This is a genomic window from Pseudomonas sp. NY11955 (assembly GCF_048068035.1).
In the GTDB taxonomy this organism is placed as follows: domain Bacteria; phylum Pseudomonadota; class Gammaproteobacteria; order Pseudomonadales; family Pseudomonadaceae; genus Aquipseudomonas.
This window is the reverse complement of the sequence record NZ_JBLUPS010000002.1, coordinates 170785-226577: the sequence shown is the minus strand read 5'-3', so window position 1 is coordinate 226577 and position 55793 is coordinate 170785. Positions and strand designations below refer to the sequence as shown.

Here is a 55793-nt window from a genome sequence, read left to right as displayed (position 1 = left end):
TCGGGCGGGAACCGCAGAAAACATACTCCGGCAAACTCAGCCTGCGCCTTGAGCCCACGCTTCACGCCAGCGTGGCGGCCAAGGCGGAACTGGCAGAGAAGAGCATCAACCAATGGGTGAGCGATATTCTCAGCAAGGCTGCCTACAACTGATTGGAGCGACCATTACGGCCGCTCCTACAACCACCGCGCAAAGGCTTGGGTCAATCGCGCAGATCCGACTCGTGAATCGGGTTGGCTCGGCTGGTCGCCCGCTGGTACTGCGCCGGCCAGGTGGCCTTGTTGCCGCCCAGGTCGTCGTCGGCATGCAGCGGCCAGTACGGGTCGCGCAGCAGTTCGCGGGCGAGGAAGATGATGTCGGCCTGGCCAGTGCGCAAAATATGCTCGGCCTGGGCAGGTTCAGTGATCATGCCCACGGTGCCGGTGGCGATTTCCGATTCCTTGCGCACGCGCTCGGCGAAGCGGGTCTGATAGCCCGGACCGGTGGGGATTTCGGCGTTGACCGAGGTACCGCCGGAGGACACGTCGATCAGGTCTACACCCAACCCCCGCAGACGGCGGGCCAGTTCGACGGTTTCATCCGGGTTCCAGCCGTCCTCGACCCAATCGGTTGCCGATACCCGCACGAACAATGGCAACTCGGCCGGCCAGGCTTTGCGCACGGCCTCCACCACTTGCAAGGTCAGGCGAATGCGGTTTTCGAAGCAGCTGCCGTACTCGTCACGGCGTTGGTTACTCAGCGGCGAGAGGAACTGGTGCAACAGGTAGCCATGGGCAGCATGGACTTCCACCACCTTGAAACCGGCCTTCAAGGCGCGCTCGGTCGAGGCGACGAAGGCGGCGATCACACCCTGGATTTCGTCCTCGGTCAGCTCGCGTGGCGCTGTGTGCTGCGGGTCGAAGGCGATCTTCGAAGGGCCCACCGGCTGCCAACCGCCGTCTTCGAGCTTCACACTACCCTGCTTGCCCAGCCATGGGCGATAGGTGCTGGCCTTGCGCCCGGCGTGTGCCAGCTGGATACCGGGCACGGCGCCTTGGGCAGTGATGAAGCGCGTGATGCGTTGCAACGGGGCGATCTGCGCGTCATCCCACAAGCCAAGGTCTTCGGCAGTGATGCGGCCATCGGCGGTGACCGCCACGGCTTCAGTGATCACCAGGCCCGCACCCCCGACGGCGCGGCTGCCTAAATGAACAAGGTGCCAATCGTTGGCCAGGCCATCGATAGCGGAATACTGGCACATCGGCGAGACGGCGATGCGGTTGGGCAGGGTCAGCTGACGCAGGGTGTAAGGCTCGAGCAGCAGGCTCATGAGGGCACCTCCCAAGGACTCCAATGGTGATCCGGCCCGGGCACTCAATTGCACGTCCCTGGCCCAGGTCCGGCCATAACTTCAGACTAGACCAGAATGAGTGGTGGGGGCTCGCAGGATTTTGGGGGTATGGGGTGCATGCCTTGAGAGTGATGTCGCCTTTGAGATCGAGCGCCGCCCGCGCGGCGCATCGCGAGCAAGCTCGCTCCTACGTTTGTTTCGGGCCAATTCTGCCTCGGGGATTTGCGCGCGAACGCCTTGGCGCTTGGCTCGACATCGCGTCGTACCAACAAGGCGGTCGCGCGCGCCTGCCACAGGATTGACTGGCCCGAAACAAACGTAGGAGCGAGCTTGCTCGCGATGCGCCGCGCGGGCGGCGCTCGATCTCCGCCACACTGCAAAAATCAAGGCAAGCCCAGCGAACGCCTCAGCGAACGCCTCAGCGCGGCTCCATGTGGGCAATCATCAACTGCACGCTTTCATTGCCACGAAACTCGTTCACGTCCAGCTTGTAGGCCAGCTCGACCCAGCGCACCGTCGGGTTCGGCCACACCTCGCGGTCGATACCAAAGGCAATGCCGTCCAGCCGCACCGAACCGCATTCGCTCTTGAGCACCACCTTCAGGTGCCGTTCGCCCACCACGCGCTGCTCTACCAGCTGGAACACGCCATGGAACAGCGGCTCGGGGAAGTGCTGGCCCCACGGCCCGGCGTGGCGCAAGGCCTTGGCCAGGTCGAGGTGGAACTCCTCCACAGCCAGGCTGCCATCGGACAGCAGCCGGCCAGTCAGGTCTTCTTCACGTAGCTGGCGCCGTACTTCTTCATCGAACGCCTCGGCAAACGCCGGGAAATTGCCTTCAGGCAACGACAACCCCGCCGCCATGGCGTGGCCGCCGAATTTGCTGATCAGTTGCGGATGACGAGCCGCCACGGCATCCAGCGCATCGCGGATATGGAAGCCCGGTACCGAGCGCGCCGAGCCTTTCAGCATACCTTCGCCGGCATCGGCAAAGGCAATGGTGGGACGGTGATAACGCTCTTTCAGGCGCGAAGCCAGAATACCGATGACACCTTGGTGCCAGTCGGCATCGAACAGGCAAAGGCCATAGGGCATCGATTCGACCGGCAGGTCCTTGAGCTGCGCCAAAGCCTCGCGCTGCATGCCCTGCTCGATGGACTTGCGGTCCTGGTTCAGATCGTCCAGCTGCTGGGCCATGTCCTGGGCCAAGGCCGCGTCTTCGCACAGCAGGCATTCGATGCCCAGGCTCATGTCGTCCAGGCGCCCGGCGGCGTTCAACCGAGGGCCAAGAATGAAACCGAGGTCGGTCGAGGTAATACGCCGGTGATCGCGGCGGGCCACTTCGAGAATTGCCTTCAGCCCCGGACGGGCGCGGCCGGCACGGATGCGTTCGAGGCCCTGGTGCACCAGGATGCGGTTGTTGGCATCCAGCGGCACCACATCGGCGACGCTGCCCAGCGCCACCAGATCGAGCAGCTCACCAATGTTCGGCTGTGGTTGTGTCTCGTAGCGCCCAAGGCTGCGCAGGCGCGCACGCAAGGCCATCAGCACATAGAAGATCACCCCTACCCCGGCCAGCGATTTGCTCGGGAAGCCGCAACCTGGCTGATTGGGGTTGATGATGGCATCGGCGTCGGGCAACTGTTCACCCGGCAGGTGGTGGTCGGTGACCAGCACCTTGAGCCCGGCAGCCTTGGCTGCCGCCACCCCTTCGACGCTGGAAATGCCGTTGTCCACGGTAATCAGCAACTGCGGCTGGCGTTGCAGCGCCACCTCGACGATTTCCGGGGTCAGGCCGTAGCCATACTCGAAGCGGTTGGGCACCAGATAGTCGACATGGGCAGCGCCCAGCAGGCGCAGGCCCAGCACCCCGACGGTGCTGGCGGTGGCACCGTCGGCATCGAAGTCGCCGACGATGAGGATGCGCTGGCGCTGGTCAAGGGCTTCGACCAGCAGGTCCACGCCGGCCTCGATGCCCTTGAGCTGCTGGTAGGGCAGCAGGCGCGCCAGGCTTTTGTCCAGCTCGGCCTCGCTCTGCACGCCGCGCGCAGCGTATAGGCGGGTCAGCAAGGGTGGCAGGTTACCCAGAAATGGCAGGGTCGGCGGCAGAGGGCGAGGTTCGATACGCATGGGTTGTTTCAGCCACGCTCACCCAGCAGCCACTGCAGCTGTACTTCATGCTGGCCACGGTCGTCAGTCACGAACACCGTACCTTCACTGATCATCACGTCCCACTTGATGCTGCGCGGCATGTCGGTCGCCAAGGTTTCCAGCACCTCTTGCGGCACAGCGGCAATGCTCAGGTTCTTCAGGTTCTTGACCGCACTCACCACTTTACCTTCCCACACCCGCAGGCTGCCGTAGGCCAGCAGGCTGGTGCGCTCGGTACGCCGCGAGCACCAGGTCAGGCGGTCGGCATCGGGCTGACCGACTTCGATCCAGTGCAGCACGCGATCGTCCAGGCTCTTTTCCCACAGCGCCGGCTCATCGACATCCGACAGGCCGCGGCCAAACGACAAGTTCTCGTTGTACCAGAGCGCGTACGCCAACAGACGAACGGCCATGCGTTCTTCGGTTTCCGAAGGGTGGCGGGCGATGGTCTGCTTGACGCTTTCGTAGACGTTGCGATCAAGGTCGGTGAGGTTCAATTCGAACTTGTAGGTGGTGGACGGCTGGGCCATGGTCGACGGGCTTCGTGCAAAAGAAAAGTGGCACAGTCTAACCCATCCGCACCTTCCATGCGCCGCAGCAGTACCCGGCGAAACCGACGTGTGATAAAACCACGGCACTGCCCAACTGCCACGGATGCCCCATGTCGACGCCCAGCAAACCCCTCGCCGGCCTTAAAGTTGTCGAACTCGGCACCCTGATCGCCGGGCCGTTCGCCTCGCGCATCTGTGCCGAATTCGGCGCCGAGGTGGTCAAGGTCGAATCACCCGATGGCGGCGACCCTTTGCGCAAGTGGCGCAAGCTGTACGAGGGCACGTCACTGTGGTGGTTCGTGCAGGCCCGCAACAAACAGTCGCTCACCCTCAACCTCAAGCACCCCGAGGGCCGCGAGATCCTCAAGCGCCTGCTGGCCGAGGCCGACATCCTGATCGAGAACTTTCGCCCGGGTGTGCTGGAAAAACTTGGCCTGGGCTGGGATGTACTGCATGCGCTGAACCCGCGCCTGGTGATGGTGCGCCTGTCGGGCTTTGGCCAGACCGGGCCGATGAAGGACCAGCCGGGCTTCGGCGCGGTGGGCGAGTCGATGGGCGGGCTGCGCTACATCACCGGTTTTGACGACCGCCCACCGGTGCGCACGGGCATTTCCATCGGGGACTCGATTGCCGCCCTGTGGGGAGTGATCGGCGCACTCATGGCGTTGCGCCACCGAGAAGTCAATGGCGGCCAGGGCCAGGTGGTGGACGTGGCACTGTACGAGGCGATCTTTGCCATGATGGAAAGCATGGTCCCGGAGTTCGATGTGTTCGGTTTTATCCGCGAACGCACCGGCAACATCATGCCTGGCATTACGCCCTCCTCCATCCACACCAGCGCCGACGGCAAGCATGTGCAGATCGGCGCCAACGGCGATGCAATTTTCAAGCGCTTCATGCAGGCAATCGGCCGTGACGACCTGGCCGACGACCCAACCCTGGCCAGCAACGACGGCCGCGACCTGCGCCGTGACGAGCTGTACGGGGTGATCGACCGCTGGGCCAACAGCCTGCCGCTGGAGCAGCTGATGCAGGTGCTGACTACCGCCGAAGTGCCGGCCAGCCGTATCTATTCTGCCGAAGACATGTTCAACGACCCGCAGTACCTGGCGCGCGAAATGTTCTTGCAAGCCAAGCTGCCGGATGGCAAGCCATTTCGCATGCCCGGCATCGTGCCCAAGCTGTCGGACACCCCCGGTTCCAGCGAATGGGTCGGCCCGGCCCTTGGCGAGCACACCGAGGCACTGCTCGCCCGCCTGGGCTACGACGCGGCGGCCATTGCCAGCCTGCGCGCAGCAGGCACGGTCTGACCCTGGCGCGGCCCGGTTTCATGCGCGCGGCCCGCTGCCTACGCCACCTGATCCTGCTGTGTGGGCTGTTGCCCGCACTGCTGCTGCAGCCAGCCAGCGCCAAGGAGCGCATCCTCTGGCTGGTGCGTGACCTGCCGCCGTTCACCATTTTCGAAGGCACGGAAAAAGGCCAAGGGGTGATCGACCAGTTGCTGCCGCTGCTGATCAGGCAGATGCCCGAGTACGACCACAGCATCGTGCGGGTCAACCGCGCCCGCGGCCTGCAGATGCTGCAAGACCGCAACAGTTTTACCTGCGATCCGACCCTGCTATGGACCCCGGAACGGGCCGAATATGTGCGTTTTTCCATGCCATCGCTGGGCGTGGTCAGCGGCGGCCTGGTACTGCGCAAGGAAAACCAGGCGCTGCTGGCGCCCTACCTCGACGGCCAGCAGGTGGACCTGCATGGTTTGTTGAGCAACAACGCGCTGAAGCTGGGGATTGTCGCCGAACGCAGCTACGGCACGCAGATCGACGCCATTCTGCGCCAGCTCCCCGACACCGCGCTCAGTCGCCATTATGGCAACGACGCCACTGCCAACCTGCTGCAGATGCAACAACTGGGGCGCCTGCGCCTGGTGCTCGGCTACTGGCCGGAGGTGCGCTACCTGATCCAGCAGCAAGGCGGTTCACTGGCTGATTACCAGTTTCACCCTGTACAGGGGGTGGAGCGCTACCAGTTTCTGCATGTGGGGTGCTCGGACAACCCGCTAGGCCGCGAAGCGATTGCGCACATCGATCAGCTGTTGCCTGCGCTGCGCCGGGATGTGTTGCCAGCGCTGTATGCGCGCTGGCTGGACCCGGCGTTGCAGGAAGACTATCTGCAGGAAAGCCGCCACTTCTTCGAAAACAGATGAATCCAGCTGGCATGCGCAGTCGCTGTGTAGGAGCAGCCTTGTGCTGCGAAAGGGCCCGCATTGCACACGAAATTCTTAAGCTGCATTGGCCCTTTCGCAGCACAAGGCTGCTCCTACCGGGGGTATGTGTGGACCGATAAAAAAGAAACCCCGGACGCTGGGGAGAACGCCCGGGGCCAAGCGAAAGCCCTTGGGGACTTCCCGTGACAGCCTTGCCAGCGCCGGAGCAAAGCACTGGCTGACTGCCTCTACTGTGTCTGATAGGCCACTCAGGCAAAGGTTCCATGGGGTTGCTGACGCTGCTGCAATGCCGCGATCACACAAGGCTGCAAACGCCCCTCTGCTATCTGCAGATCACGGTGCAGGCCATCCACCAGATCGATCAACAGGCGTTGCTCCTGCAATTGGCGCTCGCTGACCGTACGCCGCAAGGTAATACCGGCGAGGCGGTCATGAACGGTCAATTGGCGATTACCGCTGGCATCGGCGATGCCGAGGTGGGCCTGATAGGGGGCTAGGGCGTCGTTGAGCAGGCTGCAGATTCTTTCCATCCGGATCACTCGCTGCGTGGTGGGATCTAAAGGAACTGACCAACAGGCGCAGCGCAAAGTTCGTTGCACCGCGGCTGTTTCAGTGAGCATGCGGGGCCGACGTGACAGTTTGAATACGCCGCCTCGGGCGCACCTGCAGTGCTTGCAGGGCATGCTGCAGACGTGGCATCGACAGTGGCCAGGGCAGCTCGGCGAGCACCCACATACCGCGATCTCTGGCCTCCTGGGCAAGATCGTGATGATTGAGCGTGGGCTGGCCGACGAACAGCAATGCACGCGCCGGGTGTTGCTGGCCGAGCAAGGCAAGGCCGGCCCGGGTTGGCATGGCGTGATCGAGGATCAGCAAGTCGGGACGCCGTTCAGCGCCGAGGCAGGCATCAAGGTCACCGGTGTTTTCGCTGATGCGCACATCGAAGACACCATGTGCGTTGAGTGCCTGGTGCAGGAGGATCTGGTGGGATGGGCGAGCCTGATGAATCAACACGTAGGTCTTATGCATGAGCCGCTCCTGGTGGGAGGACCGACTAATTTAGGCGTTGCACCGAGCAGCCTGAATAGGACATTTCAGAGGTAATCGTGGGAAAGCTCCGAAAACCTGGGGCCGCGGTGCGGCCCCAGGCTACGGCAATGCTTAGAGAGGCTTGCCGCGGTTGCCATGCTGGCTGACAAAGCCCTGTACAGCCTTCAGGTCATTGGCCAGTACCGTGCAACGCTCCTCACGGCTGAACAGGTCGCTGAGGTGCGCAGGCAGTTCCAGCGCCTTGCCCACACCGGCCTTCTCCACCGCTTCCGGGAACTTGACCGGGTGTGCGGTGCCCAGCACCACCATCGGCGTGTCCAGGCTGCGGCGGCACTCGCGGGCAGCCTTGACGCCGATGGCGGTATGCGGGTCAAGCACTTCACCGGTGGCGGCGAACACGTCGGCGATGGTCTCGCAGGTTTGCTCGTCGGTCACCGCCAGCGAGTCGAACAGCTTGCGCGCTTCGGTCCAGCGGTCTTGCTCGACGCTGAAGCCACCACCTTGCTTGAAGTTGGCCATCAGCTCGGCAATCGCCCCACCGTTGCGACCGTGCAGGTCGAACAGCAGGCGCTCGAAGTTGGACGAGACCATGATGTCCATCGACGGCGACAGGGTCGCGTGCAGGGTTTCCTTGACATACTGGTTGCCGCTCATGAAGCGGTGCAGGATGTCGTTGCGGTTGGTGGCGACGATCAGTTGGCTGATCGGCAGGCCCATGTTGCGCGCCAGGTAGCCGGCGAAGATGTCGCCGAAGTTGCCGGTCGGTACCGAGAACGCCATCGAGCGCGCTGGGCCGCCCAACTGCAGCGCCGCGTGGAAGTAGTAGACGATCTGGGCCATGATCCGCGCCCAGTTGATCGAGTTGACGGCCACCAGGCGGGTGCCCTTGAGGAACGACTGGTCGGCGAAACTGGCCTTGACCATTTCCTGGCAGTCGTCGAAGTTGCCTTCGATGGCGATGTTGTGGATGTTCTCACCGAAAATGGTGGTCATCTGCCGACGCTGCACTTCCGACACACGCTGGTGTGGGTGCAGGATGAAGATGTCGACGTTGTCGCAACGGCGGCAGCCTTCGATGGCCGCGGAACCGGTGTCACCGCTGGTGGCGCCGATGATCACCACACGCTCGTTGCGCTTGGCCAGCACGTGGTCGAGCAGGCGGCCGAGCAGTTGCAGGGCAAAGTCCTTGAACGCCAGGGTCGGGCCGTGGAACAGCTCCAGTACCCATTCGTTGCTGTTCAGCTGGCGCAGCGGGGCGACCGCCGCGTGGGCGAACTCACCGTAGGTTTCTTCGAGGATTTTCTTGAAGTCGGCATCGGCGATGCTGCCTTCGACGAACGGGCGCATCACCCGGAAGGCCAGTTCGTGGTACGGCAGGCCGGCCCACGAGGCGATTTCTTCCTGGGTGAAGCGTGGCAGGTTTTCCGGCACGTACAGGCCGCCGTCGCTGGCCAGACCGGCCAGCAGCACGTCTTCGAAATTCAGGGCCGGTGCCTGGCCGCGAGTACTGATATAGCGCATGGGTGCAAACCTTCGATGCTGGGGCCGGGGCCGCGCTGGCGGCCCAACGGCAATAATGTTCTTAGTTGAGCTGCTCGACGCGGATGCGCACGACCTTGCCGACTACATCCTGCAGGGCTTCCAAGGCGACGATGGCATCGTTGATGCGCTGCTCGACCACACCATGGGTTAGCAGGATCATCGGCACCAGGCCGTCCTGTTCCTCGGCTTCTTTCTGCATGATCGACTCGATGTTGATACCACGCTCCGAGAGGATGCTGGCCACCTGGGCCAGTACGCCCGGGTGATCCTTGGCCTGGATGCGCAGGTAGTAGGCGCTTTCACAGGCTTCGATCGGCAGGATCGGGTGAGCCGACAGCGAATCTGGCTGGAAGGCCAGGTGCGGTACGCGGTTTTCCGGGTCGGAAGTCATGGCGCGAACCACGTCGACCAGGTCACCGACCACCGACGAAGCGGTAGGCTCCATACCAGCGCCCGCGCCGTAGTACAGGGTGGAACCGGCAGCGTCACCGTTGACCATGACGGCGTTCATCACGCCGTTGACGTTGGCGATCAGGCGGTCGGCCGGGATCAGCGTCGGGTGCACGCGCAGCTCGATACCTTCGGCGGTGCGACGGGCCACACCCAGGTGCTTGATGCGGTAGCCCAGCGCCTCGGCATAGTTCACATCTGCCGTGGTCAGCTGGGTGATGCCTTCGGTGTAGGCCTTGTCGAACTGCAGCGGGATACCGAACGCGATGGACGCCAGGATGGTCAGCTTGTGCGCGGCATCGATGCCTTCGACGTCGAAAGTCGGGTCGGCTTCGGCATAGCCCAGCGCCTGTGCCTCGGCCAGCACGTCCGGGAAGGCACGGCCCTTCTCACGCATTTCGGTGAGGATGAAGTTGCCGGTGCCGTTGATGATGCCGGCCAGCCAGTTGATGCGGTTGGCCGACAACCCTTCGCGGATGGCCTTGATCACCGGGATGCCACCGGCCACGGCCGCTTCGAAGGCAACGATGACGCCCTTCTCGCGGGCTTTGGCGAAAATTTCGTTACCGTGCACGGCGATCAGCGCCTTGTTGGCGGTGACCACGTGCTTGCCGTTTTCGATGGCCTTGAGCACCAGGTCGCGGGCCACGGTGTAGCCACCGATCAGCTCGATGACAATGTCGATCTCCGGGTTGCTCGCAACTTCGAACACATCAGCGGTAATGGGGGTACCGGTAATCTGGCAGTTCGGGTTCTGCGAGCGCATGGCGATCTGTGCCACTTCAATACCGCGCCCGGCACGGCGGGCAATCTCCTCGGCGTTGCGCTGAAGTACATTGAAGGTTCCGCCACCGACGGTCCCCAACCCACAGATGCCTACTTTGACCGGTTTCACTGTGAACTCCCCATTGAACGGCCGACACGTTTGCCGACCGTGAAACATGCCGTCACCCCATGACGACGGCGTACTGAATTGGATTACTTGGCCAGTGCCAGCTTGGCAACTTGCGGTGCCGGCTGATAGCCCGGAATGACCTGGCCGCTTTCAAGGACAATGGCCGGCGTGCCGTTGACGCCGATCGACTGGCCCAGCTGGAACTGCTTGCTGACCGGGTTGGCGCACTTGGCGGCCTTGATCTCTTCACCTTCGACCATCTTGTCCATCGCCCCACGGCGGTCGCTGGAGCACCAGACTGCCTGCAACTGCTGGTCACCCGGCGAGCCGAGGCCCTGGCGCGGGAAGGCGACATAGCGCACCTCGATACCGCGACGGTTCAACTCGGGCACTTCGGCGTGCAGCTTGTGGCAGTACGGGCAGGTGGTGTCGGTAAACACGGTGATGTGCGACTTGGTCTCGCCCTTGGCAGGATAAACCACCATTTCGGCGGCTGGAATGCCGTTGATGAGCTTGGCGATGCCTTGCCGTTCGGTTTTTTCGGTGAGGTTGACCGGCTTGCCGTCCTGGATCTGGAACAGGTAGCCCTGCATCACGAACTGGCCGTCGGCGCTGGCATACAGCACGCGGCCGCCTTGCAGCTTGACCTCGTACAGGCCATTGAGCGGGCTGCTGGCCACGCTTTCCACCGGTACTTCCAGCTCAAGGTTCTGCAACGATTTACGGATGGCCTGCTCGGCACCGGCATTGCTGTCGGTTGCCGCGGCAACGGCAAAGGTACTGGCCAGCGCCAACGCGGCGGCGGCGAAAAACTGGGTCACGCGCATGGGAACTCCTGAAGGCGGACAGGGGCCGGAGGGCGCCACCTGCGGAAAATACGCGGTGACCGTGCGGCCCTTGGTGCAAACCGCTCAAGCCTACCACATCACGCTGCCGGTGAAGGGGCTTGCAAGGACCGGTCGGCGGAACATGAAAAACATTCATCCACGTGGGTGATGCTGCGCGTGCAACTGCTGCAGGCGGGCCTTGGCGACATGGGTATAGATCTGCGTGGTCGACAGGTCACTGTGGCCCAGCAGCATCTGCACCACACGCAAGTCAGCGCCGTGGTTGAGCAGGTGCGTGGCGAAGGCATGGCGCAAGGTGTGCGGCGACAACGGCTTGTCGATGCCGGCGACCCGGGCATGATGCTTGATACGGTGCCAGAAGGTCTGGCGGGTCATCTGCTCGCCGCGCTGGCTGGGAAACAGCACGTCGCTGGGGCGGCCGTTGAGCAGTTCGGCGCGGCCATCGCGCTGGTAGCGCTCCAGCCACACCACCGCCTCTTCGCCCATGGGCACCAGGCGCTCCTTGCTGCCCTTGCCCATCACCCGCAGCACACCCTGACGCAGGTTGACCTGGTCGAGGGTCAGGCTGACCAGTTCGGTGACACGCAAGCCGCAGGCATACAGCACTTCGAGCATGGCACGGTCGCGCTGGCCGATCGCTTCGCCCAGGTCCGGCGCCTGCAGCAAGGCTTCGACGTCAGCTTCGGAGAGCGACTTGGGCAGTGGCTTGCCCAGTTGCGGCATGTCGACCTGCAGGGTCGGGTCGATGGCCACCAGCCTTTCCCGCAGCAGGTAGCGGAAAAAACCGCGCAGGCCAGATAGGAAGCGCGCCGTGGAGCGCGGCTTGTAGCCTTGATCGAGGCGCCAGGCCAGGTGATCGAGAATCAGCTCACGGCCGGCATCTGGCAGCGATACAGCCTGCTCCTGCAGCCAGCCATTGAACAGGGCCAGGTCGCTGCGATAGGACACGCGGGTATTGTCGGAGAGGCCTTTTTCAAGCCACAGGGCATCGAGGAACTGGTCGATCAGGGGGTGGTCGAGAGCGGGCATGAAAACTCGGTGGCAAACGGCGAATTGACGCTTAGTCTTTCATAACACTGCAGGCATAGGGAGCCCATATGAGCGAACAGCAGATACTTCTCAGCGTCGGCGGTATCGGCGCCGCCGCGCTTGCCTGCCAATGGCTGGCCTGGCGCCTGAAGCTACCGGCGATCCTGTTTCTGCTGCTGGCCGGGATCATCGCCGGCCCGGCGCTGGGCTGGCTGGACCCCGAGGCGCTGTTCGGCCCGCTGCTGATGCCGCTGGTGTCGCTGGCGGTGGCGCTGATCCTGTTCGAAGGCAGCCTGACCCTGCACCTGTCGCAGTGGCGCGAGATCGGCAGCGTGGTGCATCGCCTGGTCACCGTGGGCGCCTTGGTCACCTGGCTGATCATCGCCCTGGCGACTCACTGGCTGTTGGGGTTCGACTGGCCGCTGGCAATTTTGTTCGGCACCCTGACCCTGGTCACCGGCCCCACCGTGATCGTGCCGATGCTGCGCGTGGTGCGCCCCAAGTCGACCATCGCCAACATCCTGCGCTGGGAAGGGATCATGATCGACCCGATCGGCGCACTGCTCGCAGTGGTGGTGTACAGCTTCATCATCGCCAGTGCAGACGGCAATGGCCTGGTCCAGAGCCTCACGACCTTCGCCGGGGTCATTTTCTGCGGTACCGCCCTGGGCGCGGCCGGGGGCTGGCTGCTTGGGCAGATCATGCGCGAGCAGTGGCTGCCGGAGTACCTGCACAACCTCGCATCGCTGGCGGCGGTGCTGGGTATTTTCATCGCCGCCAACCAGATCGTGCACGAATCCGGGCTGCTGGCAGTGACCGTAATGGGCATGTGGCTGGCCAACATGCGCGGCGTTGATGTGCGGCAGATTCTGCACTTCAAGGAAAACCTCAGCGTGCTGCTGATTTCCGGCCTGTTCATCCTGCTGGCTGCGCGACTCGACCTGCATGCCCTGCTGGGCCTTGGCCCGGCGGTGCTGGCGCTGCTCTTGGTGATCCAGTTGCTGGCACGCCCGCTGAACGTATGGCTGGCCACACTGGGCTCGACACTCAGCTGGCGGGAACGCGCACTGCTGGCCTGGATTGCGCCACGCGGCATCGTTGCCGCCGCCGTTTCGGCGATCTTTGCCATCCGCCTGCACCAGGCCGGTCATCAAGACGCCCTGTTGCTGGTGCCGCTGACCTTCGCCGTGATCATTGGCACGGTGGTGCTGCAAAGCGCCACGGCCAGGCCGCTGGCACGCCTGCTGAAGGTTGCAGAGCCTGCGCCCAGCGGCTTTCTCATCGTCGGCGCCAATGAACCGGCCCGAGCCATCGCCAAAGCACTGCAGCAGTTGGGCAGTCGGGTTTTGCTGACGGATTCCAGCTGGGAAAACATTCGCGCCGCACGCATGGACGGGCTACCCACTTATTTTGGCAACCCGGCGTCACAGCATGCCGATGCACACCTGGACCTGGTCGGTCTGGGGCACTTGCTGGGGCTCTCCCCCGCTGGCGAAATCAATGCCCTGGCCTGCGCGAGGTTCCGCCATGATTTCGGCCATGGCCGGCTGTTCGTGCTGGCCAGCGGCCTGGAGAAACAACGCAGCGACAAACATCGGGCAGCTGAGGAACACCGCGGCCACCTGCTGGGGGCCAACTCGATGACGTATCTGCAACTGGCCAACCGCCTGCATCAAGGCGCCGAGCTGTACAGCACCAACCTGACCGAAGGTTTTGACTGGGACGCCTACAAGGCGCTGCATGGCGAGCGTGCACACCTGCTGTTCGCACGCGATGGCCATGGCTGGGTGCATGTGGCCAGCCCCGATAACCCATTGCAACCGCAACCAGGCTGGACCCTGGTGGCGTTGATCGAGCCAGCGCCGCAGCCCTGATACTCAGGCGCTTGGCAGCACGGGCACCGGGCGCTTGTCTTCGTCGATGGCGACAAAGCTGAACACGCCATGGATCGCCCGCTCACGGCCGTCCAGGTACATGTTTTCGACGAACACATCCACCTGCACCTGCAAGCTGGTATTGCCGACCTTGATCACCGTCCCCACCAGCTCGACGATCGAACCCGCCGGGATCGGGTGCTTGAAGTCGATGCGGTCGGTGGACACGGTCACCAGCGGCAGGCGGCAAAAGCGCGTGGCGGCGATGAACGACACTTCGTCCATCCAGGCCAGGGCGGTGCCGCCGAACAGGGTGTTGTGGTGGTTGGTGGTGTTGGGGAACACCGCCTTGGTCACGCGGGTCACCGACAATTCGGTGCGGCGCTGAATTTCCTGGTCTCGGGTAGTGCTCATGAGCGACTCCATCATAAGGCGGGCGGGCCAGTGCGCGCCCTTCGCGGGTTAAACCCGCTCCCACAAAAAAAGCAGCCCGAAGGCTGCTTTTTTCTCGCTAGGCGGCCTCGGCCACCGGGCAAACTGCACTCAGGACAGTTTTTCCTTGATGCGAGCGGCTTTGCCGGACAGGTCGCGCAGGTAGTACAGCTTGGCTTTACGCACGTCACCACGACGTTTCACGGCCAGGCTGTCGATTTGCGGGCTGTAGGTCTGGAAGGTACGCTCTACGCCAACGCCGCTGGAGATCTTGCGCACGGTGAAAGCGCTGTTCAGACCGCGGTTACGCTTGGCGATAACGACGCCTTCGAACGCCTGCAGACGGGAACGCTCACCTTCCTTCACTTTAACCTGCACGACAACGGTGTCGCCTGGTGCGAAGGTCGGGATTTCCTTGCTCATCTGCTCGGCTTCGAGCTGCTGGATGATCTTGTTGGTCATGCTGTGCTCCTAAGATGGATACGTGATCCACCATCGATACGTTTAACTATCGTCCCGCTCGCGGAGGTATTCCTCGAGCAGCTTCTTCTCTTCTCCAGAAAGCGAGCGACTTTCCAGAAGATCGGCGCGTCGTTCGAAGGTCCTACCAAGGGACTGCTTCATCCTCCAACGCCGGATATGTGCATGGTTGCCACTTAGCAACACGTCGGGAACACGCTGATCCGCATACACCTCAGGTCGGGTGTAGTGCGGGCAATCGAGCAGACCGTCGGTGAAAGAATCTTCTTCCGCCGAGTCCACATGCCCTAAAGCTCCGGGCAGCAGCCGCGTAACCGCATCGATCAGTACCATGGCCGGCAGCTCGCCACCGGAAAGCACATAGTCGCCAATCGACCACTCCTCATCGACATGAGCCTCGATAAAGCGCTCGTCGATGCCTTCATAACGACCGGCGATCAGGATCAACGATTCCTGTTCGGCCAGGCCTTTGACCGCCTGCTGAGTCAGCTTGCGGCCTTGTGGCGAAAGGTAGATCACCTTTGCCCCAGCTCCGGTCGCTTGCCTGGCGCTAACCAGGGCGTCTTCCAGAGGCTTGATTTTCATCACCATGCCCGGACCACCGCCAAACGGCCGATCATCTACCGTATGGTGACGATCTGTGGTGTAGTCCCGCGGGTTCCAGCAAGTCACCTGAAGCAACCCCTGTTTCACCGCGCGGCTGGTAATGCCGTACTCCGTGATGGCCGAGAACATCTCGGGGAACAACGTGATGACGTCTACGCGAAGGTTACCCATCGTTTAGAAGTCCGCGTCCCATTCAACCCGCATCACGCCTGCTTCCAGGTCGACGTTGAGCACGCATTGCGCCGTGTAGGGCAACAGACGCTCGCGATCATCCAGGCTGCCTGCGCAGGGCTTGACCACCATTACATCGTTCGCACCGGTCTCCAACAGGTGATCGACCTTGCCGAACAGGTGTTCGTCCTGGTTGATGACCTTCAGACCGACCAACTGGTACCAGTAGTACTCGTCGGCAGCCAGGTTGGGCAAAAGGCTCCGCGCAATGCAGATTTCGTAACCGCTCAGAAGACGGGCTTCATCGCGATCGTCGAGGCCTTTCAGCTTCACGACCAGGCCCTTTTGGGAGCCACGACCGCTAACCAGCTCGACCTGCTTTACCTTGCCTTCGTGCCGAAGCGTCCAGCGTGGATAATCCAACAGGTTTTCAATCGGATCGGTAAAGGAATACACCTTCACCTCGCCGCGAACGCCGTGAACCGAAAAAATCTTGCCAACGACGATGAGGTCGTCAGCCTTTTCTGGCGTCGCGTTCATACTATTCAGGCAGCGGCCTTGGCAGCTTCCTTCAGCAGCTGAGCAACGCGCTCAGACGGCTGTGCACCCTGGCTCAGCCAGTAGGTGACGCGCTCTTGGTTGACCGACAGTTTAACTTCGGCGCCAGCGGCGATTGGGTTGAAGAAACCTACGCGCTCAACGAAACGGCCGTCACGGGCGTTACGCGAGTTGGTCACGGTCAGGTGGTAGAATGGGCGCTTTTTCGAGCCGCCACGGGCCAGACGAATGGTTACCATGTGAACATCGTTCCTATAGTCGGTGCTGCAGTTGATACAGCAGCTGGTACTGCAAATCTGAATGCCAAATAGGCACACGGGTGCCCAAAAGGCCGCATATTCTCGGGGAATACACGGACATTTGCAAATGACTTTTTCGGCAAGGCCATGGCCTGCCGTCCAGATTTGCCGGTTGCGCCGCGAAATCCGCGGCCGTTGCCCCGCCGAGGCGGGGGTTCTGGGCGCCTGCCCGACAAAAGGCAGGCCCCCGGAATAGGGGTTACAGCTTGGGCATCCCGCCGCCTGGCAGCATGCCGCCCAGGCCGCGCATCATCTTGGCCATGCCGCCTTTGGCAGAGAATTTTTTCATCATCTTCTGCATCTGCTTGTGCTGCTTGATCAGGCGGCCGATGTCCTGCACCTGGGTGCCGGAGCCCAAGGCGATACGGCGCTTGCGCGAACCGCTGATCAGGTCAGGGTCGCGGCGCTCGGCCGGAGTCATGGAGTTGATGATCGCTTCCATCTGCTTGAACTGCTTCTCGGCGGCGCCTTGGGCGTTGCCCATCTGCGACAGGTTGACCCCGCCGATGCTCGGCAGCTTGTCCATCAGGCCACCGAGGCCGCCCATGTTCTTCATTTGTTGCAGCTGGTCGCGGAAGTCTTCGAGGTCGAAGCCCTTGCCCTTCTTCAGCTTCTTGGCCAGCTTGTCGGCCTTGGCCTTGTCGATGGTCTGTTCGGCTTGCTCGATCAGGCTGAGCACGTCACCCATGCCGAGAATGCGCGATGCCACGCGGTCGGGGTGGAACGGCTCGAGGGCCTCGGTCTTCTCCCCCATACCGATGAACTTGATCGGCTTGCCGGTAATGGCACGCACCGACAGCGCAGCACCGCCACGGGCATCACCGTCGACCTTGGTCAGCACCACGCCGGTGAGCGGCAGCGCTTCGCCAAAGGCCTTGGCGGTGTTGGCGGCGTCCTGGCCGGTCATGGCGTCGACCACGAACAGCGTCTCGATCGGCTTGACCGCGGCGTGCAGCGCCTTGATCTCGTCCATCATGTCGGCGTCGATGTGCAGACGGCCGGCGGTATCGACGATGACCACGTCGATGAACTTCAGCTTGGCTTCGCGGATGGCTGCTTCGGCAATCGCCACCGGCTTCTGGCTGATGTCGGACGGGAAGAAAGTGACGCCGATGTCGTTGGCCAGGGTTTCCAACTGCTTGATCGCCGCCGGGCGATAGACGTCGGCAGACACCACCATCACGCTCTTTTTCTTGCGCTCTTTAAGGAAGCGCGCCAGCTTGCCGGCGGTGGTGGTCTTACCGGCGCCCTGCAGGCCAGCCATCAGTACTACCGCGGGCGGAGCGGCGTTCAGCGCGAGGTCTTCGTTGGCCGCGCCCATCAGGCTTTCCAGCTCGGCCTGGACGATTTTCACGAATGCCTGGCCCGGGGTCAGGCTGCGCGAGACTTCGGTGCCGACCGCACGGTCCTTGACGCTGTTGACGAAATCCTTGACCACCGGCAGGGCAACGTCGGCCTCGAGCAGGGCCATGCGCACTTCGCGCAGCGTGTCCTTGATGTTGTCTTCGGTCAGCTTGGCCTTGCCGGTGACATGGCGCAGCGTCTGTGACAGGCGGTCGGTCAGGTTTTCGAACATGGTGATCCTTTCAGGCCCAGTAAAAGCCGAGGTTTGTCAGGCGCCCACGGGGAAATACACACCCGCCGGGCACAGCAAGGCGGCGATTATAGCGAAGTGCAGCGGCGGCGCACACCTTGGGAGATATTCGGTGGCAGTGCCGGCCTCTTCGCGGGCATGCCCGCTCCCACAGGGCCATCACCACATTCAGAGCCTGTGCTGTACCTGTGGGAGCGGGCGTGCCCGCGAATGCCGTGACACAAGCCTCCAGTCTTCCTAGAGCAGCGGAATCTATGCCAAACTCCGTCTCTTTAAGGCTCGCCAACCAGGACTTATGGTCTCCTCACCCAGCCTCATCCCCAACCTGATCGCTGCCGGCCTATATATAGCCGCGGCCATCTACCAGGGCTCATACCTGGCCCAGGGCCGCAAAGCCGACAAGCGCCTGCTTGGCCTGCTAGGTGCCATCGCTGTGCTGGCCCAGGCCGGCGCGCTGTTCTTCCAGCTGATTACCCCGCTGGGCCTGAGCCTGGACTTTTTCAGCGCCGCCAGCCTGATCGCCGTGGCCGTCATCGCCCTGACCCTGCTGGCCTGCCTGCGCATACCGGTGGAAAACCTGCTGTTGCTGCTGTTCCCCCTCGGCGCGGTGACCGCACTGCTGGCACAGTTCGCGCCCCCCGGCACGGTACCGCTGATCAACGAAGAGCCAGGTATCCTCGCGCATATCCTGTTGTCGATCCTGGCCTATGGGTTGTTCACCATCGCGGTATTCCAGTCGCTGCTGTTGCTGCTGCAGGACCGCCAGTTGAAGAACAAGCACCCGTCCGGGCTGATCCGCAACTTCCCGCCGCTGCAAACCATGGAAAGCCTGCTGTTCGGCTTCCTCTGGGCCGGCTGGTGCCTGCTGTCGCTGTCGCTGATCTCCGGCTGGCTGTTCCTCGACAACCTGTTCGCCCAGCACCTGGTGCACAAGACCTTGCTGGCCTGTGTCGCCTGGGTGGTGTTCAGCGTGCTGCTGTGGGGCCGCACTCGCCTGGGCTGGCGTGGCCACAAGGCCATCCGCTGGACGCTGGCCGGTTTTTGCCTGCTGATGCTGGCCTATTTTGGCAGCAAGCTGGTTCGCGAATTCATCTTGCATATCTGACGGCCGCCCATGGACACCCTGCCGTACGCACCGCTATTCGGCACACTGGCACTGGCCCTGTTGTGGTCGGCATTGTTCACCGCCGTGGAGGCCGCCCGCCTGCAGCTCAATGGCGCGCTGCGCGCCGGCGAAGACGGCCAGCCCGTGTTGCCAGCCCAAGCCTTGGTGCTGTGCGCCAGCCTGGGCAAGCTGCTGGTGCTGGGCCTGGCCTGCCTGGTGGGCCAGCGCCAGAACGGCGAGCACGGCTTTTGGCTGGCAGGCCTGGCCGCCACCCTCACCTTGCTGGTGTTTGCCGAATACCTGCCGCGACGCCTGGCCCGACGCAACCCGCAGGCGTTCGTCAGCCTCGGCGCCAGCCTGCTGAAAGTCCCCCTCGCACTGCTGCAGCCACTGGCCTGCCTGCTGGACGGCCTGGCCAAGCTGATGCTGCGCCCATTCCGCGTACAGCCCACAGCCGTGGCCCTGCACCCTCAGGATGCCGACAACTTCGACGAAGATGAGCCGCACGAAGCGCCCCGCCACGGCCTGCTCGACGGCCTGCAGTCGCTGGACAAGATCACCGTCAACGACATCCTGGTACCACGTAACGAAGTGGACGGTATCAACCTCGACGAGCCGATCGAGCGCATCATCGAGCAGTTGATCGTCAGCCGCCACACTCGCCTGCCGGTCTACCACAACGACATCAACCAGGTCGAAGCCATCCTCAACACCAAGCTGATCAGCCACTTGCTGCCCAAGGCCGAGCTGACCCTGGAAGCGCTGCACAGCGCCTGCTACGAGCCCTATTTCGTACCCGAAAGCACGCCCCTGCAAATGCAGCTGCTGAACTTCCACAAGCAGCAGCGCCGCCTGGGCGTGGTGGTGGACGAATACGGCGAGGTGCTGGGCATCGTCACCCTGGAAGACATCCTCGAAGAGATCGTCGGCGAGTTCGAAGACGAGCAAAGCCTGGAAAACCCCCACGTTCACCCCCAGCCCGATGGCACCTTCGTCATCGACGGCACCGCTTCGCTGCGCGAGATCAACCGCACCCTGGGCTGGCACCTGCCGTGCGACGGCGGCCCGAAAACCCTCAACGGGCTGGTGACCGAAGCGCTGGAAAGCATCCCGGAAAGCGCCGTTTGCCTGAAGATCGGCCGCTATCGCCTGGAAATCCTCGAAACAGAGGACAATTGTGCCAGCAAGGTACTGGTGTGGACCGTGACCCGATAGCTATACTCGGGTCACGCTTACCCAGCCCCGCCGTCCCGCCCGCTACCCGCACCCGGCGTTCCACGGCCAGTCCGCTCCACTGACACGCCCCGCGGTCCTGCTTCAACACCCCGAACAGTGCCCGCCCCGCCCCTATCCCCCTTGGGCTATCGTCAGTCGGGCGCACACAACAACAAAACGCTCCGGCGCCCGCGCTACCGTGCCTGCCCTTCGCATTGCATGTTGGCGCTGGCCAAGCCCATGGAGCCGGACCAGACTGTTAGGGACCTACTTAATGACAAGCAGCACCTACGCCAAGGCATCTGCCGCGCCGGTCAACTCGCCTGCGCGGGTCGCCACTGCCAGCTTCATTGGCACCGCTATCGAGTTCTACGATTTCTACGTCTACGCCACCGCCGCTGCCCTGGTGATCGGCCCGGTGTTCTTCCCCTCCGGGTCGGGCACCGCGCAAATGCTGGCCGCCTTCCTCACCTTCGGCATCGCCTTCCTCGCCCGCCCGCTGGGCTCGGCATTGTTCGGCCACTTTGGCGACCGCATCGGCCGCAAGTCCACGCTGGTCGCTTCGCTGCTGCTGATGGGCGTGTCCACCACCGCCATCGGCGTGTTGCCGGGCTACGACAGCATTGGCGTGTGGGCACCGATCATTCTCTGCCTGTTGCGCTTTGGCCAGGGCCTGGGCCTGGGCGGCGAATGGGGTGGCGCGGCCCTGCTGGCGACCGAGAACGCCCCTGAAGGCAAGCGCGCCTGGTTCGGCATGTTCCCGCAATTGGGCCCTTCGATCGGCTTTTTGGCTGCCAACGGCCTGTTCCTGACCCTGGCCTTGGTGCTCAGTGACGAGCAGTTCCGTGAATGGGGCTGGCGCATTCCGTTCCTGCTCAGCGCCGCGCTGGTGCTGGTGGGCCTGTATGTACGCCTGAAGCTCGAAGAAAGCCCGGTGTTCGCCAAGGCGGTTGCCCGCCACGAACGGGTGAAAATGCCAGTGGCCGAGCTGTTCTCCAAGTACTGGCTGCCAACCTTGCTGGGCGCTGCGGCCATGGTGGTGTGCTATGCGCTGTTCTACATTTCCACGGTGTTCTCGCTGAGCTATGGCGTGACCACACTGGGCTATAGCCGCGAGACGTTCCTTGGCCTGTTGTGCTTCGCGGTGGTGTTCATGGCCCTGGCCACACCGCTGTCGGCCTGGCTCAGCGACCGCTACGGGCGCAAGCCGGTGCTGATTGTCGGTGGCCTGCTGGCGATTGCTTCGGGCTTTACCATGGAGCCGCTGCTGACCTCGGGGTCGACCACGGGCGTGGCGCTGTTCCTGGCCATCGAGCTGTTCCTGATGGGCGTGACCTTTGCGCCGATGGGGGCGCTGCTGCCTGAGCTGTTCCCAACTCATGTGCGTTATACCGGGGCTTCGGCGGCGTATAACCTGGGCGGCATCGTCGGCGCATCGGCGGCACCGTTCTTTGCCCAGAAGCTGGTGAGCATGGGCGGCTTGAGCTGGGTGGGGGGGTATGTGTCGGTGGCGGCGGTGATCAGTTTGATTGCTGTGTTGTGCCTGAAGGAAACACGCAATACCGAGCTTTGAGAAAGCTGGGGCGCAGAGCGGCCCCTGCAATCGTGAATCAGAACTCGACCTTGACCGCCTGCGACGCACGGGTTGCCTTGGCCCGCGCGGCTTCAACCGACTCATCACGCGCCAGGCACACACCCATACGGCGGGTACCGTTGATCTCCGGCTTGCCGAACAGGCGAATGGCGGTATCGGGCTCGCTCAACGCCGCGCCCAGGTTGGCGAAGCTGGTCTGCTGCGACTGCCCTTCTGGCAAGATCACTGCCGAAGCCGACGGGCCGAACTGACGCACTACCGGAATCGGCAGGCCTAGAATGGCGCGGGCATGCAGGGCGAACTGCGACAGGTCCTGGGAAATCAGGGTTACCAGGCCGGTGTCATGCGGGCGCGGCGACACTTCGCTGAACCACACCTGGTCGCCCTTCACGAACAACTCCACGCCAAACAGGCCACGACCGCCCAGGGCATCGGTGACCGCCTTGGCCACGCGCTGCGATTCGGCCAGCGCCTTCGGGCTCATGGCCTGTGGCTGCCAGGATTCCTGATAGTCGCCCTTCTCCTGACGGTGGCCGACAGGTTCGAGGAAGGTGGTGCCACCCACGTGGCGCACGGTCAGCAGGGTGATTTCGTACTCGAAGTCGATGAACCCCTCGACGATCACCCGGCCCTTGCCAGCGCGGCCGCCTTCCTGGGCGTAATCCCACGATTTTTGCAGGTCGGCGTCGCTGCGCAGCAGGCTCTGACCCTTGCCCGAGGAACTCATCACCGGCTTGACCACGCACGGGTAGCCCACGTCGGCAACGGCCTTGGCGTAGTCCTCGAAGGTGTCGGCGAAGTGGTATGGCGAGGTTGGCAGGTCCAGCTCTTCGGCGGCCAGGCGGCGGATGCCTTCGCGGTTCATGGTCAACTGGGTGGCGCGTGCGGTCGGCACGACGTTGAAGCCTTCGTTTTCCAGCTCGACCAGGGTGGCGGTGGCGATGGCTTCGATTTCCGGAACGATGTAGTGCGGCTTCTCAGCCTCGATCACCGCGCGCAGGGCAACGCCATCGAGCATGTTGACCACATGGCTGCGGTGCGCCACCTGCATGGCCGGGGCATTGGCGTAACGGTCGACGGCGATTACTTCGACGCCCAGGCGCTGCAGCTCGATCACCACTTCCTTGCCCAGCTCGCCACAGCCGCAGAGCAGTACACGGGTCGCGGTGGGCGACAATGGGGTTCCGATACGGGTCATTTCAGGTCCTCGAAGGCATCCGGGGCCGCACCAGGCTTGGCGTGGCCCGCTGAAAAAGGACCGCTATTCTACACCATCAGCCCGCGACGGCGGCCCGCCGGGCGCGAAATGCCATGGCCAGCCACACCGCCGTCACACCGGCGAATTTCGAGGCCATGGCAGTGCCGACCACCGCCGGGGTCAGAGCCCCGATCATGCCGAAGAAGATGAAGGTGTCCACCGGAATACTCAGCGCCGAGCTCAGCCACAAGCGGTCGCGCAACGGCCGACGGGTGATGCTGAACACCAGCCAGTCGATCAGCTCGGAAATGAAGAACGCGGTGGCGCTGGCCAGGGCAATGGCAGGCTCCGAGGTAACGTAGGACAGCACCAGTGCCACCAGCATGGCCACCAGCGCACCATGGCCGAAGCGGGTCTGTACCATGTCGCGCAGGATGAACACCAGGCCGCCCCAGGCGGACCAGATGATGTCCAGGTGCGGGGCACTGGAGAAGGCGTAGTTGATCAGCACTACGCTGCTGATATAGGCAATCAGATAGAACATGGTGGGTCGTCTGTGGGCAAGCCGTACAGAGTACCGCTAGCCCTCTCGACAGGCAACGCCGCGCCTACAGGACAAGCCCGGCCTGTACGGCGCGCTCATGGCACAACTTCAACACCGCCCGGCGCTCGTCATTGTCCATCCGCCCCCAACGGCCGATTTCCGCCACGGTACGTTGGCACCCGGTGCAAATATCCTGCTCGTCCAGCGCGCAAATGCTCACGCACGGCGAGGCCACCGGCCGCTCTGCAACATCACTCATCATCAACCACCAGTTCCTGCGCATAACGGCGGGCATTATGCACATAGTGTGCGGCGCTGGCTTCGAGCATGCGCTTTTGCTGCTCGGTCAGTTCGCGCACCACCTTGCCCGGCGAGCCCATCACCAGCGAACCGTCCGGGATCTCCTTGCCCTCGGCGATCAGCGCATTGGCGCCGATGATGCAGTGCTTGCCAATGCGCGCACCGTTGAGAATCACTGCATTGATCCCGACCAGGCTGTAATCGCCCACCGTGCAACCATGCAACATGGCGTTGTGGCCTACGGTCACACCTTTACCCAAGGTCAACGGCGAGCCCATGTCGGTGTGCATCACCGTGCCATCCTGCACGTTGCTGCCCTCGCCGATGTCGATCAGCTCGTTATCCCCGCGCAGCACTGCACCGAACCACACGCTGGCATCGGCCTGCAGACGCACGTTGCCGATCAGTGTGGCATTGGGCGCGGCCCAACTGGTGGGGTGGCTCTCGACCCGCAGGTCGCCCAGACGGTATTTCATGGAAGCTCCTCAGGCTGCAACGCAGACGGCGGGTAGGCCCCGCTCAGTTTTTGATGTAACGCTCAGGGGGCTGGTGCAGGCTGATGCCGGCATCGAACAACAGGTTGACCAGCTCGACGATCATGATCGCCGACAACCCCCAGATCTTGTATTCACCATAGCGATAGCTCGGCACATACCAGCTACGCCCCTGGTAATCGATACGGTGGGTATGGTCACGCGGGTCCTGCCGGAAAAATTCCAGCGGTACGGTGAATACTGCCGCGATCTCGGCGTCGTTGGCGCGGTATTCGACGAAGTCGGGGATAAGCCCGACGAATGGCGTCACTTTCAGGCCATGCAACGAAATCAGCGGGCTGAGCGGGCCGATCACTTCTACCAGGCCAGGCGGCAGGCCGATCTCTTCTTCGGCTTCGCGCAGGGCGGTAAAGACCAGGTCTGGGTCTTCCGGGTCACGGCGCCCACCGGGAAAGGCGACTTCACCGCCGTGGGTGGACAGCCCCTTGGCGCGCAGGGTCAATACCAGTTCGGGCGCTTCGCTGCGGGTAATGGGCAAGAGGACCGCCGCTTCGGGGAACCGTCGGTCGGTTTCCAATGATGCGGGGTGGTGGTTGCTCATTCGGCGAAGTAGCTCGTCCAGCATTGCGCACGCTCGTATCCAAGGCCTGTCTTGCATGATGCACGAAAGCCACGAAGCACCCAAGCCCCAGCGCTTGCGGCGGCACAGTGGCCGCGCCAAGATAGCCTGAACATAAGGAACCCCACATGAAATTCTGCAGCGCGTGCGGCCAACCAGTCACTCAGCGGGTCCCCGAGGGCGATAGCCGCCTGCGGTATGTCTGCGAGTCCTGCCAGACCATTCACTACCAAAACCCCAACATCGTTGCCGGCGTGCTGCCGACCTGGGGCAGCCAGGTGCTGCTGTGTCGTCGCGCCATCGAGCCGCGCCGGGGCTTCTGGACCCTGCCGGCCGGGTTCATGGAAAACGGCGAAACCCTCGACCAGGCCGCCCGTCGCGAAACCGTCGAAGAAGCCTGCGCCCGGGTGGGGCCGACCAGCCTGTACCAGCTCTTCGATTTACCGCACATCAACCAGGTGCACGTGTTCTTCCGCGCCGAACTGGCGGACCTGAACTTCGCCGTCGGTGTCGAAAGCCTGGAGGTGCGCTTGTTCGAAGAACATGAGATACCGTGGGGCGAGCTGGCTTTCCGCACCGTCACGCGCACACTAGAATGCTACTATCGCGACCGCATCGGCCAGCACTACCCCATAGGCCATGAATACCTGCCGCCGATGACCGTTTCGAACCACACTTAAAAGCCTTCAGGGATACCGTTACATGCGTTGGTTGCTTGCCCTTTTCTGCCTTTGCGTTACCTCGGTGTCCCAAGCGGCCTTCACCGAGACCATCATCCGCAAGCCCGTACCGGCAGCGCAAACACCTTCGCCTTCGCAGCAGGCCATGCAGCCGTTGATCGACAAGGTGCTGGTGATCAAGTCCGAGCGCCGCCTGCAGTTGATCAGCCGTGGCGAGCCGCTGAAAACCTACCGTATCTCGCTGGGCAAGCAGCCCAAGGGCGCCAAGGAACGCGAAGGCGACAAGAAAACCCCCGAGGGCTTGTACTGGCTGGACTGGCGCAAGCAGAGCGACCGCTTCAACCTGGCCATGCACATCAACTACCCGAACATCAGCGATGCTGCCCGCGCGACCCGTGAAGGGGTGAGTGCCGGCAGCATGATCATGATTCACGGCACGCCGATCAACGATGAGTACCCAGAGTGGTACTTCCATACCCTGGACTGGACCGATGGCTGTATCGCCATGCGTAACCGTGACATGCAAGAGGTCTGGGACCTGGTACGGGATGGGACGTTGATCGAGATTCGGCCCTGACGCCTGCCGCTACCGCTTACCAGCCAAGGTCTCGCTGCCCAGCCAACGCCTGCGGCCCCAGCCACTGCGCGCCCCGCAACAAAGGCGTCAACGCCGCCTCCGGTTGCAGTTCGTATACCACCTGGGCCCGCCGCCCTGGCAGGTCAGCATCCACAAACAGCTGATGTTGCCCCTGTTGCGCCAACTGTCCACGCAGGCGCCAGCCGCTGCGGCAATCCATTTCCAGCCAGCCCTGCCCCAACCCCAGCGACCATGGCTCGCTCAGCGCCAGGTCGGTAACGGTGATACGGCCTTCGCTGGCTCGGCATTGGCGCCCTGCCCCCTGGACCCGCAACGCCCCCTGCCACTGACCGGCCAACCGGTAATCTGCCGCTGCCGTGGCCTGGGCGCCCATGGCACCGGCCTCCAGCCGCCAACGCCAGGGCCAGCCTTCGGCACGCAACTGCCAGGCCTGGCCCTGGAACCCCACCTGCGCATCGGCCCGCAGGCGCCAGGGCTGCACCGTCCAGCGCAAAGGCCCGACCGGCCCCAGCTGTTGTGCCTGGCCTTGCCAAAGGCTTCCACTGACCTCACGCATTGGCAGGCCGAACGCACGCACCACCCACTGGGCCGGAAGCTCAACCCACAGCGTGAACACGAATACCAGTAGCACCCATGCCATTCCCCAGTGCCTCATGGCTGCAGCACCAGATCAAATCGCAGGCCCTTGCCGTCTTGTTCCAGCCCCCATTGCAGCGGCTGTGCGCCTTCTGCGCGCAGGCTCTGCAACCAGCCTTGCAACACGCGCTCATCCGCTACCTGCCCACGCAGTTGCCAAGCCTTGCCTTGTGCATCGACATCGGTCAGTTCGACACGCCGGGCCTGGGCCGACTGGTGTAGCCGCTCCAGGTTCAAACCCGGGCCGCCTTGCAGGCTGGCCGCCTGTTCGGCCAACCCGCGCCACTGGCTGAGCTCGCGCCACTGCGCAACACCTGCGCGCAGGGCCAGGAAGGCCAGCAACAGGGCAATCACAGCCCAGGCAAACTGCATACGATGGCGCTGTAGCCAGTCCCGGTTCATGAAGCCGCCCCCAGGTCGAAGATCACTTGGTCGGTTTGAATCTGCACAGTCGCGCCAGCGGAAGTCGCCATCTCCTGCCAGGGCGGTGCCGTACCCTCACCCTGCAGGCGCAGGTGCCAGCGCTGGCCATCGAAGCGTACCGCTTGCAGGCGCCAGCCTGGGTTGTCATGCAGCCAGGCCTGCAAGCGGTCCTGCAGGTCGCCCAACTGACGGGTGCGCAACTGCTGTTGCAGTTCGCTTTCGCGTAGGCGTTTGAGGGCTTGCACGGCATGCCGGGGGCTGGCCTGCTCGCCGGTCACGGCAATGACCTGGCTGCGCCAAAGTTGCGCCTGACGCCATTGCTGGCTCAACCACAGGCCACCCCAGACGGCAGCCAGCACCAGGCAAGCCGCAAGCAGACGCTGCTGTTGGCGGGACGCCACCGGTAGCGAACGCCTCCTGCGAATGTGCTCGAACAAGCCTGGTACTGTGTCGAGGGGGGCCAAGCGGCTTGGCCAACTGCCACTCAGCGGCACTTTTTGCAGCACCGACCAGGGTTGCGGCGGCAAATCGCCCAAGGCATTCGGCCACGCCAGCCAATGTTCCTGACCGTCATCGGTCAGCCCTTTGTACAACGCCATGTCGGGCCCGTGCTGCCATTGCCAGGTGTATCCTGCCTCGGGCAACGGCAGCAATTGCAGTTCCCCCCAGCAGCGTTCCACCTGCAAGCCCCATGCGGCACATTGGCCACGCCAGTCTTCCAGCTGTTGACGTGCCACCACCAGCAGACGGAGGTGTCCAGGTTCACGGGCCAGGCAGGCACAGGCCACCTCGTCAGTAGCCTGCAGCAGGCGGTCTTCGAGCAGCAGCGGCCATTCCTCGCGTTTGAGCCCGGGCGGTGCTGGCACCCGGAAATGGCTACAGGCCTCGGCAGGCAGGATCAATGCGATACGCGCCTGCAGGTTCGCTGGCGGCTCGCCCTGCCCTTCGCATTGCACGCTACCGCCCTCGACCAATGCCCAGTGCCAGACACTGCCCGGTCGCAGCAACAGCCAAGGCCGGGCCGGCGCACGCCGCCGCCATTCAAGCTTCATGAGCGCCCCCATGGGAGGGCGAAGGTGCAGACATACGGGGCTCCATCACGCTGCAGTTCCAGGCGCACACCACGGCCGGGGTGCGCCGGTTGATCGGAGGGCCAGGCCAGCCAGTGGCCGCCCTGGTAGTACAGAACATTCATCGCGCTGACACGGTCGAGCCGTTCGCGTTGTACCCAACGCGGAGCGCCGACGGCATAGAGGTCGGCCGAACTCTCCAGCAGCAAGCGCTGCTCATGGGCCTCGAAGCGAAGCCGCTGGCGTTGCAGGCGCGCGCCGCCTTCGGCTGCCGGCAGGCCGGTGCTGGCGACCCACAGCAGCTGGTTGCTGGCGGGCTGCCAGTCAAGCCAGCGGCTGGCCAGCGGCAGGCGCTGGTCGTAGAGGCGGCGTAGCACCGGGCTGTCGAAACGCCGCTCAAGGGCCAGACAGAAGTCCAGCACCGAGGTTTCCTGCGTGGTCACCAGCAGGCGCTCGCGTACCTTGAGCCAGCCGTTGACCAAGGCGGCGAGCACGACGCCGAGCACGGCGGTCAGGGCCAGGGCGACCATCAGCTCGATCAGGGTCAAGCCCGCCTGGCGGCGTTTCATGATTTGATTCTCGGGATTGATGCCTGCACTGGCCCCCTGTAGGAGCAGCCTTGTGCTGCGAAGAGGCCCGCACGACTGGCAGATTTGCGCTGACCATATTGGCCTCTTCGCAGCACAAGGCTGCTCCTACAAGGCCGGCGGTGGCTTGGCGAGCTTTTCATGGGCGCTCCAGGAACACGGTGTACTGGCCCAACGGCAGGCGCTGGTCGCGCTCGCCGAACAACTGCAGCTCTCCACGGCGCAAGTCGCGCACGCCAGTGCGGCGCAGTTGCAATTGCCAATGACACGGCTGGCCACCCTGGCTCAGCGCGCCACTCACCTGATTGGCCGAAGGCCAGAATTGCTCGACGGCGAAGCGGGTTTGCAGCTCACGCGCGCACAACAGGCCAAGGCGATGCTGCTGCAGGTTGTCCTGCACGGCCAGGCGCTGGCGCAGGACCTGGCTGGTGATGACCGCCAGCACGGCGGCGATCGCCAGGGCCACGGTCACTTCCAGCAAGGTGAAACCACGCTGACGCTGCGTCATGGCGCCACCTGCAAGCGACCCTCGCGGTCCCAGGCCCAGCGCTGGCTGCCATCGGCCCAGCGCCAGCGCACGCTGCCCGGCTGCGCCCAGCCATGCGGTGTGAACAGCAGGCGTGGCTGCGGGCTGGCGGGCCAGTCCGGATGCAGGCCCTTGGGCCAGTCGCCGAGCGCGACCGCTTCAACCACCCAACCATTGCCCTCGCGCCGGACGAACTGCGGGCGCTCACCATTCCAACGCAGCCCGCGCAATTGCCCGGCATGCCTGGCCAATGCAGCTTGGCCGCGGGTCTCAGCCGCCAGGCGTTGCAGCGCCTGGTCGACACTCGCCTGGCCAGTGCCGAGCCCGGCAACCGCCAGCCCGGTCATCAGCCCGGCGATAGCCAACACCACCAGCAATTCGATCAGGCTGAAACCCCGCTGCCCCCGCACCGGCTAAAGCGCCCAGTTACCCAGGTCGGCATCCTGGCCTTCGCCACCTGGCAGGCCATCGGCGCCCAGCGAGTACACATCGACCCGGCCATGCTCGCCCGGCATGCGGTACTGGTACGGAGTGCCCCACGGGTCTTCCGGCAGGCGGCGCACATAGCCGTCACTGCGCCAGGCCCGTGGCAGCGGCTCCTGGGCCGGCTTTTTCACCAGTGCGGCCAGGCCCTGTTCACTGCTGGGGAAGCGCAGGTTGTCCAACCGGTACATGTCCAGTGCCTGTTCGAGGGTAGCCAGGTCGGCCATCACCTTCTGCTTCATGGCCTTGTCCTGGTTGCCCAGCACGCTGGGCGCGACCACGGCGATCAACAGGCCGATAATGAAGATCACCACCATGATTTCCATGAGGGTGAAGCCGCGCTGGCGGTTACGTCGATGCTGCATGGCAATACTCCTTGTCGTCACAATTGCAGGCCCTGGTTGAGTTGCATGATCGGCAGTAGCACCGCCAGCACGATGAACAGCACCACGGCGCCCATCACCAGGATCATCAGGGGTTCGAACAGCGCCATGGCGGTATCGACCTGGCGGGCAAAGCCGCGCTCCTGGTCGTCGGCCACACGCTCGAGCATGTCGGCCAGCGTGCCACTGGCCTCGCCACTGCCGACCATGTTCACCAGCAGCGGTGGGAATTGCTGGGAGGTATCCAAGGCGCGGTGCAGGCTGGTGCCACCCTGCACTTGCTGGCGCACCTGCTCCATGGCCAGGCGGATACGCCGGTTGCCGATGGTTTCGGTGGCCACTTGCAAGGCTTCGAGCAAGGCCACGCCGCTGCCGCTGAGAATCGCCAGGCTGCGGGCCAGGCGGGCGCTTTCCAGCACCTGCAGCAGGCTGCCGATGCGCGGCAGGCGCAGCAGCAGTTGGTCGCGGCGCAAGCACCAGTGCGGCTTGCGCAGCAACCAGCTAGCCAACAGGGCGAGCAACAGCGCCAACCCCAGCAACCACGGCCCAGCCAGCACCAGCCCTTGGCTCAAGCCGATCAGCAGCGAGGTGATCAGCGGCAGGCTCTGCCCGGCATGGGCAAATTGCTCGGTGAGCTTGGGCACGACGAAGGTCATCAGGCCAATGACCACGGCAAGCGAAACCCCCATCAGTACCGTGGGGTAGATAAGCGCGGTGCGGGCCTTGTGCTGCTGCCGCTGCACCTGTTCCAGGTGGTCGGCCAAGCGGGTCAGCACCTGGGCCAGCCGCCCGGAACGCTCACCGGCCTCGACCAGCGCGCAGTACAGGCCAGTGAACGGTGCGCCCTGCCGGGCCAGGCTGCGGGCCAGGCCCAGGCCTTCGGCCAGCGAGCCGCGCAAGGCCACCAGCACACTGTGCAAGGCGGGCTGGCGCAGTTGCCGCTCAAGGGTGGCCAGGGCATCGACCAAGGGGATGCCGGCCCCGATCAAGGTGGCCAGTTGACGGGTCAGCTCACACAACTGGGCGCGGCTAAGGCGCTGGCGCCGGGGTTGTCGGGTACCGGCTTCATGGCGCTGCAACTGGCGGGCGAACAGGCCCTGCTCGCGCAACAGCTGGCGGGCGTGGCGTTCACTGTCAGCCTGCAGGCTGGCCTTGTGCGGTTTGCCGGCGAGGTCGACGGCCTGGTAGCGATAGGTCGGCATGCCTTAGCCCTGCACCACACGCAGCACTTCGGCCAGGCTGGTTTCGCCACGGGCCAGGCAAGCGCTGGCCATCACCACCAGGCTTTGCCGGCGCTCGACCAGATAATCCTGCATGGCCAGTTCGCTGGCGCCGTCATACAACAGGCCAATCAACCCGGCGTCCAGTTCGATGAATTCGTACAGGCCCAGGCGGCCGACGTATCCGCTGCCCTGGCACTGCTCGCAGCCGACTGCATGGTAACTGCTGTCCAGCGCAGCCAGCTCTGGCCACAGGTCTCGCTCGGCCGGCTGCAGTGGATGCGCCACGGCACAGCTGCACAGGCGCCGTACCAGGCGCTGGGCCAATACGCCGCGCAGGCACGAGGCGATCAGGAACGGTTCGATGCCCATGTCACGCAACCGGGTCACCGCGCCCACGGCGCTGTTGGTGTGCAGGGTCGACAGCACCAGATGGCCGGTGAGGCTGGCCTGCACGGCGATCTGGGCGGTTTCCTGGTCGCGGATTTCACCGAGCATGATCACGTCCGGGTCCTGCCGCAGGATGGCGCGCAGGCCGCTGGCGAACGTCAGCCCGGCGCGCGGATTGATGGCGGTCTGGCCAATGCCGGCGATGGCGTATTCCACCGGGTCCTCGACGGTGAGAATGTTGCGGCTGCCATCATTGAGGCTGTTGAGGCTGGCGTACAGGGTGGTGGTTTTGCCCGAACCGGTCGGCCCGGTCGACAACACGATGCCGTTGGGCCGTGCCAGGCAACTACGCAGGCCCTGCAACACGGCCGCTGGCATGCCCAGGTTATCCAGCGCCAGCAAGCTGGCCTGCTTGTCGAGTACACGCATCACCACCCGCTCGCCATGGATGCCTGGCAAGGTCGAAACCCGCACGTCCACTTCGCGCCCCGCTGCGCGCAAGGTGATGCGGCCGTCCTGTGGCTGGCGCTTTTCGGCGATGTCCAGGCGGGCCATGACCTTGATCCGCGACACCAGCATGGCCGACAGCGCGCGCGGCGGGCGCAGCACCTCGCGCAGGTGACCATCGACCCGCAGGCGCACCACCAGGCTTTGCTCGAACGTTTCGATATGGATGTCCGAAGCGCGCAACCGCAGCGCCTGGCCGAACAGGCCGTTGATCAGGCGGATCACCGGGGCTTCGTCGTCGCTTTCGAGCAGGTCTTCGATGCGTGGCATTTCACTCATCAGGCTGTCCAGGTCAACCTGGTCGCCGATCCCTTCGATCAGGGCTTCGGTCGCGGCATCGCCAACCTGGTAGAGCTGGCCGAGGCGTTCGTCGAACAGCGCAGGCTCCAGGTATTCGAGCAGGCTGGGCTGGCCATGCACACGCAGCAGCTCCTGCAATTGGGCATTGTCGGCATCAGGCCGCAGCCACAGCTTCCAGCCCTGCTCCGCCGGGGCCATGGCCACCCCGCTGTGTCGTGCCTGGCGGTAAGGCAGCATCACCAGTCACCGCCTTCCAGGCGTGCGCGGCTGGAGGGGAAAACCTGCAACAGCGGCGTGCCCTCTGCAAGGTCCGGCATTTGCAGCGGCGTGGTCTGCTGCAGGGTGCGGTACTTGTCTTCGCTGAGCCCGGCCAGGCTTGGCCCGTCGCGCAGGATGCGTGGGCGGATGAACACCATCAGGTTCTGCTTGGTGTTCCTGGTGGCATCGGAGCGGAACAACCGGCCCAGATAAGGAATGTCGCCGAGCAGTGGCACCCGCTGGTTGCTGGTACTCAGCTCGTCGCTGATCAGGCCGCCGAGAATCACCAGGCCGTTGTCCTCGACCATGACCTTGGTCTTGATCTCGCGCTTGTTGGTGATCACGTCGCTGGCGGCGCTGGAGTCGGCAATCGACGACACTTCCTGGACGATGTCCAGGCGCACGCTGTTGTCGATGTTGATCTGCGGCTTGATGCGCAGCTTCACCCCGACTTCCTTGCGTTCGATGGTCTGGTACGGGTTGGCGTTGTTCTGCGTCACCGAGCCGGTGACGAAGGGCACTTCCTGGCCCACCAGGATCGACGCTTCGGCGTTGTCCAGGGTCAGCAAGGTGGGTGTGGACAACAGGTTGAAGCCGCTCTTGCCCTTCAGCGCGTTGACCAGCATGGCAAAGTTGAAGCCGCCGCCGAAATGGCCGATGCCGGCCGTGGCGCCGGCCGTTTTCGACAGCAGGTCACCCAGAGCCTCGTTGTCGCCACTGGCGGCGGCCCCGGCGATGTTGGCGATGTTCACCCCGTTGCTGCCGAAGTTGACGATGCCGGCACCGAACTTTTCGTCGGCGAACAGCCATTGCACGCCCAGTTCCTGAGCGCTGCTGTCCGATACCTCGGCGATGATCGCTTCGACCACCACCTGAGCACGGCGAATGTCCAGTTGCTCGACGATGGCGCGGTAGGCCGCCAGCTCGCTGTCGGGGCCAACCATGACCACGGCGTTGGTGCCTTCTTCGTGTTCCAGGCGAATACCTGGGCCACCGGAGGCGGCCATTACCGGCCTGTCCTTGTTCTCGCCTTCACCCGTGCCCTCAGACGGCACCGCACCTTCCTGGCTGAGCCCGCGCAGCACTTTGACCACTTCACCGGCATTGGCATGGCGCAGGTAGATCACCTGGGTACTGCCACTGCTCGGCGCCTCTTGCGGGCGGTCGAGCTGGCGCAGCAGGCTGGCGATGCGTTCGAGGTTGCTGCGCCAGTCGGTCACCACCAGTTGGTGCGCCGCCGGGTACGGGGTGATCACCCCGACCCGTGGGTCGATCAGCGGTTTGAGGATGCCCAGTACTTGTTCACTGGCGGCGTTGCGCACATTGAATACCCGGGTGGCCACGCTGTCGCTGCCCTCGCCCTGCTGCCCACCCGCCTCCACCGGCACCGGCTCCAGGCGCGCGGCCTGGTCGGGGACGATCTTCACGCTGCCGTTGGGCAGGTCGACGGTGGCATAGCCCTGGGCGCGCAGCTGGGCCAGGAAGATGTCGTAGATGGCATCGGCATCGTGCAGGTCGACGGTGCGCACGGTGACCTTGCCCTTGACCCGGGGGTCGACGATGAAGGTGGTGCCGGTGATGCGCGATACGCTGTCGATGAACTCACCCAGCTCGGTATCGACGAAGTTCACCTCGTACATCGGCGTGCCGTTGTCATCGAACACCGGCTCCTCGGCGCCGGCCACAGACAGGACCAGGCTCAGCGCGGCCGCCACGCAGTATCTAACAGGCATCGTTCATCCTTGCCGCTTGAAGCCGGTCACGGCGGGGCGTGGCGGCCAGGGCAGGCGTTCGCGCCGCCCCTGGTTGTTGAAAATCAGGCCATCGCTGTCGATGTCCTGCAGCACGATCCCCGGCGCCAGCCGCTGGCCACGGGCCAGGGTGCGTACTTGCTCGCCATAGCGCAGCACCACCACACTGGACGCCAAGGGCTGGGCCTTGAGGCCACCGAGGTATTGCAGGGGTAAGCGGGTGATGGCGATGGCGCCGTCGTCGATGGGCGCTCGCCAGGCGCCGACCATCAGCCCGGGCAGCGGGCTGTCGGGTGCCGCAGGCGCCGTGGCCGGTTGTGGTTGGCGGCTCAACTGCAGCACACACTGGGCGGCGAGCCAGCCGGCCAGGGTCAGGCCAGCGCCAGTCAATAGGCGCGCAGCAAGCTTCACGAGGCCAACTGCCGTGGGTGCCAGCCCGGATGCCCCTGTACGTAGCGCACGTCAGGCAGTTGCAGCGGTGCCAGCTGCCAGTCGGCCCGCTGCCGAGCGAGCCAGGCTTCGACCCGTTGCCACAGGGGCTCCCCAGCCTGACTGTCGAATTGCAGGCCAAAGGTGCGGCACAGGCCCTGCACCGGCTCCAGGCCAGCGATGCGTTTGCCTTGCGGGCTGTAGCTGACCTGCCAGGCCTGGTCCTGCCAGCGTGGCAGGTCCTGGCTGTTGTCCAGCAGCAGCGGGTCGCCGAACAATTGCTCCGCAGCATTCTCCAGCACTTGCTCGACCTGCCGAGCCGGTGCTTCGACCACCGGCGCGGGGTAGCCGCCGGTGAGGCTGATCAAGTGTTCGCGGGTGATGGGCGCCCCCGCGGGCAGCGGGTAGTCATAACGCAGGCCCGGCAACAGTACGGACATGCCGCTGTCGTCGGCCAGGGCTTGATGCAACAGGCGGTCCCAGCTGCCGCCTCGGGTATCGCGGCGCCACAAGGCCTGGGGAGCGCGGGCCAGCGGTTGGTCGAGCCAGGCCGCATGGCCAGCACGCTGCTGGCGCAGTTGTGCCTGCAGTTGTGAGGCACGCAGCTGCGCAGCAGGTGCCAGTTGTTGCGCAAAAGCCGGGAAGAAGCGCCCGTCGAACTGCCACAGCCCAGCCACACGCTGGCAGCGCAGGCGGAAAGCACCGCTACCCCGGCAACCGGCGAACAGCACCGGCACGCGACGCCCGCTGGCCTGGGTCACCTCGACCGGCGCCGGCCACAGGTCCTGGCCACGGGCGCACAACAGCACGTCGACCTGCGGCACCCGTTCAGCCAGCCACAGGCCAGGGCCTGTGCCCACATCGGCCATGGCCACCACCAGGTCCGCCTCGCGCCGGGCCTGCTCGAACACCGGCTGCAATGACTGGTACCACTGTTTAAGGGAGGCTTTCTGGTCCTGGGCGTAGGGGTCGGTCACGCCGACCACTGCGATGCGCGCACCGCCGCGTTCGAAGACGTGCAGGGCCTCCACGCCCAATGCCTGGCGTTGCGCGTCCGCCAGCCCGGCACCCAAGGTAACGGCGCTGGCCTGGCGATAGAGCCCTGGGCTGCGTTGGGGCCAGAGCACGCGTTCATCGCTGCTGACCCGTGCTTCGATGCCCAGCAGTTGGCTGCCTTGCACACCGCTTTCACCCTGGGTCAAGTAAGCCAGGCCACTGCCGTTCCAGCCCTGGCCGTTTTCCAGGGTCAGGCTGTTGCCCGCACCGGCCTCGCCGCGCAGTTGCTCCAGCAACGCCGCCAGCACAGCATAACCACCCAGCGGGGCGGAAGCCGCCTGGTTGGCATCGAGCAGCGGCGCCAGTTGCGGGTAGGCGATGCTGGCGCTGCTGCCGGTCATCCATGGCGCGCGGCCCAGGTGGCTGACCGGCCCCAACCGGGTAGCAGGCACCACGGCCAGGCCTGGCTGGCGGGCATCGAGGGTATCGGCCACGTACAGCACGTCGAAATGGGCGTTGCCGCCCTGCTGCCCTGGGAAGGCAGTGCAGGCGCCGAGCAGCGGTGCCAAGGCACCGATACCCATCCAGCCGATCACTTCGCGCCTGTGCACACTGCTCGCCATCGCACCCGCCATCCTTTTCCGCGTTCATTCAGGGCCCCGGATGTTGCGGCGTTGGCATTACAGTTTGATGGCAGAAATCCGACAGCAATTCCAATTTGATCTGTAGGCCGCGAATTTAAGAACCGGCAGTTTTAAAAGCTCGTTAACATTTCTGCCAAAGAATCATCACACTTGCGCCTTAAAGTCGCGGTTTCCTCCAACTCAGCCAACATAAGGACACCCTGATGAGTCGAGATACCGGCGACAACCTGGACCGCAACCAAAGCGGCAACCTGCCGATGGCCAACGTCATGGACGCCTACCTGAGCCGCCGCAGCGTGATGCGCGGCAGCCTGGGCGCCGCCATCGCCATGATCGCCGGTACCGGCCTGACAGGCTGCTTCGACGGTGGTGGTTCCGATCACGATGATCCGGTCACCGAGCCACCGGTGACCGAGCCGCCCGTTACCGAGCCGGAAGTGCCGAAACTGGCGTTGGGCTTCCAGTCCATCCCGGGTTCGCGTACCGACGCCTGTGTCGTCGCCGCGGGCTATAGCGCCTACGTGCTGGCGCCTTGGGGCACGCCGATCAACAGCAACGGCAGCCCATGGAAGTCCGACGGCAGCAACACCTCGACCGACCAGGCCAACGCCATGGGCATGCACCATGACGGCATGCATTTCTTCCCCATCAACGGCAGCTCGGAAGACGGCCTGCTGGCGATCAACTTCGAATACATCGACACCGCCGCCCTGCACCCGGCCGGCCCGACCACCGATGTCAACGGCAAGCGCCCGGCCGAAGAAGTGCGCAAGGAAATCAACGCCCACGGTGCTGGCGTGGTACGCCTGCAAAAAATCAGTGGCCGTTGGCAGGTGGTCGACAACGACCCGCTGAACCGCCGCTTCACCACCGCCTCGCGCATGGAAATCACCGGCCCCCTGCGCGGCACCGAGCACGTCAAGACCAAGTACTCCAGCGCGGGCACCCACTGCCGTGGCACCAACAACAACTGCGGTAACGGCTATACGCCATGGGGCACCTACCTGACCTGCGAAGAGAACTGGCCTGGCATCTTCGTCAACAAGGGCACCCGCCCCGAAGACCAGCGCCGCATTGGCGTGGGCACCTCCAGTGGCCAGTACAAGTGGGAAAGCGCTGCCGGTGACAGCAGCGAAGTGGCCGACGAATTCGCCCGTTTCGACGTGACCGTCAAGGGCGCCAGCGCCACCGACGACTACCGCAACGAAGCCAGCACCTACGGCTACATCGTCGAGATCGACCCGTACAACAGCAGCACCCTGGCCACCAAGCGCACCGCCCTGGGCCGTTTCCGCCACGAGGGCTGTGCCCCGGGCCTGCCAGTCGCGGGCAAGCCGCTGGTGTGGTACATGGGTGACGACTCGAACAACGAGTACCTGTACAAGTGGGTGTCCACCGCCGTGTGGGACGCCGCCGATGCCAACCCAGCCGACCGCCTGGCCACCGGCGCCAAGTACCTCGACCAGGGCAAGCTCTACGTGGCCCGCTTCAATGCCGACGGCACCGGCGTATGGTTGCTGCTGGACGTGGCCACCGCCACCAAGGGCGGCAGCACCCTGGGCGCGCTGTATGGTGACCTGCCCGGCATCATCCTCAACACCCGTGGCGCTGGCGATGCCGTGGGTGCAACGCCGATGGACCGCCCGGAATGGACCACGGTCAACCCGCTGAACGGCGACGTGTACCTGACCCTGACCAACAACAGCGCGCGTACCCCGGACAAGGTCGATGCGGCCAACCCACGAGGCCCGAACCGTCACGGCCACATCATTCGCTGGCACGACAGCGACGACCAGCTGAGCTTTACCTGGGACATCTTCGTGTTCGGCGCCAACGCCGCCGGTACTGCCGACATCAATCGCTCCGGCCTGACCGAGCTGAACCAGTTCGCCAGCCCCGACGGCATGAGCTTCGATAGCCGTGGCATTTTGTGGTTCGAGACCGACAACGGCGAAAGCACCTTGACCGACTACACCAACGACCAACTGCTGGCGGTGATCCCCACCGACCTGGTGGATGCCAGCGGCAAGCAGGTGCCGGTGAATGCCCAGAACCAGGTGGCCCTGCGCCGCTTCTTCGTCGGGCCGAACGAGTGCGAGGTGACCGGGATTTCCTTTACCCCGGACAACAAGACGCTGTTCGTCAATATTCAGCACCCGGGGAACTGGCCGTATACCGACAAGGCCACCGATGCTACGCCGGCTGGAGCCACGGTAAGGCCGCGGGCTGCGACGGTGGTGATTCAGCGTAATGATGGTGGGGAGATCGGTACCGTCTGATCGTCCGGCGTACAGGGGCCGCTTTGCGGCCCATTCGCGGCACAAGGCCGCTCCTACAGGGGTTACGCGATCCTTGTAGGAGCGGCCTTGTGCCGCGAATGGGCTGCACAGCAGCCCCGGCACTCTCAAGCCCTACCAGGCCATCGGCTCCCGGCTACGCACCCGCACCTGCTGCGCCGGCACCCGGGCATGCCATTGCACCACCCCCAGCGCCTCCACTTGGAATTCGCTGCGCATCACCCGCCCCTCTTCCTCGAACGACAGCTGCAACAGGAAATACCCACTGTTGAGCAGCAGCCCTTCGCTCAGCCGTTCGAACGTTTCATCGTCCACCGCCCCCAGCGCCTGGCGCAGCGCGGTCGCATCCACGTACCCCGACGCCGGCCGGCCGCTGATGATGCGGCTGAGCAATGCACGCGGGTATCGCCCTTCGTACAGCGCCTCCAGCAGCGGCAGATGCTCCAGCCCCAACGCATTGGCGTTCAGCCGCCAGCCAGTGGTCTGCGGCAAAGCGCACAGCATCGGGTAACGGCCCTGGCGGCTGGCATCGGGCTCCAGCAACAGGTTCAGCTCGCTGGTGTCGAGCATCGGCTGGTTGGCCGCCAGCCGTGGAGTTTGCTGACGCAGGTACTGGGCGCTCTCGGCACCCTGCAGGCGGGTATCGCTGTCGGCATCGAGCCAGTCAGCCAGGGCATCGACCAGGCGTTCGGCGGCCATGTCGTCGCCCAGCAGGTAACGCAACTGATGCTCGGCACGTTCGCCATCGGCCCCCAGCAACGCATTGACGTTGAAGCAGGTGTGCTGGTCGATTACCCGCAACTGCGCCTGGCCAGCGCCAAAATCGTAATTCAGCGGCTGCCCGCGCAAGGCTTGCCAGAACAGTGGGCTAAGCCGCCAGTCTGGGTCGCGCAGGGCCTGCTCGGCATAGGCGAGGCCCGCCTGCTCCATGGCCCGCACCTGTACCCGCTGCTGCAGCAGGCGCACCTCGTCAACCTGGCGCCGGCCATCTTCCACCAACCAGGCCATGCCCGCCGCCAGCATGGCCAGCACCACCATCACCATCAGCAGGGCCGCCCCCTGCTGTTGCCTGCCGCCCATCCGTGCGTGCCTCGCTTGCGCAATGAAAACGCCAGTCAACACGCCGTGTGTTGCAGGTAGATGGCAATGCCCGTTCGTCATGTGCATGTCATCAAGACGATGCAGGATTGCCCTTCCTTTTCATGACCTTACAGGAGTGGTCGCAATGGGTGGCATTGGAATCTGGCAACTGGTGATCGTACTGCTGATCGTGTTCCTGCTGTTTGGTACCAAGCGCCTCAAGGGCCTGGGCAGCGATGTGGGCGAGGCGATCCAGGGTTTTCGCAAGTCCATGGGCGGTGACAATGACACCAGTACACCAGGCGAGGCCCCGCTGACCGGCCAGGCCACGCAGCAGCCGCAAGCGGACCGTCAGGCCTGATGTTCGAGGTAGGCTTCAGCGAGTTGTTGCTGGTCGGCGTCGTCGCCCTGTTGGTGCTAGGCCCGGAACGCCTGCCGGTAGCAGCACGCACCCTTGGCCGCGGCTTGGGCCAGGCGCGCCGGGCCATGCACGCCTTGCGCACGCAGGTGGAGCGCGAAATCGAGCTGCCCAGCCTCGACAGCGCACCGTTGCAGCGCCTGGAGCAGGAGATCCGCCAGGGCATCAGCCTGAATACCGAGCCGGCCAATGATGCGGCTACAGTCGCGCTAGCCAAGGAAAACGCCTCATGAGCAGTGCCATGCAGACGACGGCCAGCATGCCGCTAACCGAACACCTGCGCGACCTGCGCAAACGCCTGGTGCGTTGTCTAGCGCTGGTGGCCTTGGTGTTCGCCGGCTTGTTCCCCTTCGCCCAAACGCTGTACACGCTCATCTCCGAGCCGCTTCGGCGCTTTTTGCCGGAAGGCGCGAGCATGATCGCCACCAGCGTCACCTCGCCGTTTCTGACGCCGTTCAAACTGACTGCGATGTGCGCCCTGTTCGTGGCCATGCCGCTGCTGCTGCACCAGGCCTGGGGCTTTCTGGCGCCGGGGTTGTACCGCCGTGAACGGCGCATTGCCCTGCCGCTGCTGGTGTCGAGCATCGTGCTGTTCTATGCCGGCATGGCGTTCGCGTTTTTCCTGGTGTTCCCGATGATGTTCGGCTTCTTTGCCAGCGTGACGCCGGACGGCGTGGCGATGATGACCGACATCAGCCAGTACCTGGACTTTATCCTGGCGCTGTTCCTGGCGTTCGGGTTGGCGTTCGAGATCCCGGTGGCGACGTTCATCGTGGTCTGGGTGGGGTTGGCCGATGTGGCCACACTGCGGCGCAGCAGGCCCTACGTGATCGTCGGGTGCTTTGTGGTGGGGATGATCTTGACGCCGCCGGATGTGTTTTCGCAGACGATGCTGGCGGTGCCGATGTGGATACTGTTCGAGGTGGGGTTGCTGGCTTGTGCCTGGTTGAAGCGGCCGGGGCCTGGCAGAGAGATCGTGGCTGGATCGTAGGGCCTCTTCGCGGGCACGCCCGCTCCCACAGGAATCGCACAATATTTATGTGTTGTGCAATACCTGTGGGAGCGGGCGTGCCCGCGAAAGCCTTGATGCGGTCTAGAACTCGGCGAGCTGCCAGACTTCATAGGCTGGCGTCTCGTACGGGTGGCTCTGCTTCAGCGCAGCGACGACCTGGGCTACCAGCCCGTCAGCCACCACCAGCTCCACCTTCCACTCTTCCACCACCTCGACCTGGCCTGTTTGCCCGAGGAACGGCTGGCTGCCGTGCAACGGGCGGAACTGGCCCTGGCCCAAGGTTTGCCAGGCGCAGTGGTCATAGTCGCCGATGCGCCCGCCGCCGGCGGCGAACACAGCGGCCTTGACCACTTCCACGTGGCTGGCGGGGACGAAGAAGGCGAGCTTGTACACGCCTTAGTTCACCCACACCCGTGCGTTGCGGAACATACGCATCAGTGCGGCATCTTCCTGCCACTCGTCCGGGCGCCAGGAGTTCTGCACAGCGCGGAACACACGCTCCGGGTGCGGCATCATGATGGTCACACGGCCATCGCGGCTGGTCAGGCCGGTGATACCACGCGGCGAGCCGTTCGGGTTGGCCGGGTAGGCTTCGGTGACCTTGCCGTGGTTGTCGACGTAGCGCAGCGCCACGCAACCGGACAGGTCGGCAGCCAGCAGCGCCTCTTCGCTGGCGAATTCGGCATGGCCTTCACCGTGAGCGATGGCGATCGGCATGCGCGAACCGGCCATGCCCTGCAGGAAGATCGAGTTGGACTTCTGCACTTCGACCATGGCCACACGCGCCTCGAACTGCTCCGAGCGGTTGCGCACGAAGTGCGGCCAGTGCTCGGTGCCCGGGATCAGCTCGTGCAGGTTGGACATCATCTGGCAACCGTTGCACACGCCCAGGGCGAAGCTGTCGGTACGCTCGAAGAAGGCCTGGAAGGCGTCGCGGGCGCGGCTGTTGAACAGCGCCGACTTGGCCCAGCCTTCACCGGCACCCAGCACGTCGCCGTAGGAGAAGCCACCGCAGGCGACCAGGCCCTTGAAGGTTTCGAAGTCGACGCGGCCAGCCAGGATATCGCTCATGTGCACGTCGATGGCGGCGAAACCGGCGCGGTCGAAGGCAGCAGCCATCTCGACCTGACCGTTGACGCCCTGCTCGCGCAGGATGGCCACTTGCGGGCGCACGCCTTTCTTGATGTACGGCGCGGCGATGTCGTCGTTGACGTCAAAGCCCAGCTTGACCGACAGACCTGGGTTGTCTTCCTCGAGCAGCAGGTCGAATTCCTGGTCGGCGCAGTCGGCGTTGTCGCGCAGGCGCTGGATCTGGTAGCTGGTCTCGGCCCACTGGCGCTGCAGCATGCGGCGGTCGTCGTCGAACAGCACCTCGCCGTTCAGGCTGATGGACACTTCACCGTTGTTGACCGGCTTGCCGATCACGGCCACGCAACCTTCACCCAGGCCAGCGGCGCTGAACTGTGCCAGCACGTCCGGGGTGGCATCCTGGCGAACCTGGATGACCGCGCCCAGTTCCTCGTTGAAGAGGATGGCCGGTACGTCGCCTTTGCTGTCGGTCAGCGGGTCGAGCTGCAGGTCGAGGCCGCAGTGGCCGGCAAAGGCCATTTCCAGCACGGTGGTGAGCAGGCCGCCGTCGGAACGGTCGTGGTAGGCCAGCAGGTGGCCGTCGGCGTTCAGGCCCTGGATCACGGCGAAGAAGGCCTTGAGGTCTTCGGCGTCGTCGACGTCCGGTGCCTGGGCCGCGATCTTGCCGTAGGTCTGCGCCAGGATCGAAGCGCCCATGCGGTTCTTGCCACGGCCCAGGTCGATCAGGATCAGGTCGGTCTCGCCCTTGTCCATGCGCAGTTGCGGGGTCAGGGTCTTGCGAATGTCGGTCACCGGGGCGAAGCCGGTGATGATCAGCGACATTGGCGAGGTAACGCTCTTCTCGACGCCCTCGTCGCTCCACTTGGTCTTCATCGACATCGAATCTTTGCCGACCGGAATGGTGATGCCCAGTTCCGGGCACAGCTCCATGCCGACGGCCTTGACGGTGTCGTACAGACGGGCGTCTTCACCTGGGTGGCCAGCGGCGGACATCCAGTTGGCCGACAGTTTGATGTCGGACAGCTTGTCGATGCGCGAAGCAGCCAGGTTGGTGATGGTCTCGCCGATCGCCATGCGGCCGGACGCCGGGGCATCCAGCAGTGCCAGCGGGGTACGCTCGCCCATGGCCATGGCTTCACCGGTGTACACGTCGAAGCTGGTGGCGGTGACGGCGCAGTCAGCTACCGGAACCTGCCACGGGCCGACCATCTGGTCGCGGGCAACCAGGCCGGTGATGGTGCGGTCGCCGATGGTGATCAGGAAGCTCTTGCTGGCCACGGCCGGGTGGTTCAGCACACGCTGGACGGCGTTGTCCAGGTCCAGCTTGCTCGGGTCGAAGTCATCGCCCAGCTCGGCTTCACGGGTAACCGAGCGGTGCATGCGTGGCGGCTTGCCCAGCAGCACGTCCAGCGGCATGTCCACCGGGGTGTTGTCGAAGTGGCTGTCGCTGACGGTCAGGTGCGGCTCTTCAGTCGCTTCGCCCACTACGGCGAACGGGCAGCGCTCACGCTCGCAAATGGCCTTGAAGCGCTCGAAGTCGACGGCGCTGACAGCCAGCACGTAACGCTCTTGCGATTCGTTGCTCCAGATTTCGTGCGGGGCCATGCCCGGCTCGTCATTGGGTACGTTGCGCAGCTCGAAGCGGCCACCACGGCCACCGTCGTTGACCAGCTCAGGGAAGGCGTTGGAAATACCGCCGGCGCCCACGTCGTGGATGAAGGCGATCGGGTTGGCGTCGCCCAGCTGCCAGCAACGGTCGATGACCTCCTGGCAACGGCGTTCCATTTCCGGGTTTTCGCGCTGTACCGAAGCGAAGTCCAGGTCAGCCGAACTGGCACCGGTAGCCACCGACGAAGCGGCGCCGCCGCCCAGGCCGATCAGCATGGCCGGGCCACCGAGCACGATCAGCTTGGCGCCGACCGTGATTTCGCCCTTCTGCACGTGGTCTTCACGGATGTTGCCCATGCCGCCGGCGAGCATGATCGGCTTGTGGTAGCCGCGCACTTCTTCGCCGTGCGGGGTGTTGATGGCCTGCTCGAAGGTACGGAAGTAACCGGTCAGGGCCGGGCGACCGAATTCGTTGTTGAACGCCGCGCCGCCCAGAGGGCCTTCGATCATGATATCGAGGGCGTCGACGATGCGTTCTGGCTTGCCATAGGCCTGCTCCCACGGCTGTTCGAAGCCTGGGATACGCAGGTTGGACACGGTGAAGCCGGTCAGGCCAGCCTTGGGCTTGGCGCCACGGCCGGTAGCACCTTCGTCGCGGATTTCACCGCCGGAGCCGGTCGACGCGCCGGAGAACGGGGCGATGGCGGTCGGGTGGTTGTGGGTTTCCACCTTCATCAGAATGTGCACCGGCTCCTGCACCGCGCCGTACTGGCGGGTTTCAGGGTTCGGGAAGAACCGGCCGGCCACGTTGCCGACGATGACCGAGGCGTTGTCCTTGTACGCAGACAGCACACCTTCGTTGTGCATCTGGTAGGTGTTCTTGATCATGCCGAACAGGCTTTTTTCCTGCGCCTGGCCATCGATGTCCCAACTGGCGTTGAAGATCTTGTGGCGGCAGTGCTCGGAGTTGGCCTGGGCGAACATCATCAGTTCGATGTCGTTCGGGTTGCGCTTAAGGCCCTGGAAGGCATTGACCAGGTAGTCGATTTCGTCTTCGGCCAGGGCCAGGCCCAGGTCGATGTTGGCCTTGGCCAGCGCTTCGCGACCACCGCCCAGGATGTCGACCGAAGTCATTGGCTTGGGTTGGGCGTGGCTGAACAGGTCGGCGGCCTGCTCCAGTTGGCCGAGCACGCGCTGGGTCATGCGGTCGTGCAGCTCGGCGGCGATCAGCTCGGCGTCAGCGTCGCTCAGGGTGCCGGCAACGTAGTAGGCGATGCCGCGCTCCAGGCGCTGGATCGACTGCAGGCCGCAGTTGTGAGCGATGTCGCTGGCCTTGCTGGCCCACGGCGAAATGGTGCCCAGGCGCGGTACCACCAGGAACAGGCGGCCAGTCGGCTCCTGTACCGGCACGCTCGGGCCGTACTTGAGCAGACGCCCCAGCACCTGCTGCTGGTCGGCGGTCAGCTCGCCGTCGACATCGGCGAAATGGGCGAATTCGGCATACAAACCAGTAACAGCGGGGACTTTCTGGCTCAGTTGCTCGAGTAATTTACCGTGGCGAAAGGCAGAAAGGGCAGGAGCGCCGCGCAGGATCAACATCGTCGGGACAGCCTCAGGAAGGGGTGTGCTTAGAGGCCGTGCATTCTAGCCTATTTCGATGGCTTTCGGCACCTGCTCTAAGCCACGGCTGCCGGGCGGCGGAACCGGACTTGCGGGTCAAAAATTCAGGTATTCGCCGTTGCTAGCCCGGCGCCTGTGAGATCGAGCGCCGCCCGCGCGGCGCATCGCGAGCGAAGCTCGCTCCTACATTTGTTTCGGGCCAGTAATTCCCGTGGGATTTGCGCGCGAACGCCTTGGTGCATGGCTCGATAGCGCGTCGTACAAACAAGGCGTTCGCGCGCGTCTGTAACAGGCGTTACTGGCCTGAAACAAATGTAGGAGCGAGCTTCGCTCGCGATGCGCCGCGCGGGCGGCGCCCGATCCCACAGGCGCCAAACCTCCATAGGCAGGCACCCACACCACAGAAACCGCTACCAGACAAGCTAACCGTTGTCGAGATATGGTTGGGCCAGTCCTTTGCGTATACTGCAACCTATGTTCGCCCACACTGCTTTGCGCCAGCGTTGCGCCAAATGGCTTCTCGCAACCGGACTCTTTCTGCTGCTCGGTGCCTGCGTTGAAAAACCCAGCACCCTCGAGCGCGTGAAGGAGGACGGCGTGCTGCGCGTAATCACCCGCAACAGCCCGGCCACCTACTTCCAGGACCGCAACGGCGAAACCGGCTTCGAATACGAGCTGGTCCAGCATTTCGCCGAAGATCTCGGCGTAAAGCTGCAGATCGAGACCGCCGACAACCTCGACGAACTGTACGACTCCCTCGGCAAGCCCTCCGGCCCGGTGCTGGCCGCGGCCGGCCTGGTCAGCAGCGAGCGGCGCAAGACCCAAGTGAAGTACTCGCACCCGTACCTGGAGGTGACCCCGCAGGTCATCTACCGCAATGGCCGCCCGCGCCCGACCAACGCCAAGGGCCTGGTCGGCAAGAAAATCATGGTACTCAAAGGCAGCAGCCATGCCGACCTGCTGGCCGAGCTGAAAAAGCAGAACCCTGGCCTGGAATATGAAGAATCCGACGCCGTCGAGGTGGTCGACCTGCTGCGCATGGTGGATGAAGGGCAAATCGACCTGACCCTGGTCGACTCCAACGAACTGGCGATGAACCAGGTGTACTTCCCCAACGTCCGGGTTGCCTTCGACGTGGGTGATACGCGCGACCAGCGCTGGGCCGTGGCGGCAGGCGAAGACAACAGCCTGCTCAACGAAATCAACGAGTTTCTCGACAAGGCGCAGAAGAATGGCACCTTGCAGCGCCTGAAAGACCGCTACTACGGCCACGTCGACGTACTGGGCTATGTCGGTGCCTACACCTTCGCCCAGCACCTGCAACAGCGCCTGCCCAAGTACGAAAAACACTTCAAGAGCTACGCCAAGGTCGAGCAAGTGGACTGGCGCCTGCTGGCCGCCATCGGCTACCAGGAGTCGATGTGGCAGCCGGAGGTCACCTCCAAGACCGGCGTACGCGGCCTGATGATGCTGACCCAGCGCACCGCCCAGGCGATGGGTGTTTCCAACCGCCTGGACCCCAAGCAGAGCATTCAGGGTGGCGCCAAGTACTTCATGAAGATCAAGGAAGAGCTCGACGATAGCATTCAGGAGCCGGACCGAACCTGGTTCGCCCTGGCTGCCTACAACGTGGGTAGCGGCCACCTGGAAGACGCGCGGACCCTGGCCAAGCGCGAAAAGCTCAACCCGAACAAATGGCTGGACGTGAAGAAGATGCTGCCGCGCCTGTCGCAGAAGCAGTGGTACCGGCAGACCAAGTACGGTTATGCCCGTGGCGGCGAGCCCGTGCACTTCGTGGCCAACATTCGCCGCTACTACGACATCCTTACCTGGGTGACCCAGCCGCAGCTCGAAGGCCAGGTGGCCGAGGGCAACCTGCATGTGCCTGGGGTGAACAAGGACAAACCGGCGGACCAGTCGCCGCCGATGTAAATGCCATCGCTACCCTCAAGCCTGCTGATCTCCTGTGTAGGAGCAGCCTTGTGCTGCGATGAGGCCCTCCAAGTTACAGTAAAGTGTTGCCCAAACCGGCCTCTTCGCAGCACAAGGCTGCTCCTACACAGGTAATCGCGCTTGTCTTGAGAGTTAAGCCTTGGCCCGGCGGGCCTTGAAGAAGTCGCTGAGGATCTGCCCACACTCCTGCGCCAGCACCCCACCCTCCACCATCACCCGGTGGTTCAGGAACCCTTGGCCGAAGAACTGCCCCTGGCTCTGCACAATCCCCGCCTTGGGCTCCAGCGCGCCAAACACCACACGCATCACCCGCGAATGCACGATCAGCCCTGCACACATGCTGCACGGCTCCAGGGTCACGTACAGGGTACTGCCAGGCAGCCGGTAGTTGCTGGCCGCTTTCGCCGCAGCGCGAATGGCCACCATTTCGGCGTGCGCACTTGGGTCGCTGTCGATGATCGGCCGGTTGAAACCTTGGCCGATCACCTGACCATGCTGCACCAGCACCGCACCCACCGGCACCTCGCCCAACGCCGCGCCCTCGGCCGCCAGGGCCAGGGCCAGGCGCATGAATTCCTGATCGCGACTGCGATCGATGATCTGCGGGCGCATCAAACCACCGCGATCGCGGCCATCAAGCCGGTTTCCATGTGGTCGATGACGTGGCAATGGAACATCCAGGTGCCTGGGTTATCCGCCACCAGTGCAACCTGGGCGCGCTCGTTCTTGCCCAGCAGGTAGGTGTCGGTGAACCACGGTTCCTTGATGTCGTGACGGTTGGAGCCGATCACCTTGAAGCTCATGCCATGCAGGTGGATCGGGTGCTGGTACTGGGTCATGTTCTTCAACTCGAAGATGTAACTCTTGCCCTTCTGCAGCGTGGCGATGGGGCGGTCGGCGCAGGTCTTGTCGGTGATGTCCCAGGCCTGGCCGTTGATCTGCCACATGCTCGACGGCTTGTCGGGGTCAGGGGTAACCGTGACGTTGGCCGCCCACTCGAAATTGAAGTTGAGCTTTTCGGCATTCGCCAGATCCGGCTCGGCGATCGGGTTGGCCGGCAGCGCTGGCGGCCAGTCGCTTGGCGCGTCATTGCTGGCCACTGAACGCAGCGTCCCCAAGCGCACGAAACCGTCGCGCAGGGAGATCTCCTCACCCGCTTCGGGAATACGGATAGCCAGGCAGATGCGCATGCCCGGGCCGAGCCAGTAGTCGTCTTCCAATGGGCGCGGGGTCACCGGGTTGCCGTCGAGTGCATAGATTTTCGCCTCGCAGTCGCCCTTGAGGTTGAGGCGGTAGGTCCAGGTGTTGTCCAGGTTCAGCAGGCGTACCCGCACCACTTGGCCGGCCGGCAGCTCGGTGACCGAATTGGCCTGGCCATTGATGGTGATCAAGCGCCCGGCGGTACCATTGCGCGCGGCCTCGCGCGGGATGCTGAAAGGCAGCCAGGCGCCCTGCTCGTCCACGTGCCAGTTTTTCAGGCTTAACGTGCGCTCATGCTGGAAACCGGTCGGCTCGCGCTCCTCGACGATCAGCGGGCCGACCAGACCACGCCCCAACTCTTCGGAGCTGCTGACATGCGGGTGATACCAGTAGCTACCGGCGTCCGGCACGCGGAACTTGTAGTCGAAATACTCGCCCGGCTTGACCGGCAGCTGCGAGACATAGGGCACGCCGTCCATTTCCAGCGGCAAGCGGATGCCGTGCCAGTGGATGGTGGTCTCGACCGGCAGGTGGTTGATGAAACGCACCCGCAACCAGGTGCCCTGGCGCACACGCAGCTCGGTACCTGGGGCCGAAGGGCCAAACGCCCAGGCCTCGGTCTTGAAGCCGGGCACGAGCTCGACGTCCAAGGGCGCTGCGATCAGCTCGTAATCATGCCCGGCGTTGTCGTCTTCGACCTTGCCCAGCCAGTAACGCGCCGCACCACCGGCGCCCAGGCCAACCACAACCAGGCCGGTAAGACCTTTGAGCATTTGTCGACGGGTGAAGGACATCGGTGCGGGTACCTCGTGTTCTGCGCAATCAGCCTGCCAGCAGGGCTGGCGATGAAGGGCGAATACGATACACCTGCAAGTGAGAAATATTAAGTGAAGTGTTGTCGCCGCCCTTTCAAAGCGATATGTACCGCTACCTGCAGCCGCCTCCAATGCAGGCTCGACCCCTCACCCTCGTCGAGTAAATACCCATGGATTTCTCCCCCCAGCACCAGGAAACCCTCCAGCAGCTTCGGGAAATTGCCGCCCCCCTTGTTGCCGCCTGCCCAGACATGCGCCAGATGGCGCGCGATGCTGCCATTTCCATTCTGCTCAAGCACCACCAGGTACAACTGGATCCTGACCAGGTTCACCTCAACCGTTTCAACACCGCAAAGAGCAGCCCACGGACATTCAGCGGTTGGGAGCACTACGAGACACCCGCTCAATCGCTGACCCTCCCGCAGTTGGTCATGCACCGCTTCGACGTCCATGACCAGGACAATGCCGACTTGCTCAGCTATCTCACCGGTTTCTACAAGGACGGGGCGGACAAGCAGGTATTCGACGAGCACAACGAAATCCCTATCGCCCCTCAGGATGTGCTTCAAGACTTCTGGGAGATCGACTTCTGCGGCGAATTCCACAAGCGCCTGGATGATTTCTGGCAGCGGTATGCCGACGACTATCGCACCCTGGCCAAAGTCAACTTTCTCGCCAAGGTGCTGGAGGTAAGCGCGGACGCCGGCCACAGCGAGCTGGCCAGGCGCGCCCGCAAGGTCGCCACCGCGCTGACTGGGGCAAGCAGCTGGCCACCGAACCTTGAACAACTGCAACAACAGACCACGCCGGCCGCTGGCTACCGCGTTTGTACCTTCGATATCGGTGGCCATCTGGCCACGGACATCCTCCGGGTCGAGATGGAGGATGGCTACCAGTTGCTTTATACACCGGGAGAACTTGAGGCCCTGCACCTGTTTCGCAACCGCAGCGAGCTCTACTGGTGGGTTCTGTCGAACACCAACCAGGCCGATAACCGGGCGCGCTTCATGGGGCACTTCTCGCTCGACACCCTCGACCAGAAAGGCAGCAGTGTCGGCCTCAACGCTATGATCGACCTTCTGTTCTTCAACTGGGGCGGCAACGACCACCAGTGCCTCAATCAGCTCGACCGGACAGTTTCAGGTGACGCATTCAGCCATTTGCGAGATTGCGCACACACGCGCATGACCCACGATGCGAAGTTCGCCCTGCGCTCCAATGCCGACCTGCGCAAGCAACTATGGATCGGCTACCTCAAGGCCTTCGGCGAGATTGTCGGCCCCATGGCTGCCGTGTCCTGGCCCATCGCCCTGGCGGTGGTGGGCGCGGGCCTCGCGGAGACCGGCCTGAGTATCGATCAGGCGATCAATGGCCATACCACCGCCGAGCGCAGGCAGGGGGTGATTGGCGCCGTGCTGGCCGCCATCGGTACCCTGTTCGACGCGACCCTGCTTGCGGGTTCGGCGGGCGACCCTCTGGAGGAGCTTGGCAACGCCGAAACCACGCTGTCGGTCGAGCCAGATGAAGCATCGTACACCGCCGAAGAGACTGAGCCAGCAACGCCAGCCGAGGTCGCCACCTGGGTCCCGGAACCGCACCGACCTGTCGATCAAGGCACCCTGCTAGCGCCTTTCGAAACCAACGAAATACTGGTCGGTAATGCTGGTAGCGGCCCCCTGGAAGGTATCTATACCCACAACGGCAACTTTTACGCCTTGATCGACGAACTGCCCTACCAGGTTCGCTTTGTCGCGCAAATGAACAGCTGGGTAGTCGTGGACCCGCAGAACCCGTTTTCTTTCTACCGCAACGTCCCTATCCGCCTGGGCAATGATGGGCAATGGCAGCCGCTCGAGCGCCCCGGCTTACGCGGCGGCATGTTGCCGCGCAAGCTGCTGGCCCGCTGGGGCAGGGTTTCCGGAGCCAGCGCGGCCGAACTGCCCGACAGCCCCTACGAAATTCCCCGGGCCATGCGCAGCGCCTTGAAAGCCGCCGCTCAAGGGGACGAGGACCGAGCACTGAGCGGCATTTTTGCCGACATTGATCCGGTAGCCAATGAACCCTACGTCGAGTTCAGGAGGCGGCGCGATGCCTTGGCCACTGACGCCAGCCAGTTCTTCGAAAAGGCGCAGTTACCACCTCGCCCCGTGCTGCCCGAGCTGCCCCGCGAGTCGTCCCCAAAACAGATCATCCGTAGCCTGTATCAGCGCAGCCACGGCCTGGTAGTCGGTGAAAGCCATTCGCAACTGGGCAGCAAACGCTTTCTGATCGACAACATGGCGCTGCTGAAAAAACAGAAGGTCAGCGTGTTGTACATGGAGCATTTTCTCACGGACTTCCAGCAGGCGGATCTGGACCTGTTCAATCGCACCGGGCAAATGCCCAAAGACCTGGAGACGTATGTGACGATCTTGGACGGAGGGCACTGGACCGACCCTGCTAACCGCTACACCTTCAAGCAAGTAATGATTGCCGCCCAGAAACAGAACATCCGCATCCAGCCCATCGACTGCCTGGCCAGCTACCGCCAGGCTTGGGAGCGCAAGCCATCGTCACGGATTCGGCAAGAGATGATGAACTACTTCGCGCACCTGACCATCGACGCCGACCAGGCCACCCGCGGCCCCGGCAAGTGGCTGGCACTGGTGGGCAGTACCCACGCGAATACCTTCGAAGGCGTGCCCGGGCTGAGCGAATTGCAAGGCGCTATCGGGCTGCGCTTCGAAGACATCGAAATCGGCAAAGTGGGCGGTATAGACGTCGACCCAGGACGCACGATGGCCAGAGACGATCTCACTGTGCAACACGTTCAGAGTGACTTGCGGGTACAGGTTGCGATAGCCCAGAAAGCGATGGGCAGCGGCAACCTGGAATCAGCGCTGGTGAACAAGGGCAGCTTTACTTTCAGCGACCACGACGGCCAACTGAACCTGGTCCATCGAAGCAACGACGGGCAACTGAAGTACACCCCAGTGCACCAGGACGGGCGTTACATCTACATCGAAAAGGCTGACTGGCCATGGATCAGCGGACGTCGCCTGGACGGCCTGGAGCAGTTGAGCGGCGCCTTGTCACGCCGCGGTTTGCAGCATGTATGCCTTTGAACCGCGAGCATAATCTGTAGCCAGATACGACAAGGGCGCCTTGCGGCGCCCTTGTGGCTCAACTCATTCCCACTCGATGGTGGCTGGCGGCTTGCTCGACACGTCGTAGGTAACGCGCGAGATACCGTCGATTTCGTTGATGATACGGCCGCTGACGGTTTCCAGCAGCTCGTACGGCAGGTGCGCCCAACGCGCGGTCATGAAGTCCACGGTCTCGACGGCACGCAGGGCCACGACCCAGGCGTAGCGACGGCCATCGCCAACCACACCGACCGACTTGACCGGCTGGAACACCACGAACGCCTGGCTGGTCTTGTGGTACCAATCGGCCTTGCGCAGTTCTTCGATGAAGATGTGGTCGGCGCGACGCAGGATGTCGGCGTATTCCTTCTTCACTTCACCGAGGATACGCACGCCCAGGCCCGGGCCCGGGAACGGGTGGCGATAGACCATGTCGTACGGCAGGCCCAGCTCCAGGCCAATCTTGCGCACTTCGTCCTTGAACAGTTCACGCAGCGGCTCGACCAGCTTGAGGTTCATTTCCTCCGGCAGGCCACCGACGTTGTGGTGCGACTTGATCACGTGGGCCTTGCCGCTCTTGGCGCCCGCCGACTCGATCACATCCGGGTAGATGGTGCCCTGGGCGAGGAACTGGATGTTCTCCAGCTTGCTGGCTTCGGCATCGAAGATGTCGATGAAGGTGCGGCCGATGATCTTGCGCTTCTTCTCTGGGTCGGCTTCGCCTTCCAGGTTGTCGAGGAACTGCTTTTCAGCGTCGGCACGGATCACCTTGACGCCCATGTTCTCCTTGAACATGGCCATTACCTGGTCGCCTTCGTGCAGGCGCAGCAGGCCGTTGTCGACGAATACGCAGGTCAGCTGGTCGCCGATGGCGCGGTGCAGCAGCGCGGCAACCACCGAGCTGTCGACGCCGCCGGACAGGCCCAGCAGGACGTTGGCCGAACCCACTTGCTCACGCACTTGGGCGATGGCGTCTTCAACGATGTTGGACGGGGTCCACAGGGCTTCACAGCCGCAGATGTCCTGCACGAAGCGGGACAGGATGCGACCGCCCTGCTTGGTGTGGGTCACTTCCGGGTGGAACTGCACGCCGTAGTAGCCGCGAGTGTCGTCGAACATGCCGGCGATCGGGCAGCTTGGGGTGCTGGCCAGTACGTGGAAGTTGCCCGGCATCTGGGTAACCTTGTCGCCGTGGCTCATCCACACGTCCAGGCCCAGCACGCCGTCGTCGTCGACGTGGTCTTCGATGCCGTCGAGCAGGCGGCTCTTGCCGACCACGTCTACGCGGGCATAACCGAATTCACGCAGGTCGGAACCTTCGACCTTGCCGCCCATCTGCTCGGCCATGGTCTGCATGCCGTAGCAGATGCCCAGCACGGGTACGTTCAGGTCGAACACGGCCTGCGGCGCGCGCGGGCTGTTGGCTTCGTGAACCGACTCGGGGCCGCCGGCGAGGATGATGCCGCGCGGGTTGAATTCGCGGATCGCTTCATCGTCCATGTCGAATGGGTGCAGTTCGCAGTACACGCCGATTTCGCGCACGCGGCGGGCGATCAGCTGAGTGTACTGGGAACCGAAATCGAGGATCAGGATGCGGTGAGCGTGAATGTCGAGGGCCATGACTCAATCTCGTCAGTGGAAATCGGAAACGACGCGGGGCTGTCGTGACAGCCCCGCTTGCTGATGTTGCTAGAAGCCTCAGCCTACGCGGTAGTTAGGGGCTTCTTTGGTGATCTGCACGTCATGCACGTGGGACTCGGCCATGCCGGCCCCGGTGATGCGCACGAATTCCGGCTTGGTGCGCATCTCTTCGATGGTTGCGCTGCCGGTGTAGCCCATGGACGAACGCAGGCCGCCCATCAGCTGGTGAATGATCGCGGCCAGGGCGCCTTTGTAAGGAACGCGGCCTTCGATGCCTTCCGGTACCAGCTTCTCGGCGCCGGCCGAGGAGTCCTGGAAGTAACGGTCGGAGGAGCCTTGCGCCTGTGCCATGGCACCCAGCGAACCCATGCCGCGGTAGGCCTTGTAGGAACGGCCCTGGAACAGCTCGACTTCACCCGGTGCCTCTTCGGTACCGGCGAACATCGAACCCATCATCACGCAGGAAGCACCGGCAACGATGGCCTTGGACAGGTCGCCGGAGAAGCGGATACCGCCGTCGGCGATCAGAGGCACGCCAGTGCCTTCCAGTGCGGCGGCGACGTTGGCGATGGCGCTGATTTGCGGCACGCCGACACCGGCAACGATACGGGTGGTGCAGATGGAGCCTGGGCCGATGCCGACCTTGACGGCGTCAGCGCCCGCTTCGGCCAGGGCCTTGGCTGCGGCGCCAGTGGCGATGTTGCCACCGATCACTTGCACTTGCGGGTAGGTTTCCTTGACCCAGCGCACACGGTCGATCACGCCTTTGGAGTGACCGTGGGCGGTGTCGACCACGACCACGTCAACGCCGGCGGCCACCAGGGCAGCAACGCGCTCGCCGGTGTCCTTGCCAGTGCCGACGGCGGCGCCGACGCGCAGGCGACCTTGGTCGTCCTTGCT

The 55793-nt window shown here is 63.9% G+C and carries 54 protein-coding genes (2 of these 54 only partly in view); 15 read left to right on the top strand and 39 right to left on the bottom strand.

Annotation, left to right across the window (positions count from 1 at the left end):
- Positions 1-152, top strand: the 3' end of a protein-coding gene (locus ACNFBR_RS04110) for a type II toxin-antitoxin system HicB family antitoxin (protein ID WP_043203391.1). Its footprint begins 181 nt before the window's first position; only the last 152 of its 333 coding nucleotides appear in the window; its start codon lies beyond the left edge, outside the window; the stop codon is at positions 150-152.
- 50 nt (positions 153-202) lie between these two features.
- Here ACNFBR_RS04110 and ACNFBR_RS04105 read toward each other — a convergent pair whose 3' ends face one another.
- The 3 genes from ACNFBR_RS04105 to ACNFBR_RS04095 all read right to left on the bottom strand — a co-directional run bounded on the left by ACNFBR_RS04105 (position 203) and on the right by ACNFBR_RS04095 (position 4009).
- Positions 203-1309 (bottom strand): NADH:flavin oxidoreductase/NADH oxidase, encoded by a 1107-nt coding sequence (locus ACNFBR_RS04105; RefSeq protein ID WP_416733776.1) that lies wholly within the window; start codon positions 1307-1309, stop codon positions 203-205.
- Positions 1310-1748: 439 nt separating this feature from the next.
- Positions 1749-3458 (bottom strand): single-stranded-DNA-specific exonuclease RecJ, encoded by a 1710-nt coding sequence (gene recJ / locus ACNFBR_RS04100; RefSeq protein ID WP_416733775.1) that lies wholly within the window; start codon positions 3456-3458, stop codon positions 1749-1751.
- 8 nt (positions 3459-3466) lie between these two features.
- Positions 3467-4009 carry a YaeQ family protein gene (locus ACNFBR_RS04095; RefSeq protein WP_003252169.1) on the bottom strand — a complete coding sequence of 181 codons (543 nt, stop codon included), beginning with the start codon at positions 4007-4009 and terminating at the stop codon, positions 3467-3469.
- Positions 4010-4140: 131 nt separating this feature from the next.
- Here ACNFBR_RS04095 and ACNFBR_RS04090 point away from each other — a divergent pair, with 131 nt between their 5' ends.
- The gene (locus tag ACNFBR_RS04090; protein ID WP_416733774.1) at positions 4141-5340 is read left to right on the top strand and encodes a CaiB/BaiF CoA transferase family protein; all 1200 of its coding nucleotides are present in this window, start codon (positions 4141-4143) and stop codon (positions 5338-5340) included.
- A 20-nt stretch (positions 5341-5360) separates the two neighbouring features.
- On the top strand, positions 5361-6236 hold the full coding sequence (locus tag ACNFBR_RS04085; RefSeq protein WP_416733773.1) for a TIGR02285 family protein: 876 nt from the start codon (positions 5361-5363) through the stop codon (positions 6234-6236).
- A gap of 269 nt (positions 6237-6505) precedes the next feature.
- Here the strand turns inward: ACNFBR_RS04085 and ACNFBR_RS04080 are convergent, their stop codons facing one another.
- The 6 genes from ACNFBR_RS04080 to xerD all read right to left on the bottom strand — a co-directional run bounded on the left by ACNFBR_RS04080 (position 6506) and on the right by xerD (position 12071).
- Positions 6506-6787: a DUF3509 domain-containing protein gene (locus ACNFBR_RS04080; RefSeq protein WP_416733772.1), complete on the bottom strand. Its 282-nt coding sequence runs from the start codon at positions 6785-6787 to the stop codon at positions 6506-6508.
- A 79-nt stretch (positions 6788-6866) separates the two neighbouring features.
- Positions 6867-7286: a histidine kinase gene (locus ACNFBR_RS04075; RefSeq protein WP_416733771.1), complete on the bottom strand. Its 420-nt coding sequence runs from the start codon at positions 7284-7286 to the stop codon at positions 6867-6869.
- A gap of 132 nt (positions 7287-7418) precedes the next feature.
- Positions 7419-8828, bottom strand: coding sequence for a threonine synthase (thrC, locus tag ACNFBR_RS04070; protein ID WP_416733770.1), 1410 nt, complete (start codon positions 8826-8828; stop codon positions 7419-7421).
- Positions 8829-8889: 61 nt separating this feature from the next.
- Complete coding sequence (locus ACNFBR_RS04065; RefSeq protein WP_085673377.1) at positions 8890-10194, bottom strand: homoserine dehydrogenase; 1305 nt, start codon at positions 10192-10194, stop codon at positions 8890-8892.
- A gap of 83 nt (positions 10195-10277) precedes the next feature.
- Positions 10278-11021: a thioredoxin fold domain-containing protein gene (locus tag ACNFBR_RS04060; protein ID WP_416733769.1), complete on the bottom strand. Its 744-nt coding sequence runs from the start codon at positions 11019-11021 to the stop codon at positions 10278-10280.
- Positions 11022-11174: 153 nt separating this feature from the next.
- Positions 11175-12071 (bottom strand): site-specific tyrosine recombinase XerD, encoded by an 897-nt coding sequence (gene xerD / locus ACNFBR_RS04055; protein ID WP_416733768.1) that lies wholly within the window; start codon positions 12069-12071, stop codon positions 11175-11177.
- Positions 12072-12139: 68 nt separating this feature from the next.
- On the opposite strand from xerD, the gene ACNFBR_RS04050 reads away from it, so the two are divergent.
- Positions 12140-13945, top strand: a complete 1806-nt coding sequence (locus tag ACNFBR_RS04050; RefSeq protein WP_416733767.1) for a cation:proton antiporter — start codon at positions 12140-12142, stop codon at positions 13943-13945.
- Positions 13946-13948: 3 nt separating this feature from the next.
- Here the strand turns inward: ACNFBR_RS04050 and ACNFBR_RS04045 are convergent, their stop codons facing one another.
- The 6 genes from ACNFBR_RS04045 to ffh form a co-directional block, all read right to left on the bottom strand.
- The gene (locus ACNFBR_RS04045) at positions 13949-14359 is read right to left on the bottom strand and encodes an acyl-CoA thioesterase (protein WP_416733766.1); all 411 of its coding nucleotides are present in this window, start codon (positions 14357-14359) and stop codon (positions 13949-13951) included.
- Positions 14360-14488: 129 nt separating this feature from the next.
- On the bottom strand, positions 14489-14839 hold the full coding sequence (gene rplS, locus ACNFBR_RS04040) for a 50S ribosomal protein L19 (RefSeq protein ID WP_003252148.1): 351 nt from the start codon (positions 14837-14839) through the stop codon (positions 14489-14491).
- A gap of 42 nt (positions 14840-14881) precedes the next feature.
- Positions 14882-15634: a tRNA (guanosine(37)-N1)-methyltransferase TrmD gene (trmD, locus tag ACNFBR_RS04035; protein WP_416733765.1), complete on the bottom strand. Its 753-nt coding sequence runs from the start codon at positions 15632-15634 to the stop codon at positions 14882-14884.
- A gap of 3 nt (positions 15635-15637) precedes the next feature.
- On the bottom strand, positions 15638-16174 hold the full coding sequence (rimM, locus tag ACNFBR_RS04030; RefSeq protein WP_416733764.1) for a ribosome maturation factor RimM: 537 nt from the start codon (positions 16172-16174) through the stop codon (positions 15638-15640).
- Positions 16175-16179: 5 nt separating this feature from the next.
- Entirely contained in the window at positions 16180-16431 is a 252-nt protein-coding gene (gene rpsP, locus ACNFBR_RS04025) for a 30S ribosomal protein S16 (protein ID WP_003252142.1), read from the bottom strand.
- Between the two features lie 259 nt (positions 16432-16690).
- Positions 16691-18067: a signal recognition particle protein gene (gene ffh, locus ACNFBR_RS04020; protein WP_003252139.1), complete on the bottom strand. Its 1377-nt coding sequence runs from the start codon at positions 18065-18067 to the stop codon at positions 16691-16693.
- Positions 18068-18380: 313 nt separating this feature from the next.
- Between ffh and ACNFBR_RS04015 the strand changes: the two genes are divergently transcribed.
- The 3 genes from ACNFBR_RS04015 (at position 18381) to ACNFBR_RS04005 (ending at position 21978) form a co-directional block, all read left to right on the top strand.
- The gene (locus tag ACNFBR_RS04015; protein ID WP_416733763.1) at positions 18381-19190 is read left to right on the top strand and encodes a cytochrome C assembly family protein; all 810 of its coding nucleotides are present in this window, start codon (positions 18381-18383) and stop codon (positions 19188-19190) included.
- Positions 19191-19199: 9 nt separating this feature from the next.
- Positions 19200-20405 (top strand): transporter associated domain-containing protein, encoded by a 1206-nt coding sequence (locus ACNFBR_RS04010; RefSeq protein ID WP_416733762.1) that lies wholly within the window; start codon positions 19200-19202, stop codon positions 20403-20405.
- 274 nt (positions 20406-20679) lie between these two features.
- Positions 20680-21978, top strand: coding sequence for an MFS transporter (locus ACNFBR_RS04005; RefSeq protein ID WP_416733761.1), 1299 nt, complete (start codon positions 20680-20682; stop codon positions 21976-21978).
- Between the two features lie 37 nt (positions 21979-22015).
- Here ACNFBR_RS04005 and purT read toward each other — a convergent pair whose 3' ends face one another.
- From purT to ACNFBR_RS03980, 5 genes are all read right to left on the bottom strand, one after another.
- Positions 22016-23197 (bottom strand): formate-dependent phosphoribosylglycinamide formyltransferase, encoded by a 1182-nt coding sequence (gene purT, locus ACNFBR_RS04000; RefSeq protein WP_416733760.1) that lies wholly within the window; start codon positions 23195-23197, stop codon positions 22016-22018.
- A gap of 76 nt (positions 23198-23273) precedes the next feature.
- On the bottom strand, positions 23274-23741 hold the full coding sequence (locus ACNFBR_RS03995) for a VUT family protein (RefSeq protein WP_060492700.1): 468 nt from the start codon (positions 23739-23741) through the stop codon (positions 23274-23276).
- 64 nt (positions 23742-23805) lie between these two features.
- The gene (locus ACNFBR_RS03990; RefSeq protein ID WP_416733759.1) at positions 23806-24003 is read right to left on the bottom strand and encodes a DUF1289 domain-containing protein; all 198 of its coding nucleotides are present in this window, start codon (positions 24001-24003) and stop codon (positions 23806-23808) included.
- Positions 23993-24517 (bottom strand): gamma carbonic anhydrase family protein, encoded by a 525-nt coding sequence (locus ACNFBR_RS03985; protein WP_016713007.1) that lies wholly within the window; start codon positions 24515-24517, stop codon positions 23993-23995. The genes ACNFBR_RS03990 and ACNFBR_RS03985 overlap by 11 nt, the downstream gene beginning before the upstream one ends.
- Positions 24518-24560: 43 nt before the next feature.
- On the bottom strand, positions 24561-25160 hold the full coding sequence (locus ACNFBR_RS03980; protein WP_416733758.1) for a CoA pyrophosphatase: 600 nt from the start codon (positions 25158-25160) through the stop codon (positions 24561-24563).
- Between the two features lie 122 nt (positions 25161-25282).
- Between ACNFBR_RS03980 and ACNFBR_RS03975 the strand changes: the two genes are divergently transcribed.
- Together ACNFBR_RS03975 and ACNFBR_RS03970 are read left to right on the top strand one after the other, a co-directional pair.
- Positions 25283-25834 carry an NUDIX hydrolase gene (locus tag ACNFBR_RS03975; protein WP_416733757.1) on the top strand — a complete coding sequence of 184 codons (552 nt, stop codon included), beginning with the start codon at positions 25283-25285 and terminating at the stop codon, positions 25832-25834.
- Between the two features lie 22 nt (positions 25835-25856).
- Positions 25857-26411: a L,D-transpeptidase family protein gene (locus ACNFBR_RS03970; RefSeq protein WP_105946866.1), complete on the top strand. Its 555-nt coding sequence runs from the start codon at positions 25857-25859 to the stop codon at positions 26409-26411.
- Between the two features lie 16 nt (positions 26412-26427).
- Here the strand turns inward: ACNFBR_RS03970 and ACNFBR_RS03965 are convergent, their stop codons facing one another.
- The 12 genes from ACNFBR_RS03965 to ACNFBR_RS03910 all read right to left on the bottom strand — a co-directional run bounded on the left by ACNFBR_RS03965 (position 26428) and on the right by ACNFBR_RS03910 (position 37014).
- Positions 26428-27087, bottom strand: a complete 660-nt coding sequence (locus ACNFBR_RS03965; protein ID WP_416733756.1) for a hypothetical protein — start codon at positions 27085-27087, stop codon at positions 26428-26430.
- Positions 27084-27470 (bottom strand): type II secretion system protein GspM, encoded by a 387-nt coding sequence (gene gspM / locus ACNFBR_RS03960; protein WP_416733755.1) that lies wholly within the window; start codon positions 27468-27470, stop codon positions 27084-27086. The genes ACNFBR_RS03965 and gspM overlap by 4 nt, the downstream gene beginning before the upstream one ends.
- Positions 27467-28543, bottom strand: a complete 1077-nt coding sequence (gene gspL, locus ACNFBR_RS03955; protein WP_416733754.1) for a type II secretion system protein GspL — start codon at positions 28541-28543, stop codon at positions 27467-27469. Before gspL ends, gspM begins: the two co-directional genes overlap by 4 nt.
- Positions 28540-29130, bottom strand: a complete 591-nt coding sequence (locus tag ACNFBR_RS03950; RefSeq protein ID WP_416733753.1) for a prepilin-type N-terminal cleavage/methylation domain-containing protein — start codon at positions 29128-29130, stop codon at positions 28540-28542. The genes gspL and ACNFBR_RS03950 overlap by 4 nt, the downstream gene beginning before the upstream one ends.
- Positions 29131-29287: 157 nt before the next feature.
- Entirely contained in the window at positions 29288-29656 is a 369-nt protein-coding gene (locus ACNFBR_RS03945; RefSeq protein WP_416733752.1) for a type II secretion system protein GspI, read from the bottom strand.
- Positions 29653-30084 (bottom strand): type II secretion system minor pseudopilin GspH, encoded by a 432-nt coding sequence (gspH, locus tag ACNFBR_RS03940; RefSeq protein ID WP_416733751.1) that lies wholly within the window; start codon positions 30082-30084, stop codon positions 29653-29655. The genes ACNFBR_RS03945 and gspH overlap by 4 nt, the downstream gene beginning before the upstream one ends.
- 3 nt (positions 30085-30087) lie before the next feature.
- On the bottom strand, positions 30088-30522 hold the full coding sequence (gene gspG, locus ACNFBR_RS03935) for a type II secretion system major pseudopilin GspG (RefSeq protein ID WP_233691093.1): 435 nt from the start codon (positions 30520-30522) through the stop codon (positions 30088-30090).
- 17 nt (positions 30523-30539) lie between these two features.
- Positions 30540-31742 (bottom strand): type II secretion system inner membrane protein GspF, encoded by a 1203-nt coding sequence (gene gspF / locus ACNFBR_RS03930; RefSeq protein ID WP_416733750.1) that lies wholly within the window; start codon positions 31740-31742, stop codon positions 30540-30542.
- Positions 31743-31745: 3 nt separating this feature from the next.
- On the bottom strand, positions 31746-33194 hold the full coding sequence (locus ACNFBR_RS03925) for a GspE/PulE family protein (protein WP_416734025.1): 1449 nt from the start codon (positions 33192-33194) through the stop codon (positions 31746-31748).
- The gene (gene gspD, locus ACNFBR_RS03920) at positions 33194-34948 is read right to left on the bottom strand and encodes a type II secretion system secretin GspD (RefSeq protein WP_416733749.1); all 1755 of its coding nucleotides are present in this window, start codon (positions 34946-34948) and stop codon (positions 33194-33196) included. Before gspD ends, ACNFBR_RS03925 begins: the two co-directional genes overlap by 1 nt.
- A gap of 3 nt (positions 34949-34951) precedes the next feature.
- Complete coding sequence (locus ACNFBR_RS03915) at positions 34952-35377, bottom strand: pilus assembly protein PilZ (protein ID WP_416733748.1); 426 nt, start codon at positions 35375-35377, stop codon at positions 34952-34954.
- The gene (locus tag ACNFBR_RS03910) at positions 35374-37014 is read right to left on the bottom strand and encodes a lipoprotein UxpA (RefSeq protein WP_416733747.1); all 1641 of its coding nucleotides are present in this window, start codon (positions 37012-37014) and stop codon (positions 35374-35376) included. Before ACNFBR_RS03910 ends, ACNFBR_RS03915 begins: the two co-directional genes overlap by 4 nt.
- Positions 37015-37238: 224 nt before the next feature.
- Here ACNFBR_RS03910 and ACNFBR_RS03905 point away from each other — a divergent pair, with 224 nt between their 5' ends.
- Positions 37239-39314 carry a PhoX family protein gene (locus ACNFBR_RS03905; protein WP_416733746.1) on the top strand — a complete coding sequence of 692 codons (2076 nt, stop codon included), beginning with the start codon at positions 37239-37241 and terminating at the stop codon, positions 39312-39314.
- 132 nt (positions 39315-39446) lie between these two features.
- Here ACNFBR_RS03905 and gspK read toward each other — a convergent pair whose 3' ends face one another.
- Positions 39447-40412, bottom strand: coding sequence for a type II secretion system minor pseudopilin GspK (gene gspK, locus ACNFBR_RS03900; protein ID WP_416733745.1), 966 nt, complete (start codon positions 40410-40412; stop codon positions 39447-39449).
- A 145-nt stretch (positions 40413-40557) separates the two neighbouring features.
- On the opposite strand from gspK, the gene tatA reads away from it, so the two are divergent.
- From tatA to tatC, 3 genes are read left to right on the top strand one after another with little or no spacing between them, the layout of a single operon-like run.
- Positions 40558-40773 carry a twin-arginine translocase TatA/TatE family subunit gene (gene tatA, locus ACNFBR_RS03895; protein WP_416733744.1) on the top strand — a complete coding sequence of 72 codons (216 nt, stop codon included), beginning with the start codon at positions 40558-40560 and terminating at the stop codon, positions 40771-40773.
- Positions 40773-41063 (top strand): Sec-independent protein translocase protein TatB, encoded by a 291-nt coding sequence (gene tatB, locus ACNFBR_RS03890; protein ID WP_416733743.1) that lies wholly within the window; start codon positions 40773-40775, stop codon positions 41061-41063. Before tatA ends, tatB begins: the two co-directional genes overlap by 1 nt.
- Positions 41060-41821: a twin-arginine translocase subunit TatC gene (gene tatC / locus ACNFBR_RS03885; RefSeq protein ID WP_416733742.1), complete on the top strand. Its 762-nt coding sequence runs from the start codon at positions 41060-41062 to the stop codon at positions 41819-41821. The genes tatB and tatC overlap by 4 nt, the downstream gene beginning before the upstream one ends.
- A gap of 102 nt (positions 41822-41923) precedes the next feature.
- Here the strand turns inward: tatC and ACNFBR_RS03880 are convergent, their stop codons facing one another.
- Entirely contained in the window at positions 41924-42235 is a 312-nt protein-coding gene (locus ACNFBR_RS03880) for an NGG1p interacting factor NIF3 (protein ID WP_416733741.1), read from the bottom strand.
- Positions 42236-42238: 3 nt separating this feature from the next.
- A complete protein-coding gene (gene purL, locus ACNFBR_RS03875) occupies positions 42239-46138 on the bottom strand; it encodes a phosphoribosylformylglycinamidine synthase (RefSeq protein ID WP_416733740.1) in 3900 nt (1299 codons plus the stop codon).
- A gap of 495 nt (positions 46139-46633) precedes the next feature.
- On the opposite strand from purL, the gene mltF reads away from it, so the two are divergent.
- Positions 46634-48091, top strand: coding sequence for a membrane-bound lytic murein transglycosylase MltF (mltF, locus tag ACNFBR_RS03870; RefSeq protein ID WP_416733739.1), 1458 nt, complete (start codon positions 46634-46636; stop codon positions 48089-48091).
- Positions 48092-48244: 153 nt separating this feature from the next.
- On the opposite strand, the gene tadA is transcribed toward mltF, so the two are convergent.
- Together tadA and ACNFBR_RS03860 are read right to left on the bottom strand one after the other, a co-directional pair.
- Complete coding sequence (gene tadA / locus ACNFBR_RS03865; protein WP_416733738.1) at positions 48245-48724, bottom strand: tRNA adenosine(34) deaminase TadA; 480 nt, start codon at positions 48722-48724, stop codon at positions 48245-48247.
- The gene (locus ACNFBR_RS03860; RefSeq protein ID WP_416733737.1) at positions 48724-50106 is read right to left on the bottom strand and encodes a multicopper oxidase family protein; all 1383 of its coding nucleotides are present in this window, start codon (positions 50104-50106) and stop codon (positions 48724-48726) included. Before ACNFBR_RS03860 ends, tadA begins: the two co-directional genes overlap by 1 nt.
- A 191-nt stretch (positions 50107-50297) precedes the next feature.
- Here ACNFBR_RS03860 and ACNFBR_RS03855 point away from each other — a divergent pair, with 191 nt between their 5' ends.
- Positions 50298-53231 (top strand): dermonecrotic toxin domain-containing protein, encoded by a 2934-nt coding sequence (locus ACNFBR_RS03855; protein ID WP_416733736.1) that lies wholly within the window; start codon positions 50298-50300, stop codon positions 53229-53231.
- 63 nt (positions 53232-53294) lie between these two features.
- Here ACNFBR_RS03855 and guaA read toward each other — a convergent pair whose 3' ends face one another.
- A complete protein-coding gene (gene guaA / locus ACNFBR_RS03850) occupies positions 53295-54872 on the bottom strand; it encodes a glutamine-hydrolyzing GMP synthase (protein ID WP_416733735.1) in 1578 nt (525 codons plus the stop codon).
- Between the two features lie 78 nt (positions 54873-54950).
- Positions 54951-55793, bottom strand: partial view of an IMP dehydrogenase gene (gene guaB / locus ACNFBR_RS03845; RefSeq protein ID WP_003255025.1) — the 3' portion only. 627 nt of this gene lie beyond the right edge of the window; the window shows 843 of its 1470 coding nt (coding positions 628-1470); the start codon falls outside the window, past its right edge; its stop codon occupies positions 54951-54953.

What these genes read in the sequence shown, in the direction of transcription:
- ACNFBR_RS04105 (WP_416733776.1), bottom strand. Translation starts at nt 1,309, where the DNA reads ATGAGCCTGCTGCTCGAGCCTTACACCCTGCGTCAGCTGACCCTGCCC.
- recJ (WP_416733775.1), bottom strand. Translation starts at nt 3,458, where the DNA reads ATGCGTATCGAACCTCGCCCTCTGCCGCCGACCCTGCCATTTCTGGGT.
- ACNFBR_RS04095 (WP_003252169.1), bottom strand. Translation starts at nt 4,009, where the DNA reads ATGGCCCAGCCGTCCACCACCTACAAGTTCGAATTGAACCTCACCGAC.
- ACNFBR_RS04090 (WP_416733774.1), top strand. Translation starts at nt 4,141, where the DNA reads ATGTCGACGCCCAGCAAACCCCTCGCCGGCCTTAAAGTTGTCGAACTC.
- ACNFBR_RS04085 (WP_416733773.1), top strand. Translation starts at nt 5,361, where the DNA reads ATGCGCGCGGCCCGCTGCCTACGCCACCTGATCCTGCTGTGTGGGCTG.
- ACNFBR_RS04080 (WP_416733772.1), bottom strand. Translation starts at nt 6,787, where the DNA reads ATGGAAAGAATCTGCAGCCTGCTCAACGACGCCCTAGCCCCCTATCAG.
- ACNFBR_RS04075 (WP_416733771.1), bottom strand. Translation starts at nt 7,286, where the DNA reads ATGCATAAGACCTACGTGTTGATTCATCAGGCTCGCCCATCCCACCAG.
- thrC (WP_416733770.1), bottom strand. Translation starts at nt 8,828, where the DNA reads ATGCGCTATATCAGTACTCGCGGCCAGGCACCGGCCCTGAATTTCGAA.
- ACNFBR_RS04060 (WP_416733769.1), bottom strand. Translation starts at nt 11,021, where the DNA reads ATGCGCGTGACCCAGTTTTTCGCCGCCGCCGCGTTGGCGCTGGCCAGT.
- xerD (WP_416733768.1), bottom strand. Translation starts at nt 12,071, where the DNA reads ATGCCCGCTCTCGACCACCCCCTGATCGACCAGTTCCTCGATGCCCTG.
- ACNFBR_RS04050 (WP_416733767.1), top strand. Translation starts at nt 12,140, where the DNA reads ATGAGCGAACAGCAGATACTTCTCAGCGTCGGCGGTATCGGCGCCGCC.
- ACNFBR_RS04045 (WP_416733766.1), bottom strand. Translation starts at nt 14,359, where the DNA reads ATGAGCACTACCCGAGACCAGGAAATTCAGCGCCGCACCGAATTGTCG.
- rplS (WP_003252148.1), bottom strand. Translation starts at nt 14,839, where the DNA reads ATGACCAACAAGATCATCCAGCAGCTCGAAGCCGAGCAGATGAGCAAG.
- trmD (WP_416733765.1), bottom strand. Translation starts at nt 15,634, where the DNA reads ATGGGTAACCTTCGCGTAGACGTCATCACGTTGTTCCCCGAGATGTTC.
- rimM (WP_416733764.1), bottom strand. Translation starts at nt 16,174, where the DNA reads ATGAACGCGACGCCAGAAAAGGCTGACGACCTCATCGTCGTTGGCAAG.
- rpsP (WP_003252142.1), bottom strand. Translation starts at nt 16,431, where the DNA reads ATGGTAACCATTCGTCTGGCCCGTGGCGGCTCGAAAAAGCGCCCATTC.
- ffh (WP_003252139.1), bottom strand. Translation starts at nt 18,067, where the DNA reads ATGTTCGAAAACCTGACCGACCGCCTGTCACAGACGCTGCGCCATGTC.
- ACNFBR_RS04015 (WP_416733763.1), top strand. Translation starts at nt 18,381, where the DNA reads ATGGTCTCCTCACCCAGCCTCATCCCCAACCTGATCGCTGCCGGCCTA.
- ACNFBR_RS04010 (WP_416733762.1), top strand. Translation starts at nt 19,200, where the DNA reads ATGGACACCCTGCCGTACGCACCGCTATTCGGCACACTGGCACTGGCC.
- ACNFBR_RS04005 (WP_416733761.1), top strand. Translation starts at nt 20,680, where the DNA reads ATGACAAGCAGCACCTACGCCAAGGCATCTGCCGCGCCGGTCAACTCG.
- purT (WP_416733760.1), bottom strand. Translation starts at nt 23,197, where the DNA reads ATGACCCGTATCGGAACCCCATTGTCGCCCACCGCGACCCGTGTACTG.
- ACNFBR_RS03995 (WP_060492700.1), bottom strand. Translation starts at nt 23,741, where the DNA reads ATGTTCTATCTGATTGCCTATATCAGCAGCGTAGTGCTGATCAACTAC.
- ACNFBR_RS03990 (WP_416733759.1), bottom strand. Translation starts at nt 24,003, where the DNA reads ATGATGAGTGATGTTGCAGAGCGGCCGGTGGCCTCGCCGTGCGTGAGC.
- ACNFBR_RS03985 (WP_016713007.1), bottom strand. Translation starts at nt 24,517, where the DNA reads ATGAAATACCGTCTGGGCGACCTGCGGGTCGAGAGCCACCCCACCAGT.
- ACNFBR_RS03980 (WP_416733758.1), bottom strand. Translation starts at nt 25,160, where the DNA reads ATGCTGGACGAGCTACTTCGCCGAATGAGCAACCACCACCCCGCATCA.
- ACNFBR_RS03975 (WP_416733757.1), top strand. Translation starts at nt 25,283, where the DNA reads ATGAAATTCTGCAGCGCGTGCGGCCAACCAGTCACTCAGCGGGTCCCC.
- ACNFBR_RS03970 (WP_105946866.1), top strand. Translation starts at nt 25,857, where the DNA reads ATGCGTTGGTTGCTTGCCCTTTTCTGCCTTTGCGTTACCTCGGTGTCC.
- ACNFBR_RS03965 (WP_416733756.1), bottom strand. Translation starts at nt 27,087, where the DNA reads ATGAGGCACTGGGGAATGGCATGGGTGCTACTGGTATTCGTGTTCACG.
- gspM (WP_416733755.1), bottom strand. Translation starts at nt 27,470, where the DNA reads ATGAACCGGGACTGGCTACAGCGCCATCGTATGCAGTTTGCCTGGGCT.
- gspL (WP_416733754.1), bottom strand. Translation starts at nt 28,543, where the DNA reads ATGAAGCTTGAATGGCGGCGGCGTGCGCCGGCCCGGCCTTGGCTGTTG.
- ACNFBR_RS03950 (WP_416733753.1), bottom strand. Translation starts at nt 29,130, where the DNA reads ATGAAACGCCGCCAGGCGGGCTTGACCCTGATCGAGCTGATGGTCGCC.
- ACNFBR_RS03945 (WP_416733752.1), bottom strand. Translation starts at nt 29,656, where the DNA reads ATGACGCAGCGTCAGCGTGGTTTCACCTTGCTGGAAGTGACCGTGGCC.
- gspG (WP_233691093.1), bottom strand. Translation starts at nt 30,522, where the DNA reads ATGCAGCATCGACGTAACCGCCAGCGCGGCTTCACCCTCATGGAAATC.
- gspF (WP_416733750.1), bottom strand. Translation starts at nt 31,742, where the DNA reads ATGCCGACCTATCGCTACCAGGCCGTCGACCTCGCCGGCAAACCGCAC.
- ACNFBR_RS03925 (WP_416734025.1), bottom strand. Translation starts at nt 33,194, where the DNA reads ATGCTGCCTTACCGCCAGGCACGACACAGCGGGGTGGCCATGGCCCCG.
- gspD (WP_416733749.1), bottom strand. Translation starts at nt 34,948, where the DNA reads ATGCCTGTTAGATACTGCGTGGCGGCCGCGCTGAGCCTGGTCCTGTCT.
- ACNFBR_RS03910 (WP_416733747.1), bottom strand. Translation starts at nt 37,014, where the DNA reads ATGGCGAGCAGTGTGCACAGGCGCGAAGTGATCGGCTGGATGGGTATC.
- ACNFBR_RS03905 (WP_416733746.1), top strand. Translation starts at nt 37,239, where the DNA reads ATGAGTCGAGATACCGGCGACAACCTGGACCGCAACCAAAGCGGCAAC.
- gspK (WP_416733745.1), bottom strand. Translation starts at nt 40,412, where the DNA reads ATGGGCGGCAGGCAACAGCAGGGGGCGGCCCTGCTGATGGTGATGGTG.
- tatA (WP_416733744.1), top strand. Translation starts at nt 40,558, where the DNA reads ATGGGTGGCATTGGAATCTGGCAACTGGTGATCGTACTGCTGATCGTG.
- tatB (WP_416733743.1), top strand. Translation starts at nt 40,773, where the DNA reads ATGTTCGAGGTAGGCTTCAGCGAGTTGTTGCTGGTCGGCGTCGTCGCC.
- tatC (WP_416733742.1), top strand. Translation starts at nt 41,060, where the DNA reads ATGAGCAGTGCCATGCAGACGACGGCCAGCATGCCGCTAACCGAACAC.
- purL (WP_416733740.1), bottom strand. Translation starts at nt 46,138, where the DNA reads ATGTTGATCCTGCGCGGCGCTCCTGCCCTTTCTGCCTTTCGCCACGGT.
- mltF (WP_416733739.1), top strand. Translation starts at nt 46,634, where the DNA reads ATGTTCGCCCACACTGCTTTGCGCCAGCGTTGCGCCAAATGGCTTCTC.
- tadA (WP_416733738.1), bottom strand. Translation starts at nt 48,724, where the DNA reads ATGCGCCCGCAGATCATCGATCGCAGTCGCGATCAGGAATTCATGCGC.
- ACNFBR_RS03860 (WP_416733737.1), bottom strand. Translation starts at nt 50,106, where the DNA reads ATGTCCTTCACCCGTCGACAAATGCTCAAAGGTCTTACCGGCCTGGTT.
- ACNFBR_RS03855 (WP_416733736.1), top strand. Translation starts at nt 50,298, where the DNA reads ATGGATTTCTCCCCCCAGCACCAGGAAACCCTCCAGCAGCTTCGGGAA.
- guaA (WP_416733735.1), bottom strand. Translation starts at nt 54,872, where the DNA reads ATGGCCCTCGACATTCACGCTCACCGCATCCTGATCCTCGATTTCGGT.